General features: G+C 62.6%; 51 protein-coding genes and 1 pseudogene (2 of these 52 running past the window's edge). 20 read left to right on the top strand and 32 right to left on the bottom strand.

Annotation, left to right across the window (positions count from 1 at the left end; all coding sequences use genetic code 11):
- The 9 genes from QCE79_RS15760 to QCE79_RS15720 form a co-directional block, all read right to left on the bottom strand.
- Positions 1 to 980, bottom strand: the 5' portion of a protein-coding gene (locus tag QCE79_RS15760) for a Gfo/Idh/MocA family oxidoreductase (RefSeq protein ID WP_309845785.1). Its footprint begins 28 nt before the window's first position; 980 of the gene's 1,008 nt are visible here — the first part of the coding sequence; its start codon is at positions 978 to 980; its stop codon lies off the left edge, out of view.
- Positions 981 to 1,005: 25 nt separating this feature from the next.
- Complete coding sequence (locus tag QCE79_RS15755) at positions 1,006 to 1,938, bottom strand: FAD-binding protein (protein ID WP_309845782.1); 933 nt, start codon at positions 1,936 to 1,938, stop codon at positions 1,006 to 1,008.
- On the bottom strand, positions 1,938 to 2,687 hold the full coding sequence (locus tag QCE79_RS15750; protein WP_309845779.1) for an electron transfer flavoprotein subunit beta/FixA family protein: 750 nt from the start codon (positions 2,685 to 2,687) through the stop codon (positions 1,938 to 1,940). Before QCE79_RS15750 ends, QCE79_RS15755 begins: the two co-directional genes overlap by 1 nt.
- Before the next feature lie 30 nt (positions 2,688 to 2,717).
- Entirely contained in the window at positions 2,718 to 3,677 is a 960-nt protein-coding gene (locus tag QCE79_RS15745; protein WP_309845777.1) for an ABC transporter permease, read from the bottom strand.
- A 7-nt stretch (positions 3,678 to 3,684) separates the two neighbouring features.
- A complete protein-coding gene (locus tag QCE79_RS15740) occupies positions 3,685 to 5,184 on the bottom strand; it encodes a sugar ABC transporter ATP-binding protein (protein ID WP_309845775.1) in 1,500 nt (499 codons plus the stop codon).
- Between the two features lie 16 nt (positions 5,185 to 5,200).
- Positions 5,201 to 6,220, bottom strand: a complete 1,020-nt coding sequence (locus QCE79_RS15735; RefSeq protein WP_309845771.1) for an ABC transporter permease — start codon at positions 6,218 to 6,220, stop codon at positions 5,201 to 5,203.
- Positions 6,217 to 7,296 carry a sugar ABC transporter substrate-binding protein gene (locus QCE79_RS15730; RefSeq protein WP_244830542.1) on the bottom strand — a complete coding sequence of 360 codons (1,080 nt, stop codon included), beginning with the start codon at positions 7,294 to 7,296 and terminating at the stop codon, positions 6,217 to 6,219. Before QCE79_RS15730 ends, QCE79_RS15735 begins: the two co-directional genes overlap by 4 nt.
- An 81-nt stretch (positions 7,297 to 7,377) precedes the next feature.
- Positions 7,378 to 9,051, bottom strand: a complete 1,674-nt coding sequence (locus QCE79_RS15725; RefSeq protein WP_244830543.1) for a GMC family oxidoreductase — start codon at positions 9,049 to 9,051, stop codon at positions 7,378 to 7,380.
- An 84-nt stretch (positions 9,052 to 9,135) separates the two neighbouring features.
- The gene (locus QCE79_RS15720; protein WP_309845767.1) at positions 9,136 to 10,644 is read right to left on the bottom strand and encodes an aldehyde dehydrogenase family protein; all 1,509 of its coding nucleotides are present in this window, start codon (positions 10,642 to 10,644) and stop codon (positions 9,136 to 9,138) included.
- 193 nt (positions 10,645 to 10,837) lie between these two features.
- On the opposite strand from QCE79_RS15720, the gene QCE79_RS15715 reads away from it, so the two are divergent.
- Positions 10,838 to 11,521 (top strand): TetR/AcrR family transcriptional regulator, encoded by a 684-nt coding sequence (locus QCE79_RS15715; RefSeq protein ID WP_250494666.1) that lies wholly within the window; start codon positions 10,838 to 10,840, stop codon positions 11,519 to 11,521.
- A 40-nt stretch (positions 11,522 to 11,561) separates the two neighbouring features.
- On the opposite strand, the gene QCE79_RS15710 is transcribed toward QCE79_RS15715, so the two are convergent.
- On the bottom strand, positions 11,562 to 13,094 hold the full coding sequence (locus tag QCE79_RS15710; RefSeq protein ID WP_404989367.1) for an acyl CoA:acetate/3-ketoacid CoA transferase: 1,533 nt from the start codon (positions 13,092 to 13,094) through the stop codon (positions 11,562 to 11,564).
- A 202-nt stretch (positions 13,095 to 13,296) separates the two neighbouring features.
- On the opposite strand from QCE79_RS15710, the gene QCE79_RS15705 reads away from it, so the two are divergent.
- The 7 genes from QCE79_RS15705 to QCE79_RS15675 all read left to right on the top strand — a co-directional run bounded on the left by QCE79_RS15705 (position 13,297) and on the right by QCE79_RS15675 (position 19,012).
- The gene (locus QCE79_RS15705; RefSeq protein ID WP_244830549.1) at positions 13,297 to 14,442 is read left to right on the top strand and encodes an acyl-CoA dehydrogenase family protein; all 1,146 of its coding nucleotides are present in this window, start codon (positions 13,297 to 13,299) and stop codon (positions 14,440 to 14,442) included.
- Positions 14,439 to 15,218: a 3-ketoacyl-ACP reductase gene (locus tag QCE79_RS15700; RefSeq protein WP_244830551.1), complete on the top strand. Its 780-nt coding sequence runs from the start codon at positions 14,439 to 14,441 to the stop codon at positions 15,216 to 15,218. The genes QCE79_RS15705 and QCE79_RS15700 overlap by 4 nt, the downstream gene beginning before the upstream one ends.
- Before the next feature lie 7 nt (positions 15,219 to 15,225).
- Positions 15,226 to 16,395, top strand: coding sequence for a dihydrodipicolinate synthase family protein (locus tag QCE79_RS15695; RefSeq protein ID WP_309845761.1), 1,170 nt, complete (start codon positions 15,226 to 15,228; stop codon positions 16,393 to 16,395).
- Positions 16,396 to 16,432: 37 nt separating this feature from the next.
- Positions 16,433 to 17,284 (top strand): sugar phosphate isomerase/epimerase family protein, encoded by an 852-nt coding sequence (locus QCE79_RS15690; protein WP_309845758.1) that lies wholly within the window; start codon positions 16,433 to 16,435, stop codon positions 17,282 to 17,284.
- An 18-nt stretch (positions 17,285 to 17,302) separates the two neighbouring features.
- Positions 17,303 to 18,283, top strand: coding sequence for a Gfo/Idh/MocA family oxidoreductase (locus QCE79_RS15685; RefSeq protein WP_309845754.1), 981 nt, complete (start codon positions 17,303 to 17,305; stop codon positions 18,281 to 18,283).
- A gap of 7 nt (positions 18,284 to 18,290) precedes the next feature.
- Positions 18,291 to 18,452: a hypothetical protein gene (locus QCE79_RS15680; protein WP_309845751.1), complete on the top strand. Its 162-nt coding sequence runs from the start codon at positions 18,291 to 18,293 to the stop codon at positions 18,450 to 18,452.
- A 134-nt stretch (positions 18,453 to 18,586) separates the two neighbouring features.
- The gene (locus QCE79_RS15675; RefSeq protein WP_250494659.1) at positions 18,587 to 19,012 is read left to right on the top strand and encodes a thioesterase family protein; all 426 of its coding nucleotides are present in this window, start codon (positions 18,587 to 18,589) and stop codon (positions 19,010 to 19,012) included.
- Positions 19,013 to 19,086: 74 nt separating this feature from the next.
- On the opposite strand, the gene QCE79_RS15670 is transcribed toward QCE79_RS15675, so the two are convergent.
- The 9 genes from QCE79_RS15670 to QCE79_RS15630 form a co-directional block, all read right to left on the bottom strand.
- Positions 19,087 to 19,860 carry an SDR family oxidoreductase gene (locus QCE79_RS15670; protein WP_309845748.1) on the bottom strand — a complete coding sequence of 258 codons (774 nt, stop codon included), beginning with the start codon at positions 19,858 to 19,860 and terminating at the stop codon, positions 19,087 to 19,089.
- 22 nt (positions 19,861 to 19,882) lie between these two features.
- Positions 19,883 to 20,644, bottom strand: coding sequence for an SDR family NAD(P)-dependent oxidoreductase (locus tag QCE79_RS15665; RefSeq protein WP_244830562.1), 762 nt, complete (start codon positions 20,642 to 20,644; stop codon positions 19,883 to 19,885).
- Between the two features lie 49 nt (positions 20,645 to 20,693).
- Positions 20,694 to 21,692, bottom strand: coding sequence for an ABC transporter permease (locus QCE79_RS15660; RefSeq protein WP_244830564.1), 999 nt, complete (start codon positions 21,690 to 21,692; stop codon positions 20,694 to 20,696).
- 16 nt (positions 21,693 to 21,708) lie between these two features.
- Positions 21,709 to 23,226, bottom strand: coding sequence for a sugar ABC transporter ATP-binding protein (locus tag QCE79_RS15655; RefSeq protein ID WP_309845743.1), 1,518 nt, complete (start codon positions 23,224 to 23,226; stop codon positions 21,709 to 21,711).
- 58 nt (positions 23,227 to 23,284) lie between these two features.
- Entirely contained in the window at positions 23,285 to 24,394 is a 1,110-nt protein-coding gene (locus QCE79_RS15650) for a sugar ABC transporter substrate-binding protein (RefSeq protein ID WP_250469709.1), read from the bottom strand.
- A gap of 29 nt (positions 24,395 to 24,423) precedes the next feature.
- Positions 24,424 to 25,716, bottom strand: coding sequence for an acetoin dehydrogenase dihydrolipoyllysine-residue acetyltransferase subunit (locus QCE79_RS15645; protein WP_309845738.1), 1,293 nt, complete (start codon positions 25,714 to 25,716; stop codon positions 24,424 to 24,426).
- Complete coding sequence (locus QCE79_RS15640) at positions 25,713 to 26,699, bottom strand: alpha-ketoacid dehydrogenase subunit beta (RefSeq protein WP_250494654.1); 987 nt, start codon at positions 26,697 to 26,699, stop codon at positions 25,713 to 25,715. The genes QCE79_RS15645 and QCE79_RS15640 overlap by 4 nt, the downstream gene beginning before the upstream one ends.
- Position 26,700: 1 nt before the next feature.
- Positions 26,701 to 27,723 carry a thiamine pyrophosphate-dependent enzyme gene (locus QCE79_RS15635; protein WP_309845732.1) on the bottom strand — a complete coding sequence of 341 codons (1,023 nt, stop codon included), beginning with the start codon at positions 27,721 to 27,723 and terminating at the stop codon, positions 26,701 to 26,703.
- Positions 27,724 to 27,800: 77 nt separating this feature from the next.
- The gene (locus QCE79_RS15630; RefSeq protein WP_250494653.1) at positions 27,801 to 29,303 is read right to left on the bottom strand and encodes a ribulokinase; all 1,503 of its coding nucleotides are present in this window, start codon (positions 29,301 to 29,303) and stop codon (positions 27,801 to 27,803) included.
- A 124-nt stretch (positions 29,304 to 29,427) separates the two neighbouring features.
- Between QCE79_RS15630 and QCE79_RS15625 the strand changes: the two genes are divergently transcribed.
- The 3 genes from QCE79_RS15625 to QCE79_RS15615 all read left to right on the top strand — a co-directional run bounded on the left by QCE79_RS15625 (position 29,428) and on the right by QCE79_RS15615 (position 33,534).
- Complete coding sequence (locus tag QCE79_RS15625; RefSeq protein ID WP_244830574.1) at positions 29,428 to 30,444, top strand: sugar-binding transcriptional regulator; 1,017 nt, start codon at positions 29,428 to 29,430, stop codon at positions 30,442 to 30,444.
- 112 nt (positions 30,445 to 30,556) lie between these two features.
- On the top strand, positions 30,557 to 32,062 hold the full coding sequence (locus QCE79_RS15620) for an argininosuccinate lyase (RefSeq protein WP_309845728.1): 1,506 nt from the start codon (positions 30,557 to 30,559) through the stop codon (positions 32,060 to 32,062).
- Positions 32,063 to 32,385: 323 nt separating this feature from the next.
- Positions 32,386 to 33,534, top strand: coding sequence for a porin (locus tag QCE79_RS15615; RefSeq protein ID WP_250527733.1), 1,149 nt, complete (start codon positions 32,386 to 32,388; stop codon positions 33,532 to 33,534).
- A 48-nt stretch (positions 33,535 to 33,582) separates the two neighbouring features.
- On the opposite strand, the gene QCE79_RS15610 is transcribed toward QCE79_RS15615, so the two are convergent.
- From QCE79_RS15610 to QCE79_RS15590, 5 genes are all read right to left on the bottom strand, one after another.
- Positions 33,583 to 34,749 carry an MFS transporter gene (locus QCE79_RS15610; protein ID WP_309845725.1) on the bottom strand — a complete coding sequence of 389 codons (1,167 nt, stop codon included), beginning with the start codon at positions 34,747 to 34,749 and terminating at the stop codon, positions 33,583 to 33,585.
- A complete protein-coding gene (locus QCE79_RS15605) occupies positions 34,746 to 35,564 on the bottom strand; it encodes a DeoR/GlpR family DNA-binding transcription regulator (protein ID WP_309845723.1) in 819 nt (272 codons plus the stop codon). Before QCE79_RS15605 ends, QCE79_RS15610 begins: the two co-directional genes overlap by 4 nt.
- Positions 35,565 to 35,585: 21 nt before the next feature.
- Positions 35,586 to 36,941 (bottom strand): MFS transporter, encoded by a 1,356-nt coding sequence (locus tag QCE79_RS15600; protein ID WP_255784903.1) that lies wholly within the window; start codon positions 36,939 to 36,941, stop codon positions 35,586 to 35,588.
- 77 nt (positions 36,942 to 37,018) lie between these two features.
- Complete coding sequence (locus tag QCE79_RS15595; protein ID WP_309845722.1) at positions 37,019 to 37,870, bottom strand: sugar phosphate isomerase/epimerase; 852 nt, start codon at positions 37,868 to 37,870, stop codon at positions 37,019 to 37,021.
- A gap of 23 nt (positions 37,871 to 37,893) precedes the next feature.
- Positions 37,894 to 38,781 carry a phytanoyl-CoA dioxygenase family protein gene (locus QCE79_RS15590; RefSeq protein ID WP_309845718.1) on the bottom strand — a complete coding sequence of 296 codons (888 nt, stop codon included), beginning with the start codon at positions 38,779 to 38,781 and terminating at the stop codon, positions 37,894 to 37,896.
- Between the two features lie 228 nt (positions 38,782 to 39,009).
- Here QCE79_RS15590 and QCE79_RS15585 point away from each other — a divergent pair, with 228 nt between their 5' ends.
- Positions 39,010 to 40,032, top strand: coding sequence for a LacI family DNA-binding transcriptional regulator (locus tag QCE79_RS15585; protein ID WP_309845715.1), 1,023 nt, complete (start codon positions 39,010 to 39,012; stop codon positions 40,030 to 40,032).
- A 25-nt stretch (positions 40,033 to 40,057) separates the two neighbouring features.
- Here QCE79_RS15585 and QCE79_RS15580 read toward each other — a convergent pair whose 3' ends face one another.
- From QCE79_RS15580 to QCE79_RS15570, 3 genes are all read right to left on the bottom strand, one after another.
- Positions 40,058 to 41,593, bottom strand: coding sequence for an amino acid permease (locus tag QCE79_RS15580; RefSeq protein WP_309845712.1), 1,536 nt, complete (start codon positions 41,591 to 41,593; stop codon positions 40,058 to 40,060).
- Between the two features lie 126 nt (positions 41,594 to 41,719).
- Entirely contained in the window at positions 41,720 to 42,499 is a 780-nt protein-coding gene (locus QCE79_RS15575) for an SDR family NAD(P)-dependent oxidoreductase (RefSeq protein WP_309845709.1), read from the bottom strand.
- Positions 42,500 to 42,677: 178 nt separating this feature from the next.
- Positions 42,678 to 43,319 (bottom strand): glutathione S-transferase, encoded by a 642-nt coding sequence (locus QCE79_RS15570; protein ID WP_309845707.1) that lies wholly within the window; start codon positions 43,317 to 43,319, stop codon positions 42,678 to 42,680.
- A gap of 257 nt (positions 43,320 to 43,576) precedes the next feature.
- Between QCE79_RS15570 and QCE79_RS15565 the strand changes: the two genes are divergently transcribed.
- Positions 43,577 to 43,735: a hypothetical protein gene (locus QCE79_RS15565; protein ID WP_244830596.1), complete on the top strand. Its 159-nt coding sequence runs from the start codon at positions 43,577 to 43,579 to the stop codon at positions 43,733 to 43,735.
- A gap of 33 nt (positions 43,736 to 43,768) precedes the next feature.
- A pseudogene (locus QCE79_RS15560) lies at positions 43,769 to 46,042 on the top strand (phosphocholine-specific phospholipase C).
- Positions 46,043 to 46,096: 54 nt separating this feature from the next.
- Here the strand turns inward: QCE79_RS15560 and QCE79_RS15555 are convergent.
- The 4 genes from QCE79_RS15555 to QCE79_RS15540 all read right to left on the bottom strand — a co-directional run bounded on the left by QCE79_RS15555 (position 46,097) and on the right by QCE79_RS15540 (position 49,033).
- Positions 46,097 to 46,375 carry a DUF3253 domain-containing protein gene (locus QCE79_RS15555; RefSeq protein ID WP_309845705.1) on the bottom strand — a complete coding sequence of 93 codons (279 nt, stop codon included), beginning with the start codon at positions 46,373 to 46,375 and terminating at the stop codon, positions 46,097 to 46,099.
- A complete protein-coding gene (locus QCE79_RS15550; protein WP_309845701.1) occupies positions 46,375 to 47,346 on the bottom strand; it encodes a shikimate dehydrogenase in 972 nt (323 codons plus the stop codon). The genes QCE79_RS15555 and QCE79_RS15550 overlap by 1 nt, the downstream gene beginning before the upstream one ends.
- Positions 47,343 to 47,990, bottom strand: coding sequence for a glucose-6-phosphate isomerase (locus QCE79_RS15545; protein ID WP_309845698.1), 648 nt, complete (start codon positions 47,988 to 47,990; stop codon positions 47,343 to 47,345). Before QCE79_RS15545 ends, QCE79_RS15550 begins: the two co-directional genes overlap by 4 nt.
- An 86-nt stretch (positions 47,991 to 48,076) precedes the next feature.
- A complete protein-coding gene (locus QCE79_RS15540) occupies positions 48,077 to 49,033 on the bottom strand; it encodes an AraC family transcriptional regulator (RefSeq protein ID WP_309845696.1) in 957 nt (318 codons plus the stop codon).
- 95 nt (positions 49,034 to 49,128) lie between these two features.
- Here QCE79_RS15540 and QCE79_RS15535 point away from each other — a divergent pair, with 95 nt between their 5' ends.
- Positions 49,129 to 50,373, top strand: coding sequence for a DUF1479 domain-containing protein (locus QCE79_RS15535; RefSeq protein ID WP_309845693.1), 1,245 nt, complete (start codon positions 49,129 to 49,131; stop codon positions 50,371 to 50,373).
- Between the two features lie 61 nt (positions 50,374 to 50,434).
- Here QCE79_RS15535 and QCE79_RS15530 read toward each other — a convergent pair whose 3' ends face one another.
- Positions 50,435 to 51,556, bottom strand: coding sequence for a mandelate racemase/muconate lactonizing enzyme family protein (locus QCE79_RS15530; RefSeq protein ID WP_244830614.1), 1,122 nt, complete (start codon positions 51,554 to 51,556; stop codon positions 50,435 to 50,437).
- Between the two features lie 106 nt (positions 51,557 to 51,662).
- Between QCE79_RS15530 and QCE79_RS15525 the strand changes: the two genes are divergently transcribed.
- The 5 genes from QCE79_RS15525 to QCE79_RS15505 form a co-directional block, all read left to right on the top strand.
- On the top strand, positions 51,663 to 52,565 hold the full coding sequence (locus QCE79_RS15525; RefSeq protein ID WP_244830616.1) for a LysR substrate-binding domain-containing protein: 903 nt from the start codon (positions 51,663 to 51,665) through the stop codon (positions 52,563 to 52,565).
- A 108-nt stretch (positions 52,566 to 52,673) separates the two neighbouring features.
- A complete protein-coding gene (locus tag QCE79_RS15520; protein ID WP_309845687.1) occupies positions 52,674 to 54,434 on the top strand; it encodes an IlvD/Edd family dehydratase in 1,761 nt (586 codons plus the stop codon).
- Between the two features lie 177 nt (positions 54,435 to 54,611).
- Positions 54,612 to 55,559 (top strand): dihydrodipicolinate synthase family protein, encoded by a 948-nt coding sequence (locus QCE79_RS15515; protein WP_309845684.1) that lies wholly within the window; start codon positions 54,612 to 54,614, stop codon positions 55,557 to 55,559.
- A 39-nt stretch (positions 55,560 to 55,598) separates the two neighbouring features.
- Entirely contained in the window at positions 55,599 to 56,906 is a 1,308-nt protein-coding gene (locus tag QCE79_RS15510; RefSeq protein WP_309845682.1) for an MFS transporter, read from the top strand.
- A 10-nt stretch (positions 56,907 to 56,916) separates the two neighbouring features.
- On the top strand, positions 56,917 to 57,671 hold the 5' portion of the coding sequence (locus tag QCE79_RS15505; RefSeq protein ID WP_309845679.1) for a 2-hydroxyacid dehydrogenase. It continues 193 nt past the right edge of the window; the window shows 755 of its 948 coding nt (coding positions 1-755); the start codon lies at positions 56,917 to 56,919; the stop codon falls past the right edge of the window.

The raw sequence follows: 57,671 nt of genomic DNA, 5'->3' as shown, positions 1-57,671 counted from the left end.
ACGCGCTCGATCAACCGCTGCACACGAAGCGCATCATCGCCGCTGACGCTCGGCGCGCGATCATCCCGCACGGCATCGAAAAAGTCCTTCAACAACGCACGATGCGCGGCGTGCGAGAAGTCCATCGGCTTCGCACCGAAGCCCGACGACGAAGGATCGCGGAACTCGTCGATGCTTCCATCACGGAAAAACACGCGCAAGTGCCCGCCTTCGAGCGTTGCCGTGCCTTTATCGCCGATTAACTCGATGCGCTCCGGAAAGCCCGGAAACGCCGCCGTGGTTGCAAGAAGATGACCCACGGCGCCGCTCGCGAACGTAAGCGAAGCGCTTGCAAAGTCCTCGGACTCCATCGTGTGCAACGCGGTGGTCGCGGTAGCCGCCGCGACCGAGGACACATCGCCCGCCAGCCACAGAAGAATGTCGAGCGAATGAATTGCCTGCGTCAACAACACGCCACCGCCATCGCGCGCATAAGTGCCACGGCCCGGTTCGTCGTAATAGGATTGCGGCCGCCACCAGCGCAGATCGAGTCCCGCGCATGCAATCGAACCAAGCGCGCCACTCGCCTTCACTTCCGCCAGCCGCTGCGCGGCGGGACGAAAGCGATTTTGAAACACCACGCCGAGTTTGCATTCCGCAGTACGGCAGATATCGACGATGCGCGTGGCGCGCGACATCGACACATCGAGCGGTTTCTCCAGCATCACGTGCTTGCGCATTGCGGCGGCCTGTTCGACCAGTTCGAGATGCGTATTCGGCGGCGTGAGGACGAGCATGGCGTCGATGGTCGCGTCGTTCAATATCGCATCGACAGACGCGCCGACAGGAAACCCATGCGCGCTGGCAAACCGTTCTACTCGTTTAGGCGAACGGCCGACGACCGCCACGACCTCCACTTCCTCACGCAATTCATTCAATGCGAGCGCGTGAGGCGTTGCAGCCAATCCAGCGCCGACCATCGCGATTCGAATTTTGCGCATCGAGCCTTCCTTGGGCGTTGATGTGTCACACGATCGTCGTCAGCTCCGGAACGGCTTCGAAAAGATCCTGAGCCAGACCATAATCCGCGACGCTGAAAATAGGCGCTTCCGGGTCCTTGTTGATGGCGACGATGACCTTGCTGTCCTTCATCCCGGCCAGATGCTGAATCGCGCCCGAGATGCCGACCGCCACGTACAACCGCGGCGCGACGATCTTGCCCGTCTGACCCACTTGATAGCTGTTCGGCACGTAACCCGCATCCACCGCCGCGCGCGACGCGCCCAGCGCAGCACCGAGTTTATCAGCGAGCGGTTCGAGCACCGTCGTGTAGTTCTCGCCATTGCCGAGGCCGCGTCCACCCGAAACGATGATCGAAGCCGAAGTCAGTTCCGGCCAATCCAGCTTCGTGACTTCGCGGCTGACGAATGACGAGATGCCAGCGTCGGCTGCCGCTTCGATCTTCTCGACCGATGCACTGCCGCCTTCTGCCGCCACCGGATCGAAGCCCGTTGCACGCACCGTGATGACCTTGATCGGATCGCTCGATTGCACCGTCGCGATGGCGTTGCCCGCGTAGATCGGACGCTCGAAGGTATCGGCACCAACGACGGCGGTGATGTCGCTGATCTGCGCGACATCCAGATGCGCTGCGATACGCGGCGCGATGTTCTTGCCATAGGCCGTCGCGGGCGCGAGGATGTGCGAATAGTGCTTCGCGATATTCAGCACCGTGCCCTCGACGTTCTCGGCCAGACCTTCGGCGAGTTGAGGCGCGTCCGCAAGCAGCACTTTAGATACGCCTGCGATCTTGGCTGCCGCATCGGCCGCGCCCTGCGCGTTCGCACCGGCAACCAGCACATGGATTTCGCCGCCGATTTTTGCCGCCGCCGTCACCGTGTTCAACGTCGCCGCCTTGATAGACGCGTTATCGTGTTCCGCAATCACTAGAATCGTCATCAGATCACCTTCGCTTCGTTCTTCAACTTCTCGACCAGCGTCTTCACGTCCGGCACCACCACGCCCGCCGAACGCTTCGGCGGTTCCGCGACTTTCAGCGTCTTCAGTCGCGGCGTCACGTCAACGTCAAGATCAACGGGCTTCAAAGTCTCCAAAGGCATTTTCTTTGCCTTCATGATATTGGGCAGCGTGACATAGCGCGGCTCGTTCAGGCGCAAGTCGGCCGTCATCACCGCAGGCAGCTTCAACGTCAACGTTTCGGCGCCGCCGTCGATCTCGCGCGATACCGTCGCCTTGCCGTCCGTCACCACCACCTTCGATGCAAACGTCGCTTGCGGCAACCCAGCCAGCGCGGCGAGCATCTGGCCGGTCTGATTGCAATCGTCGTCGATAGCCTGCTTGCCCAGAATCACGAGCTGCGGCTGTTCCTTGTCGATGAGCGCCTTCAGTATCTTCGCCACGGCGAGCGGTTGCAGTTCATCGCCGGACTCGACGAGAATGCCGCGATCCGCGCCAATCGCCAGCGCGGTACGCAAAGTCTCCTGGCACTGCGCGACGCCGCACGATACCGCGACGACTTCCGTCGCCACACCTGCTTCGCGCAGGCGCACGGCTTCTTCCATCGCGATCTCGTCGAAGGGATTCATCGACATCTTCACGTTGGCGAGTTCGACGCCGCTGCCGTCGGACTTGACGCGCACCTTCACGTTGTAATCCACCACTCTCTTCACTGCCACGAGGATTTTCATGAGCTAACCGTCCTTCAACGAATGCAAGTATCACTTGATGATCAACACCTTCGACCGATCGAAAGCCACCGTGACGGCGACGATCAGGATCAGACCGAACACGATCTGCTGCGCGAATACGCTGATGCCGACGAAGGTCATGCCCACGCGCGCCACCGACACCAGCAGTGCACCGACGAGCGTCCGTCCAATGCCGCCCGCGCCGCCCGTCAGCGCCGTGCCGCCGACGATCACGGCCGCGATGGCCGGCAAAAGGAATTGATCGGCAAGCGTGGGCGAACCGCTTCCAAGACGCCCTGCCATCACGACGCCCGCCAGTCCCGCGAAGAACGACGAGGTGCCGAACACGAGGCACTTCGTGGTCGACACGCGCACGCCCGAGGCAATGGCGGCGGGTTCGCCCGCGCCAATGGCATCGGTGCGACGGCCGAACACCGTCGAGCGATGCAGGAACAGGCAGAACAAAAACACGGCCACGCCAAGCAGGATTTCATGCGGCACGCCGAACGACGTACCCGTGGTCCATCCAAGCGATGCATTGCGCATCTCGTCGCTGATGCCGATGGAACGCGTACCCGACAACGTCAACGCCGCCGCCGATGCAATGCCGCCGACCGCGAGCGTCGCGATGAACGAGGGAATGCGCAGCACGGTCTGAATGACGCCGCTCAAAAGCCCGATGCCGAACGAAGCCGCAAGCGCGATCACCGCCGCCATCGCGCCGTAACGCGGCAGCAGCATCGCGACGATCACGCTCGACAACGACGCCACCGCCTGCAACGAAAGGTCGATGCTGCCGAGCAAAACCACGAATGTCGTGCCGACCGCCATGATGAAAAGCGTCGAGCTATCGGCAAGCAAACCGAGTTGTGTCGATGGCGCGAGAAAGCTCGGCTGTGCAATCTCGATCAACACGTAGAGCACGACGAGTGCGAGAAACGGCGCATTGTCGCGCAGCTTCGCCGCGAGGGAAGCGTTTAGTTGTGGCATATCGACCTCAGACCATGTGTTCGACGATTTCGACCTGCGAAGGCTTGCGCCCGACTTCGCACGGCATGATTTTTTCGGCGCGGCCGTCGCGCATCACCATCACGCGGTGACTGAGGCCGAGGATCTCTTCGAGCGTGTCGCCGGTCAGCACCACCGCCACGCCGTCCGCCGTCAGTTCGCGGATCAGCTGATAAACCTCTTCCTTCGCGCCGACATCGAGACCGCGTGTCGGATGATCGAGCACGAGGATTCGGCTGCCCGCGAAGCGCCATTTCGCGAGCACCACTTTCTGCTGATTGCCGCCAGAGAGATTGCGGCACGACGCATCGGCGCCGGGCGTCTTGATGTGCAGACGTTCGATCCATTCGTTGGCAAACGCACGCTCGCGCGCCTTCTTCACGATGCCGCCACGGCTCACCGCATTGAGACGCGGCAAGGTCAGGTTTTGCGCGACGCTCATTTGCGTGACGAGACCTTCGACCTTGCGCTCGCGCGGCACGTAGCCAATGCCCAATGCAACGGCATGATTCGCATGCGGCTTCAGATGCGTGCTGCCCACCAGCACTTCGCCGCGATCGAGCTTTTCGAGTCCCGCGATGACGCGGCACAGTTCCTCGCGCCCCGAGCCGACCACGCCTGCGACTCCGAAGACTTCGCCGCAGCGGACATCGAAGGACACGTCATCGAGCACATGTCCGAGCGACGCGTGACGCACCGAAAGCGCTACATCGTCGCGGCAAGGCTTCTGCAGATTCTCGCGGTAATACTCGCCATGCAGCGTACGGCCCACCATCAGTTCATGCAGCTTCGTCACCGACGCCGTTCCCGACGCCATCTCGGACACGACCTTGCCGTCTTTCATGACATACACGCGATCGGAAAGTGACAACAGCTCGTCGAGCCTATGCGAGACGAACACGAACGAGGCGCGCGACTTCAGTTCGCGCACGAGGCCGAAGAGAATCTCGATCTCGCCTGCTTCGAGCACGGAGGTCGGCTCATCGAGCAAGATGATCGGCGTGCCGCCCGTGCGACTCGCCAGCGACAAGGCGCGCGCGAGTTCCACCATCTGCCGCTGACCGAAGGATATGTCTTCGCAGAGCGTCAATGGATCGATATTCAGACGCACGGTCGCCAGTTCCTTCTGCGCCGCGCGCTTGAGCTTCGACCAGTTGATGCGGCCGAAGGTCACGAACTGTTCTTCGCGCCCGAGAAACAGGTTCTCCGCGACCGTCAGGTTCGGCAGGATCGACTGCTCCTGATACACCATGGCGATGCCCTTGGAGGTCGCATCGCGCGGATTGCGAATCACGAGCGGCTTGCCGTTCAGCGTGATCTCGCCCGCATCCTGACGATACGCGCCGGTCAGGAGCTTCATCAACGTGGACTTGCCCGCGCCGTTCTCGCCGATAAGACCGACGATCTCGTTGGGCCGCACGTCGATGGACACATCGTCGAGCGCAAGTACGCCCGGAAAGCGCTTGGTGACATTCTTGAGTGACAGCATGTTCATCTCCTCACGCTCATTTGACGATGCGCCGGCGCGAACGATTCAGCGCGAGCGTTACCGCCGCGATGATCAGCACGCCCTGAATGCCCTGCTGCACGTAAGGCGGAACGCCGAGCAGCACCATGCCATTGCCGAGCACGATGACGATGAGCGTGCCGACGAGCGTGTTCATCGGGCTGCCGTTGCCGCCCGCGAGCGACGTGCCGCCGACCACGATTGCGGTGATCGCCACGAACAACTGACCATCGGCGATACGCGCGTGACCCTGACCGTATTGCGCGACGGCCAGAATGCCCGCGACGCCATAGAACGCACCGGCCAGCGCGAAGACCGCAATGCGCACGCGCGATACTCGCACGCCGCTCAGACGAGCGAGGTCCTCGCCTCCGCCGATGGCAAGCGTATGCCGGCCGAGCAGCGTGTGCTTGTAGACGAACCACGCGATTCCCAGCACCAGCACCGCGATCCACACCGACAAAGGCAAGCCGAAATAACGCGTGATGGAGATGGCGCGCAGCATCGGGTCGCTCACGCGGATGGTGTTTCCCGACAGCCACGCAGTGCCGATTCCCGTCGCCACGAAGCCGACGGCAAGCGTCGTGATGAACGAAGGGATGCGCAGGAGCACGTGCAGCACGCCATTGGCGAGGCCGAGCAACGCGCCCGCCGCGATCGCCACGGCGAGCACCCACAGCCCGTAGTGGTTATCGTTGTACGAGTTCTCGACCAGCATCGACACGGCAATCGCCGCGACCGCGACGATGCCTTCCGCCGACAGGTCGATGCTGCCGAGCTGAATCACGAACGCGGCGCCCAAGGCGATGGTCAACGGAATCGCCGCGCCCACCGCGATTCGCGACAGGTTCATCGGATCGAAGAAATCGTGGTTCAGCGCGCCGATGCAAAGACCGAGCGCCACCAGCACCAGAACGGGTGCGAATCGTCGCAGCAAAGCCTGCTTCGATACCAATGGAGTCCCGGTTGTTGTTATGCGGACGGCCTGCCGGGTGGGCGCCACGGTCAACTTGTTCATCGATAAATCACCGGACCCGACACGCGGGCATAGAGGTTGTTCCAGTCACCGCCAGGCGCGGCCGCCCGCTTGATGACGTCCTGGACGTTCGCCTTCGTCACGAACGTGGCCTTGCAATACGATTCGCGCCGGTCCTTCGGCAGGGCGGCCACGTCGATCTTCTTGTCCTTCGCCTGCAAGCCCATCGACAAGCCGATGCCGCCGAGCCAATACGGGTCCCAGTCCACCGACGCGATCAGTTCGCCCGCCTTGATCGCGGCGAGTCCGGGCGGCGTGCCGTCCATGCCCGTCACCGGCATCTGGCCCGCGAGCCCTTCGGCGCGCAACGCTTCGATGGCGCCGAGCGCCATGTCGTCGTTCGCGGCCCATACGCCCTTGATCTTCGAGTTGAAGCGCGTCATCCACGCCTGCATGATCGGAAACGCCTTTTGCGAGTTCCAGTCGGCCACCTGGAAGTCGAGCAACTGGATGTCGGGGAACTTCTTTAGCGCGGCTTCGAGACCGGCCTTGCGCTCGATCGCCGGGACATTGCTGAAGATGCCGCCGAGCGCAACGACGCCGCCCTTGCCGCCCATCGCCTTGAAAAGTTGCGTCGCCGCTTCCTCGCCGTACGCGACGCCATCGTAAGAAAGATGCGCCACGTAGTTCGGGTTGTTGTCCCACGGATGCAAGTCCTTCGGCTTGTTCCAGATCGTCGTCACGAACGCGCCCGCTTTCGAGCAGGCTTCGACGATCACGCGGGCATCGGCGGAGTCGTTGGGATCGACGTTGAGGACGAGATTGCCGTTGGTACGTTGCAGGAGCGCGCGAATGTCGGCAATGCCTTTCTCGGAGCTGCCTTCGGTCGTCAGCGGTACATAAGGCAGGCCAGCGCTCGCGGCAAAGCCCTGCGCGCCCTTGTTGAATGCCGCGTGATAGGGATTGGTGAGCGAGCGGAACGAACAGGCGAGCGTCGTCTTGTCCGCGCCGAGCGACAGGCTCGACAAGCCGCCACCCGCCACCGCGAATGCGGCTCCGGCGCCCAGCCTCATGAAGTCCCGGCGCGAGAAAGCCGTGCGTTGATGTTGTTCAGACATGATGTCTCCCACGAATGGAATAAATAGACGGATAGTTATTTATGGCTCGAAGAATCCGATGCTGCCGAACCCTTCAGGCGCCTACGCCACACTCACGGTGACGTCGTGCAGCGAGCGGCCCGCGTGCGCCGCCAGCTGGCCCGTCGCGGGCGCCTTCGCCGCAACGAGTCCGCGAATCAGGTCCGAGGCTTTCTCCGCGATCATCAGCGTCGGCGCGTTCGTGTTCGAACTGACGATACGCGGCATCACCGATGAATCCGCCACGCGCAGCCCTTCGATGCCATGCACGCGCAACTGCGGATCGACCACGGACATTTCGTCGATACCCATCTTGCAGGTGCCGACCGGGTGATAGCCCGTGCGTCCGTATTGCTTCGCGTATGCCTCGTATTGGGCCTGCGTGCGTACCGAGCCGCCCGGAAAGTGCTCGCTCTTGATGTACTTGGCGAGCGCGTTCTGACTCATGATTTCGCGGCTTTGGCGAATGCCCTCCACGGCCACCTTGAGATCGTGGGGGTCGCGAATGTAGGCAGGATCGATGACCGGTGCATCGGCGGGATCGGCGCTGTGAAGCGTGACGTTCCCACGGCTCCTCGGACGCAGGAAATACGAGTTCAGCGTGCAGCCCGAACCGGACGGCACCGGCGGCACGCCCGCTTCCACGCCCGCGCCCGGCAGAAAATGGAACTGCAGGTCGGGCGTCGGCACGTCGCTGGCCGAATACCAGAAGGCGCCGCCTTCCGCGATATTCGATGTCACCGGTCCCTTGTTGAAGATTTTGTATTCGAGACCGGCGAGCAGCATCATGTGCTTCTTCGCATACTTGTCGAGACTGTACGGACCGTTCAGCTCATAGACGATGTCGATGTCGAAGTGATCCTGCAGATTGGCGCCGACGCCGTCGAGTGCATGCAGCGGCTCGATGCCGACGCGTTCGAGATCCGCCGCGCGGCCGATGCCCGAGAGCATCAGTATCTTGGGCGAACCGATTGCACCCGCCGTCACGATCACCTCGCGCTCGGCGCGCGCCACGATCACATTCGAGCGCGCGTTTTGATCGGCATATTCGACGCCCACCGCGCGACCGTTTTCGATCACGATGCGCGACACGAGACAGTTCGTCTTCACGGTGAGGTTGCCGCGCGAGCGCGCCTGTTGCAGATAGCCGACCGCCGCGCTGCAACGCCTGCCGCCGCGCTGCGTGACCTGATACACGCCGACGCCTTCCTGCTGCGCGCCGTTGAAGTCGCTGTTATACGGCAGGCCCGCTTCCTGACCCGCCAGCACGAAGGCCTTGGTCAGTTCGTTGACGCTGATGAGATCGGACACGCCGAGCGGCCCGCCCACGCCGTGATACTCGTTGCACAAGCGCTCGTTGTCTTCCATGCGCCGAAGGTAAGGCAGGACGCCATCGCGAAAACCCCAGCCCGTGCAGCCTTCGCGTTCCCATGCGTCGTAGTCGGCGGGTTGGCCGCGCGTGTAGACCATCGCGTTGATGGAACCGCCGCCGCCGAGCACGCGGCCTTGCGCGAACGGAATTTGCCGCCGTTGCGTTTCCGCCGCCGCGACCGTGCGATAGCCCCAGGTCAGCGGGCCGCTCGTCATCTTGAAGAAGCCGACCGGCATATGGATGTACGGGTCGGTATCGGCGGGACCGGCTTCGAGCAGCAGCACACGGCTGCTTGCGTCTTCGCTCAGACGCGCCGCGAGCGCACAACCCGCCGCGCCTCCGCCAACGATCACAAAGTCATACATTGCTGTCTCCGATTCTTTGTTCGCCACGAGTCGCGCGTGGCCGTCCGCGCGGCTCTCGAAGGCCGCTCTCGTGAACCACTCGCGCTATGCGATCCAGCGCGGCCGATTGCCAAGCTGCACATGCACGGACTTGATCTCCGTGTATTCCTCGACGCCGTAGCGTCCCGTCTCGCGGCCGATACCCGACTGCTTGAATCCGCCGATGGGCATTTCCGGTCCGCCGGTAATCGTGCAATTGACCCAGATGCGTCCGGCTTGCACATCGCGCAGACTCTTGAACGCGCCTTGCAGGTCGCGCGTCCAGATGCTCGCCGCGAGACCGTACGGCACGCCGTTCGCGAGTTGGATAGCCTCCTCGAAACCGTCGAACGGCGTCACTGAAAGAACCGGCCCGAAGATTTCGTCCTGCGCGAGCGAACTGCCCGGCTGTACGTTGCGAAACACCGTCGGCTGGATGAAGAAGCGCTCGCCATCGCTGCTGGCGTTACCGCCGCAAACGAGTTGCGCGCCGTCGTGCGTGCCTGCATCGATAAAGCCGCGAATCTTGTCGAACTGCCGCGCCTCGACGATTGCACCGACATGATTCGACGCGTCGAGCGGATCGCCCATGCGCACCTTGGCAAGCACCGCGCCGATACGTTCGACGAGCTCCGCTTCGACCGAGCGATGCACCACGAGCCGGCTGCCCGACACGCAGCACTGTCCTGCATTGAACGCGATGCCGAAGGCGATGGCGTCGGCGGCGTCGTCGAGATCGGCATCGGCGAACACGATCTGCGGATTCTTGCCGCCGAGCTCAAGCCCGACCTTTTTCATGTTGCCGCCCGCCGCCGCGAGGACCGAACGGCCCACTTGCGTCGAACCGGTGAACGAGATCATGTCGACGTCCATGTGTTCGGCAAGCGCCTGCCCGACCACCGGACCGAGACCGGTCACGACGTTGACCACGCCGTCGGGCAGACCCGCTTCGGTGAGCAACGCGGCGAGCTTGAGCGTCGTGGTCGATGTCAGTTCGGACGGCTTGACGATCACCGTGCATCCCGCAGCCAGCGCGAAGGGCAGACGCTCCGAAAGAATGAAGAACGGAAAATTCCACGGCGTGATGATGCCGACGACTCCCACCGGCTGACGCATGACCAGCCCGAACATGTCGGCCCCGAGCGTGTCGTGCGAGTCGCCATGGACCACGCGTGCAAGGCCCGCCGCATACTCCCAGATGCCCGCGGCCGCCGTGATTTCGCCGCGCGACTGGCCGACAGGCTTGCCGCTTTCGAGCGTTTCGAGATACGCCAGCGCCTCGACGTTGTCGCGAATCAGGCGCGCGGCTTTCAAAAGGACCGTTGCGCGTTGCTCGCCGGATAAGCGCGACCAGCGGCCATCGTCGAAAGCGCGTCGAGCAGCGGCGACGGCTGTATCGAGATCGCTGGATGACGCACGCAGCGTCGCGGTGACGCCCACGCCGTGCCCCGGACTCTTGCGCGTCACCCATTCGGCGGATGAGCCCGCATGACTTTTTCCGTCGATGTACATCGGCGTGCGCAGCGGCTCGTCGGGAAGATGCAGCGAGGCTGCGAGTTCGCTCAAATCACTCATATCCGTCTCCATTCAACATTTCCGCGGTGCGCCCGGCATTCGCTGCAAGCGTGAGAACAAGGTCACTGCCTCACGTCAACGGAACCCATTCTGCACCATCCGGTTACTTCCGTACAAGCCGATTTTTGGTTTATAGTCGCTGACATACCGAGTGCCTTCCGGCATCCCGACCGCTCATTCTTCGACCACGCACATGACCCTCACCCCCGCTACGCCGAGAAGCGCATCCAAGTCCGCCGAAGCCGTCGCCACCCGTCAACCCAGACAGCGGGACCCCGAAGTAACGAAGGCCCGGATTCTCGATGCCGCGAAAAAAGAGTTCGCCAAGCTCGGCATGGCGGGCGCACGAGTGGAAGCCATCGCCACGCGCGCCAAGGCCAACAAGCGGATGATCTATCACTACTTCGGCAGCAAGGAGGAGTTGTTCGTCGCGGTGCTCGAAGACGTGTATGCCGACATCCGCTCCGCCGAACTCAAGCTCGACCTCGACCATCTCTCGCCCGAGGAAGCCATCGTCGCGCTCACCACGCATACCTGGAACTACTACCTGAAGAACCCCGAGTTCATGACGCTCGTGAACAGCGAGAACCTGCATCGCGCGCGGCACGTCAAGAAGTCGCAGCGCTTCAAGGAATTGCATCAGGGCTTCATTTCGATGCTGCAACGTATCCTCGATCGCGGCGTCGAAGCGGGCGTGTTTCGTAGTGGCGTCGATGCGCGGCAACTGCATATCACCATGGCTGCCATCGGCTATTACTACCTCACGAATCGCTTCACGAGCGGCGTGATCTTCGACATCGACTTCATGGACAAGGCTGCACTCAAGAGCCGTCTCGACTTCAATATCGACACTATCCTGAGGCTCGTGCGGCCTTGAAAACGGCACGGCGAGCATCTTGGGCAGCGGCATTGCCATGTCACGCCACCTTCTCTTGCGCGGCCGACATACGCGCGAGCAACGCTGCATCGACGAGCGGACGAAACGCCATGCGCGCCAGCACGTCGCGCTCTATATCCACGCCGTCCGCAACCTCGATCAGCCGCACGCCTTCGGCTTCCAGCCGGAACACCGCCCGCTCGGTCACGTAAAGCACTTCCTGCGCGCTGCGCAATGCCTGCTCGCCGCTGAACGTGATGTGCTGCACGCGTTCGACGAGCTTCGGCACGCTGCCCGGCGACACGATCTTCAAGCGCGTTCCCGCCTGTTCGACATCCAGCCCTTTCGCCTCGAAACTCCCGCAAAACACGATCTTGCGTGCGCCTTGCGTGATGTCGATGAAGCCGCCCGGCCCGACGACCGTCGACCCGAGCTTCGACACGTTGATGTTGCCTGCGCCATCCATTTCGCCCATGCCGAGAAAGGAGACATCGACGCCGCCGCCGCTGTAGAAATCGAATTGATCGACACTCGACAGAATGGCGTGCGCATTGCGCGCGGTGCCGAACATGGGGCCGTCGAGCATCGCGCCGTTGTGAATGCCCTGCTCGACCGATCCCCAGAACGTGCCGAGACGCCCTTGCTCCGCGAGCAGCGCGGGAATGCCGCCCGGAATGCCGAAGCCGAAGTTGGCCGATTGTCCTTCGTGCAGTTCGAGCGCCGCGCGTGCCGCGATGATGCGGCGAATGCCCGTCGGCACTTCGTAGAAGCCTTCGCCGATGGTACACAGCGCTTCACCGCTCAAGGCCGCGTCGTAGTCCGACACCACGCATTGCACTTGCTCCGGTGTCTCCACGAGCGTGTCGACGAGAATGCCCGGAATGCGCACGAGCCGCGCCGGCACGTAGCCTTCCGGGGCGCGCTCCTTCACCTGCACGATCACGCGGCCGTCGCTGTTATGCGCGGCGAGCGCGGCGGCGTAGACATCGAGGTCGGCCGGTTCGCGGCGCAGCGTGACATTGCCGCTCTCATCCGCCGATGAACCGCGCACGATGGCGAAGTCCACCTTGAACGGCTTGTAGCGCAGGTATTCGCGGCCATCGAGTTCGATCAGCTCGACGAGGTCTTCGCTTGCGAGCTTGTTGATCTTCCCGCCATCGATACGCGGATCGACGAAGGTGCGCAGTCCCACATGCGTGACGAGTCCGGGCCGCCCCGCGCCAATCTCGCGCAGCAACGTGCTGATGGCGCCGGCGGGAAAGCTGTAGGCCTCGAAGGCGTTGTCGCGAGCGAGCTTCTGCATGGCGGGCGCCCAGCTCCAGTGTCCGCCGATCACGCGTTTGACCATGCCCTCATGCGCAAATCGGCCGAGGCCGCTGCCCTTTGCGTCACCGATGCCGAGCGCGTGGACGATGGTCAGATCGCGCGGATGTCCCGTCTCGAGAAAGCGCTTTTCGAGTTGGGCAAGCACGGCGTCGGCTTCGAGCAGCCCGCCGCCGGAACCCGCGAGTGCGATGGTCGCGCCATCGAAAATCTGCCCGACCGCAGCGGCAGCATCCGTCCACTTGTTCACTGAAAGCTCCTTTGGGAAGCAGCCGCAAAAGCCATTGACAGCGGCCATTCGTTGGTCTTAAATAACCCACCAGATGGTTACTTGCTGCGAATGTTGGCACACGAAACCTCTGAATTCAAGCGGTATTTCGACTGGCTGCGGGTAAACCTTCGACGCAAGTCCTGCCGCAAATATCTGATCTGACGATAGGCATGGAGACAACATGAGACTCTCGGAAACGCACGAGCAAATTCGCGACACGACGCGGCGGTTTGCGCAGGAAGTCATCCGGCCGCTGGCCGAGGAACTGGATCGCGAAGAGCGTTTTCCAGCGGAGATCTACAAGCAGATGGGCGAACTGGGACTCTTCGGCATCACCGTGCCGGAGCAGTTCGGCGGCGCGGGAATGGATGTCACGGCTTACGCGCTCGTGATGGAAGAGTTGTCGCGCGGCTATGCGTCGGTGGCGGATCAATGCGGCCTGCTCGAACTCGTCGGCACGTTGTTGAGCGCGCATGGCAGCGACGCGCAACGTGCGAAGTACCTGGAGTCTTTGCTGCGCGCCGAGTTGCGTCCGGCCTACTGCATTACCGAATCCGACGCGGGAACGGACGTTTCCGGCATCCGCACCACGGCCACGCGCACCGCCGACGGCTGGGAACTCAGCGGCGCGAAACTGTGGATTCATAACGCGCCCGTCGCCGACCTCGCCTTCGTGCTCGCGCGTACCGACCCGGCTGCGGGCAAGCGCGGCATGAGCATCTTTATCGTCGATTGCCACTTGGCGGGCGTATCGAAGGGGCCGAAGGAACACAAGATGGGACAGCGCGCATCGCAGGTGGGCGAGCTTCATTTCGACCGCGTGAAGCTTGCCGAAGACGCGCTCCTCGGACAAGAAGGACGCGGCTTTCACATGATGATGAGCGCGCTCGACAAGGGTCGCGTGGGCATCGCCGCGCTCGCGGTCGGCATTGCGCAGGCGGGTCTCGAAGCGGCGCTCGAATACGCGCAGACACGCAAGCAGTTCGGCACGCATATCGCCGAATTCCAGGGCATTCAGTGGATGCTCGCCGACATGGCGAAGGACATTCAGGCCGCGCGCCTGCTCGTGCACGATGCCGCCGCGCGCCTCGAATCCGGCGAGCGCGCGAGCATCGCCTGCTCGATGGCCAAGTGCTTCGCGGGCGACACGGCCGTCAAGCACAGCGCCAACGCCGTGCAGATATTCGGCGGCAGCGGCTACATTCGCGGCTACGAAGTGGAGCGGCTTTATCGCGACGCGAAGATCACGCAGATCTACGAAGGCACGAACCAGATTCAGCGCACGATCATTGCGCGCGATCTGATTGCGAACGGAGCATCGTTATGAGCGCGCGTCCTGTTGCGCTCGTCACGGGCAGCCGGCGCGGCATCGGCCATGCGATTGCCGTCGAACTGGGCCGCGCGGGCTTCGATATCGCGCTGACCGACGCCGTGGCTTCCGACGAACTCGATCGAGCCGTCGCCGATGTCGAAGAAACCGGCGCGCGTGCCATTGCCGTCGTATCCGATCTGGCGGATATCGCCTCGCATCACGCCACGCTGAACGATATCGAAACGCGGCTCGACGCTCCTATAGATTGCCTCGTGAACAACGCGGGCGTGTCGGTCATGTCGCGCGGCGATCTGCTCGATGTAACGCCCGAGAGCTTCGACCGGTGCATGGCCATCAACACACGCGGCACGTTCTTTCTCACGCAGGCTTTTGCGCGGCACTTTCTGTCTCGCATACGCAAGAGCATGGCGGCGCATCCGAGCGTCATCACGATCACCTCGTCGAATGCCGTCGCGGCGTCTCCCTTGCGCGGCGAATATTGCGTGTCGAAGGCGGGATCGTCGATGGCCACGACGTTGTTTTCCCTGCGCCTGGCCGAACACGGAATCGCCGTCTACGAAGTGCAGCCCGGCCTGATCGAGACCGAGATGACAGCGCCTTCCCGCGCGCGCTACGACGCGCAAATGGAGCAAGGGCTCACCGCCATCAAACGCTGGGGCACGCCGCGGGAAGTGGCGACGGCCGTGCGCTCGCTCGCGACCGGCGGCTTGCCGTACAGCGTCGGACAGGCCATCCGTGTCGATGGCGGCTTACTCGTCAACAAATACTGAACCGCATATGAACTCAACGCTCAAGCTGCCGACCTCGCTCGGCACGATAGAAAGCTACCGTCTGCAAGGCACACCGCTCGATGTGCGTACGCTCACGCGGCCGTTCAATCGCATCGCGTATTCGGCGGCGCATGTCGTGGCCGATCCGCTGCGCGCGGGTGAACTGAACGCGCCACCCGCCATCGACTGGGAACGCACGCTCGACTATCGGCGCTATCTCATCAAGCAAGGTCTCGGCATTGCCGAAGCAATGGACACCGCGCAACGCGGCATGGGTCTGACGTGGAACAGCGCCCTCGAACTCATCACGCGTACCATGGAAGGCACGCGCGATATTCCCGGCGCGTCGATCGCATCGGGCTGCGGCACCGATCACGTCTCGCCCGGTTCGATCACCAACTGCGATCAGGTCATTCGCGCCTACGCCGAGCAACTCGAAGCCGTGCAGCGCGTCGGCGGACGCGTCATCCTCATGGCAAGCCGCGCGCTCGCGCGAGTCGCGCGCTCGACCGACGACTATCGGCGCGTCTATCGCGAAGTGCTCGCCATGTGTAACGAGCCCGTGATTCTGCACTGGCTCGGCGAGATGTTCGATCCGGAACTCGCCGGCTACTGGGGCGAATCGTCGTATGAGCGCGCGGCGCAAGTGTGCCTCGATGTGATCGGCGACAGCGTCGATCATGTCGATGGCATCAAGATTTCCCTGCTCGACGACGCCAAGGAAATTTCCTTCCGGCGTCAGTTGCCGCCCAAGGTGAAGATGTACACCGGCGACGACTTCAATTATCCAAGTCTGATTGCGGGCGATGAACGAGGCTTCTCGCATGCGCTGCTCGGCATCTTCGATGCGATTGCCCCAGCCGCTTCGCAGGCGCTCGCCGCGCTCGCCAACGACGACCTTTATACATTCCACACGCTGCTCGCGCCGACCGTGCCGCTGTCGCGCCATATCTTTCGTGCGCCGACGCAGTATTACAAGACCGGCGTCGTATTCCTCGCGTATCTGAACGGCTTTCAGGACCACTTCTTCATGCTTGGCGGCCATCACGGCATGCGTCCGCCCGCCTATCTCGCCGAGGTCTTTCGTCTTGCCGATCAGGCCGGCCTGCTGCGCAATCCCGACGACGCCATCGGCCGAGTGCGGAAGGTCATGGCAGCGCTCGGTTGCGCAGAGTAATCGCGGCGGATCGCCTTCGACATCACACGGGATCAACATGAGAAACCTGCAGGGAAGACTCGATCTGTGCTCGATCAACACCGCGACGCTTGGCCATCGCGAGGCGTTGAGCGTCACGATCGACCGCATCGCCGCAGCGGGATTTGGCGGCATCGCGCCGTGGCGTCACGAGGTGGAGAACGCGAACGTCGCCGACATCGCGCGGCAGATCAGGGCGCTCGGGTTGAGCGTCACGGGCTATTGCCGTTCGACATATGTGCCGGCGGCGAATCGCGCGCAATTCAAGGCGAACATCGAATCGAACAAGGCAGCCCTGCGCGATGCCGCGACACTCGGCGCACGCTGCTTCGTGATGGTCGTCGGTGGTTTGCCCGAGGGCAGTCGCGATCTGAATGGCGCACGCGCGCAGGTGATCGAAGGCATCGCCGAATTGCTGGATACGGCGCGCGAGTGCGGCGTGCCGCTCGCGCTCGAACCGCTTCATCCGATGTACGCGGCGGATCGCGCCGTGCTCAACACGCTCGCGCAGGCGCTCGACATCTGCGCGCAGGTCGATCCCGGACATGGCGGCTTTCTCGGCGTTGCCGTCGATGTCTATCATTGTTGGTGGGACCCGGCGCTTCAGGCATCGATCGGGCGGGCGGGACAAGACGATCGCCTGCTCGCGTTTCATGTATGCGACTGGTTGCGCGAGACACGCGATCTGTTGCTCGATCGCGGCATGATGGGCGATGGCGGCATCGACCTGGCGGCTGTGCGCAGTGACGTCGAGCAAGCCGGATATGACGGACTCGTCGAAGTCGAGATCTTCTCGAAAGAAAACTGGTGGCGGCGCGATCCGGACGAAGTGCTGCGCATCTGCGCGGATCGCCTGCAAACAGTGTGCTGACTGCGAAGGACAATCATCATGCAAGAGACAGTTCGTTGGGGCGTGCTCGGCGCCGCGAAAATCGCCGACAAGTTCATGGTGCCCGCCATTCAGCGGTCGTCCAATGGCCGCGTGGTGTGCGTGGCGGCACGCGATCGCGAGCGCGCGGCCGCTTTCGCTGCACGACACGACATCGCACACGCATATGCAAGTTACGACGAAGTTCTCGCCAGCGATCAGGTCGATGCCATCTACATTCCGCTGCCAACGGCGAGTCACTTCGAATGGTGCAAAAAAGCGCTTCTCGCCGGCAAGCATGTGCTGTGCGAAAAGCCCATCGCCATGACGGCTTCGCAAGTTCGGGAGTTGATCGCGCTGCGCGATTCGACGGGTCTCGTCTGTGGCGAGGCGTTCATGGTGGCGCACCATCCGCAATGGGCGTTCGTGCAGGAGTGCATCGCGCGCGGGACACTTGGTGAACTGCGGCTCGTGGAAGGCTCCTTCACGTATTTCAACGACGATCCCCATGCACTCAAAAACGATCTCGCATTGGGCGGCGGCGGTGTGCGTGATATCGGCGTCTATCCGGTCGTCACCACGCGCATGGTGACTGGTCTCGAGCCGCTTGCGATCGGCGCGGACATCACCATCGATCCGCGTTATGGCACCGACAAGCTCGCGGTCTGCGACCTCACGTTTGCTGGCTTCGATCTACACTTTTACTGCGGCACTCAACTCGCGCGCCGCCAGCATATGATCTTTCATGGATCGAAAGGCTGGCTCTCGCTCGATGCGCCGTTCAACCCCGGCGTATACGGCGACGCGAAGGTTCATATCCGTCTGGATGGAACGGGCAAAGCGGAGACTATCGAGTTCGGCGATGTCGATCAGTATCAGTCGATGGTCGAAAACTTCGGCGCGGCGGTGCTTCGGCCGGGCGAACCGCTTTCATTTACGCTCGAGAATTCGCTCGGCAACCAGCTTGTGATCGACGAGGTGCTCTCTCATGCCAACCGCTAGCACGACCATGACCAAGAAAGCGACGTCGATGTTCGACGTTCAGCAACTTCGCGAGACGCGCGCGCTGGCCGCCGCCTGCGCCAATGCGGACGACGCTTCCCTGTGGCGCTGGTTTTCGGCGCTGATGGACAGCGGAAAGATTCGCTGGTGCCTTGCCTCGGAGGGCTAGCTCGTGAGTGTGAACCATCGGCACGTGGCGACGGCTGCATCGTTCGATGAAGCCATCCGCATTGCCAAGGATAGCTCCAGTTTTTCTCTCATGTGATGATGTCGCCGACATCTACTTTCGACCGGAGCCGCGACATGACGACAGACAGGACCTTTCATTGCGACAAGCTCGTGCGGTTTCAGCACTGCGATCCTGCCGGCATCGTGTTCTATCCGCAATACTTCGTCCTGTTCCATGAGGTGCTCGAAGACTGGTTCAATGACGGACTGGGCGTGGATTACGCACATTTCATCGGCACGCAAAGACTCGGCATTCCCACGGTGCATATTCAGGCGGATTTCGTCGCGCCGAGCAGGCATGGACAGACGCTTCGTTGCTCCCTGAAGGTCCGCGATCTAGGCAGAAGTTCGATCAAACTCAGTCTTGAAGCTGCTGTCGAAGATGAGTTGCGCGCGAAAATCGAGCAGACCGTCGTGCTGTTTTCGTTCGACGATCAGGCTTCGGTCGCGCTGCCGGAAGACTTGAGGCAGCGCATGATGCAGTTCGCGGCGCAGGATTGACCTTGAAAATCCACGCCGCGCGCATTGCCAAGGCTTGATGCGCCAGAGCGTTACCTGAAGACAGCGACCGCATCTCACCAGCAAAGATAACCGCCGTCCGCCACGACGATGGACCCAGTCATCAAACTTGCGGCGTCGCTGGCAAGGAACAAAATGACGGACGCGATTTCGTCCACGCGTCCGAGGCGGCCCATCGGTGTGCCGCCTACCCAATACTGTCGCAAGTTCGGGTCCATCGATACCTTCCTGACGAGATCGGTATCGATATACGTCGGCGCAACCGCGTTGACCCGCACACCGCGCGATGCCCATTCCACCGCGAGCGAGCGCGTCAGATGATGCACCGCCGCCTTCGACGCGTTGTAGTTCGCCTGCTCCTGCGGTCGCGTCGCGATGAACCCCGCCATCGAACCGACGTTCACGATTGCCCCGCTGCCGCGTTCGAGCATCGATCTACCGAACGCGCGGCAACAGCGAAACAAGCCATTCAGATTCACGTCGAGGACCTTGTTCCACACCTCATCCGACATCGTCTCCGCCGGCTCGTTTGAGATGGCGATGCCCGCGTTGTTGACGAGAATGTCGATCGCGCCGATACGCGCGGCAATGTCATCTTGAATGCGCTGCGGCGCGGCCGGATCGGTCACGTCGAAGGGCACGCCGTGAGCCGCGAAGCCCTTCGTGTTCAAAGCATCGACGGCGGCAGCGAGCGCGGCGGGATCGAGATCGGTGAGCACGACTTCGGCGCCTGCTTCGGCCAGCGCTTCGGCTGTCGCCTGGCCGATGCCGCGCGCCGCGCCCGTTACGACCGCGCGCTTGCCATCGAGTGTGAGTTTGTCGAGATACATGGAATCTGCCTTGAGAAACGAGTCAACTCAGCACGATCCCGCCGCACACGTTGAGCGATTGTCCGGTCACGAAAGCGGAGGCATCGGAGGCAAAGAAGCACACCGGCCCGGCCACGTCTTCGGGTTGTCCGAGCCGCGCGAGCGCGGTCTTGTCGACCCACTGCTTCGCGATTGCAGGGTCCTCGAGATTCGTGCGCCCCATGTCCGTCACGATAATGCCCGGACACACCGCGTTGGCCGTGATGCCGAACGGGCCGATCTCCTGCGCGAGCACGCGCGTGAAGCCCATGACCGCCGCCTTCGATGCCGAGTAGTGCGCTTGCAGCGGCGCGCCATGCTTGCCGCCAATCGACGCGATATTCACGATGCGTCCGTACCCGCGCGCCTTCATGTGCGGCAACAAGGCTTGCGTCACGAGGAACGTGCCTTTCGCGTTGACATCGAGCACCGCGTCCCATTCGTGCTCGGCGAGTTCATCCACCGACCGTGCGATCAGAATGCCCGCGTTATTGACGACGGCGTCGACCTGACCCGCCTGAGCGATGGCCGCCGCGATCATGTCCGTTACCTGCTGCTTGTCGCTGACATCGGCATAGAGCGCGAACGCGCGCCGCGATTTGCCGCGAATCTCTTTTGCCACGCCTTCGAGCGCATCGCGCTGCCGTTCGATATCGTTGACGACGACATCGAAGCCATCGTCGGCTAGTCCCAACGCCAGCGCCCGGCCAATGCCCCTGCTCGCGCCCGTCACCAGCGCCACCCGTCCATTCGATGCTTTGCTCATGATGGTGTCCGACTCCTTGTTTCGTGAGGTATTCGTGCACGTGAGGCGATTAGCGGAAGAAGCGAATCTCGCCGCGTAAGACCGCCAGCCCGACAGCCGCGATCATCACGATGCCGCGCACGATGTTCTGCAAATAGAACGGCGCGCCGATCAGATTCAGGCCGTTATCCAGCATGCCGATGATGACGACGCCGACCAGCGTGCCCTGAATGGTCGCGCGCCCCGGCTTGAATGCGGTCATGCCGAGGAACACGGCGGTGAGGCTGTCCATGAGGTAAGCATCGCCCGCACCGGATTGACCCGTGCCGAGTCGCGCGGTCAGCATCACGCCGCCGAGCGCCGCGCCCGCCGCCGACAGCACGAGCGCCGTGACACGCGCGCGGTTCACCTTGATGCCCGACAGACGCGCCGCCTGAATGTTCGCGCCCGTCGCGATGACGCTGCGCCCGAGCCGCGTTCGATTGAGCAGCACGTAAAAGACGAACACGGTAACGAGCGCAATGACGATAGGCATCGGGATCACGCCGAACACCGTGCCCTTGGCAATGGCGTAGAAGCTGTCGGGCATCTGCGCATAGATCGAATCGCCGCCGGTGTACGCGTAATTGACACCGAGTGCGATGGGTCCCATCGCGAGCGTCGCGATCAGCGAGGGAATGCGCAACATGGTCACGAGCAGGCCGTTGACGAGCCCGATCACGACGCCCGAAACGATTGCCACTGCGATGGCAAGCGGCACTGGCAAGTGCGCCAGCACGAGCATGCCGGCGACGAGTACGCCCGCGAGACTCGCCGCCTGACCGATAGACAAGTCGAATTCGCCGCTCGCCACTGCCACGGTCAGCCCCGACGAGATGACCATCAGCACGGAGATCTGCACGAGCACATTGCTGATGTTGTCGATCGACACGAAGCGGTCGGTGCCGAGCGCGAACGCGATGAAAATGATCACCGCCGCCGCGACCGTGCCCCAGCGGCTCGCGAGATGACTGAAGTCGAAGCTGCGTGGCGCGTGAGCGGCGGGGTCTTCGGATCTTTTGGCGGCCAAGGTCTGTCCTTTCATTTCAGTTCACCTCGAGCAAGAGTCTTGCTTCGGAAAATTCGGTGCGGTCGAGACATTCGCCCACCACGCCATCGGCGATGCAGTAAATGCGGTCGCATAGCTTGAGCATTTCCTCGAACTCGGCGCTCGCAATCAGCACGCTCGCGCCCGCCTTGACCAGTTCGTGAATCAGCGCATAGATTTCCGCCTTGCTGCCGACATCCACGCCTTCGGTCGGATTGTCGAGCAGCAGCAGCGGATGCTTCGCCGCGTGACTTCGGCCCATGCGAATCAGCCAGCGGCCGAACGCGACCTTCTGCTGATTGCCGCCGGATAGCTGAAGCACGTCCTGCCCGATGCCGCTGCACTTGATGCCCAGTTGCTTCACGGTGTCGTGTGCGAGCCCGCGCATGAGCGTGTGCTGCATGAAGCCGCCGCGGCTCGTTTGTTCGAGCGTGCCGCTCATCAGATTCTCTTCGACGGTCAATCCCGGAAAGAGCGCCTTGCGCAAGCGCTCATCGGCGACCAGGTACACGCCACGGCCGATTGCATCGGCGACATCGCGCGGCAATCCGCGTTTGCCATTGACGATGCATTCGCCCGTGACCTTCGCGCTCATCGATCCCGCGAGCGCTTCCAGCACGCCGGTCTGCCCGCCGCCCATCACGCCTGCAATGCCGACGATCTCGCCCGCATGCACGACGAGATCGGGCACATCGAGATTGCCGATGCGCGCGTCTTGAATGCGCGTCGTGACGGTGTCGCGAGACGCGGAAGACGACCAGTTCTGATCCTCGATCCTGCGTCCGACCATCAGATGCACCACTTCCTGCAGCGTCGTTTCGGCGACGAGGCCATCGTGCACCTTTGCGCCGTCCTTGAGCACGGCCACGCGATCGCACTGCTCGAAAATCTCGTTCAGGTGATGCGAGATGAAAAGAATCGACAAGCCGTGCGACTTGAGATCGCGCAGAAAGCTGAAGAGCTTGCGGCTTTCGTTGAGTGTGAGCGAGGCGGTCGGTTCATCGAGAATCAGAATGGCGGGCTCGCTCACCAGCGCCTTCAAGATGTCGAGAATCTTGTTCTCGCCGAGCGTGAGATCGCCGCATTCCCGGTCGAGATCGATATCGATGCCAAAGCGCTGCGCAAAGCGGCTCGCTTCGACTCGCAAGGCGCGCGAGCGGATCAGGCCGCCGCTCAACGGTTCGCGTCCGAGCATGATGTTCTCGGCGGCGGTCAGCGTCGAGATGACCGCGATCTGCTGATGCGCCACCGCGATGCCCGAGGCGAGCGCGTCGCCGACGCTCTTCATCGAGACCGGCTTGCCGTCGATAGAGAGCGTGCCTGCATCGGCTTGCTGCGCGCCGCAAATGATCTTGACCAGCGTGGATTTGCCCGCGCCGTTCGCGCCGACGAGCGCGAGCATTTCGCCGCCCCACAAGTCGAGATCGACGCCGCGCAGCGCCGGGTTGCCGTGGAAGCTCTTTTCCACGCCACGGGCGCTCAGGCGAGGGGTTCCCTTCGCCAGATTGTCATTCATGTGTCTGTCTCCTGACACGGCGGGCCGGCGTGGATACGCGCGGCCGGCCCGCCGCCCATCACATGCCGGCCACGGCGCGGTCGCGATAGATGTAGTAGAGATCTTTCGCGTTATAGGTCGGCTCGTTCGGCCCGGGAATATTCACACCGCGCACCAAGAGAGGCGCGGGGAATTCAACGGTTGGAACCGGCACGAGCTTCTTCGCGTCGCCACCCTTCGCCACGATCTCGTTGATGAGCCAGCCGGTGTAGGCGCCCCAGACTTCGAAGGCCTGCGCCGTCGTGCAGATCAACGGATAGTTCGGCTTGCGCATGCGGTCGAGTGCCGTCGGATGCCCGTCGTGGCCGATCACCATGATCTTGTCCTGCATGCCGCGCGACATGACGACTTCTGCCGCCGCCATGGCCGGTTCGTCCCACGGGCACCAGATCACGTCGAGATCCTTGCCGTAGGTCGTGAGCCAGTCGTTGACGGTGTTCTGCGTCGCCTCGTAGAAACCGGAATACTGGATCACGCGTTCGTTCTTGAGCGAAATCCATTCGTTTTCCGTGAGGGCCGTCTTCATCACCTTGCCGCGCTTGCGCGTACCGTGGTGAAAGTTCGCGATGATCGCGCACATGTTGGCCTTGGTCTTGCCCTGGGCCAATAACGTATCGATCATGAACTGCGAGGTCTGCGCGCTCATTGCGTAGTTGTTGCTGGTGATGTCCGCAATGGCGGGCGCCTGCCATCCCGAGTCCAGACTGAAGAACGGAATCTTCGATGCCGTGAGGTGATCGAGCGCGCTCTTCGCCGCGGTCAACGTGCCGTACAGCACGAGAATGGCATCGGACTTCGCGGTGATCGCATCCTCGATCTGGCTCACGAGCTGACCCGGATCGCCCTTTGCATCGGTCTGCTTGATCTGCCAGGTCTTGTCGAGACCCGACTTCTTGAGCCACTGCTGCAGGCCGTTCCACGAGCGCTGGTCGGATTGCGCGGACATCTGCTGCGCCACCACCGCGATCTTCAGCGGCTTGCCGCCTTGCGGCGACGATGCCGGCGTTTGCGCCTGGGCGCTCGTCGCCCCGAACAGCATCTGGGCGAACTGCGTACCGCCGACGGCGGCCGCCATGCCGAGCAGACGGCGGCGCGAGAACTCCGGTTCCTGGCTGTTGCTGTCTTCCATGTTTGTCTCCTGTTCTATTCGACTGCGTGTTATATGAAGAGCGCCGCCACCTTCTGCGGTTGATCCCAATGCGGCATGTGACCCGCCTGGGGGATGAAGTGCACGGGAATGTCCGGCCCTGCGCGGCTCGCGTGCTGCCATGGGATGATCTGATCGTCGAGCCCCCAGATCACGCGGGAAGGCGCGTCGAGCGCGGACAGTTCGGAGCGGATATCGATCTGCTGACGCCCGCTGCTGACGAGATTGCCCGCGAGCGCCGCCAGCGCGCCGCGCTTGCTGATGGCGCCCGCCATCTGATCGAGTTGTTGCGCGGACAGAAGCGGCGGATTGAGCGCCGAGCGGCGCAGCAGATGCATTAGCCCGCCACCTTTTTGCACGTGCGCCATGCCGTCGATGAAGTCGTCGTCGATCTCCGTGCCGAATCCGGCGGGCGCGATCAAGGTCAGGCGCCGCACTTTCGACTTGAGCGCCGTTGCGACTTTCGTGGCGACCGCCGCACCCAGCGAATGCCCGGCGAGTTCGATGCCGCCGAGCCCTAGATCCTCGATCAGCGCGACGATCGCGGCAGCCATGCCATCCACGTCGGCGCTGTCGAAATCGGTGGCGCCGTGCGAAGGCAAGTCCGGTGCGATGACGTGCTTGCCACGCCGCTGCAACTGGCTTGCGAGCGCGGACCATACTTGCGCGTCGCCGGAGAAACCGTGCAGCAGCACGAGCGGGGCGCCGCTCGCGTTCGGCGCGCGCCATTCGCGATACGCCACGCGACCGCGCGGCAGATTGCGATAGAGCACGCCTTCTGCCGAGACTTCGCGCGCCTGATTTGCATCGCCGACGTAACCCGTGCCGTTCACGCGCGTTTCGACATCGTGGCGTTCTATGCGCCCGCGTCGTCCCGTTCCGGCGATGTCGTCGAGCGCGATACCGCCTTGCCGCGCCACGCGTCGTGCGGCAGGCGTGGCGCGCAAGCCGGTCGTGACGTCCTGGCGGGTGCTCGCTGCCTGCGAACGCATTTCAGGCGCAGGAGCAGCGGCAACGGCAGGCGCGGCGGCGGCGGCCTCCTCGGGCACGGCGCTGCTCTCTTCGCCGATCACGTCGTATTCGCCGAGCATGCCGCCGACATCGACGTCCTCGCCCACTTCGGCGACGATCTTGCGCAACATGCCATCGGCGAGCGCGGGCATCTCCACGACCGTCTTGTCCGTTTCGATTTCGACGAGCGTCTCGCCGCGCGTGAAAGACTCGCCCGGCTTCTTGAACCACTCGACCACGCGCCCCTGCTCCATCGTTTCGCCCAGGCGCGGCAGCAACAGGGACTTGCTCATGCCGGCACCATGTTCGAGATCATGTCGACGATGAGTTGCGCCGTCGGAATACTCGCGCTTTCGAGCGCGGGCGACACCGAGATCGGCACGTCTTCGCCCGCGAGCCTGAGCACCGGATCCTCGAGGAAGTCGAAGCACTCCTCCGAGATGCGCGCCGCGATCTCGGAGGCGACGCCGCACGTCGAAGCCGACTCGGTGACGACGACCGCGCGCCCCGTGCGATTCACCGACGCCACCACGGTTTCCATATCGAGCGGATTGAGCGTGCGCAAGTCGATCACTTCGACATCGACGCCATTGCGCGCCAGCGCCTCGGCGGCTTCGAGCGCGACATACACCATGCGCGAATAGGTGACGAGCGTGACGTCCTTGCCGTTGCGCCTCACCGCTGCCTTGCCCCAGGGCGCGATGGGCGTGGTCAGGTCCGCGTCTTCCTTGCGTGCATAGAGCGCCTTGTGCTCGATGAACACGACGGGGTCCGGCAAGGTCAGGCTATGACGCAACAGATGGTAGGCATCGGAAGCCGTGGCGGGCATGGCAAGGCGCAAGCCGGGCGTGTGCATGGCGAGCGCTTCGAGACTCTGCGAATGCTGCGCGCCCGCCGACCGGCCCGTGCCGCCTTGCGTGCGCAAGACCATCGGCACGCCGATCTGTCCGCCAAACATATAGCGGATTTTCGCGGCCTGATTGCCGACCTGATCCATCGTCATGCCGAGAAAGTCCACGTACATCAGTTCCGCGACCGGTCGCAGGCCGGTCATCGCCGCGCCGACCGCCGCGCCGACGATGGCGGGCTCGCTGATCGGCGTATCGATCAGACGCGCGGCGCCGAATTCCTTGATGAGGTCTTTCGTGACGCCATACGCGCCGCCGTACACGCCGACTTCCTCGCCAATCACGACGACGGTGTCATCGGCCTGCATGGCGTCGCGCAACGCCTGGCGCAGCGCGTCGCGGTAAGTGATTCTGGTCAGACTGGACATATCAGCTCCTTGCCAGCACGCGTTCCAGACGCGAGCGAACGGATTCCGGTTGCGGCTCGCCGACGCCGTAGACATCCTCGAACATGGTGTCGAGCGCGGGCGCGGCGGAGTTCGCGGTGAAGTCGATCGCGTCGCTCATCTCGCGGCTGATCTCGGCATCGAGTGCGTCGATCTCGGCGGCGGTCACCGCGTGGCGCTCGATCAGCGTGCCGCGCGCACGGACGATCGGGTCGCGCTTGCGTCCCACTTCTTCTTCATCGGGCGTGCGGTACGGACTCTTGTCCATGCGGCCATGACCGAAGAAGCGGAAGCACGAGATCGCCATGAAGCCGGGCTTGCCAGCGCGCGCGCCCGAGACCAGGTCTTCCGCCACGTCGAGCACGGCTTCGACATCCTCGCCATCCACCATGCCGGTGCGCAGGCCGAACGCCTCGGCGCGCTTGTCGAAGGCGGTGGAGCGTGTCGCCTTGTCGATACGCGTGCCCATGCCATATTGATTGTTGATGCACACGAAAAGCACCGGCAGGTCCCACAGCGCCGCCATGTTCATGCTCTCGTAGAGAATGCCTTGCTGCATGGCGCCATCGCCGAAGAACGCCACCGATATCGCGTCTTTCTTCAGGAGCTTGTAGCTCAGGCCCGCACCGACCACAAGCGAGATGCCGCCGCCGACTATCGCATTCGCGCCGAGGTGACCCAACGCCATGTCGGCGATATGCATCGAGCCGCCCTTTCCACGGCAGTACCCGGAAGCCTTGCCGCCGATTTCCGCCATCATCCGGTTGGGCTCGGCGCCGCGCGCGAGAAAGATGCCGTGGCCGCGATGGTGCGTCGTGAAGCTGTCCTGCGGCTGCAACGCGCCGACGACACCCGCCGCCGCGCCCTCTTCGCCGATGGACAGATGCAGCATCGACCCCGCCGACAGCTCGCGCGCATACAGCTCGGCGACATGTTCCTCGAAGGTTCTGATGCGGCGCATCGTGCGATAAAGGTCTAGCAATGGAGGCTTGGATTGCGAAAGCATGGTTTCGACTCTGATTGGAGGGTTCTCGATGAATGCGCGGACCGGTATCTCGGCGTGCGGGCTTCGGCCGGCCTCGCTTACGCGGAAGGTCGCTCGCTAAAGCCGCGCAGGGCCGGATAAAGCTTCTGATACCGTTCGTAAATCTCGTCGTAGCGGGCGGCTTCCGCTGCTCTCGGTTCAATGCGGCGGCCCGGTTTCACCATGGCCGAAATACCTTCGTCGATAGAGCCGAAATGGCCGACGCCCGTCGCGGCAAGAATGGCCGCGCCGAGCGACGGCGCTTCGCTCGCCTTGGGCACGCTCACCGGCAAGCCCGCGATATCGGCATGGAGTTGCAGCCACAGGTCGGACGCGACCACGCCACCGCCGATGGTGATTTCACTCGCGGGAAAGCCCGCCTGCGCCATGCGCTCGAAGATCAGGCGCGAGCCGAAGCAGATGCCTTCGATGGTCGCGCGAAACAGATGCGGCATGCCGTGCGCGAGCGTCAGTCCGACGAAGGCGCCGCGCGAGAGCGCATCGACATGAGGTGTGCGGTTGCCCTGAAAATGATCTAGCGCGAGCAGACCGTCGCAGCCCGGCGCGATCTCGCGGGCTTCGTCGTTGAGCGCCTTGAGATCGAGATTGCCGCCCGCGAGCCGCCGCAACCAGTTGACGATGGAGCCCGTCGATGTCTGTCCGCCTTCGATGATGTGCCGGCCGGGATAGACGGCATCGGCATACGTGCCCCATAGGCCCTTGGCGGCGGCCGAGCGGTCGGAGACGCCGAACATCAGATGCGACGACCCGGTGATGAGCGCCACTTGTCCCGGCTTCGCAACACCGATTCCGATCATGCCGATGAGCGCATCCGCGCCGCCTTGCACGACCTTGACGCCCTGCGGCAACTGCAAATGTTCGGCGGCACGCGCGCTCAACGTGCCGACCACTTCGCCTGGCGCAATAACGGCGTCGGGCCACTTGTCGAGCAGCGAATCGAGCTTCAGCGCCGCGAGCAGACTCTTCGCGTAACCTCCGCGCTCGGTCGAGTAATGCCAGCGGATCGACGCGTTATCGAGGCTCGCGCAACGCCGGCCCGTGAGCCGCAAGTTCATGAAGTCCTGATACTCGCAGATGGTCGCCGCACGCTCGTATATCTCGGGCTCGTGACGCGCGATCCACAATGCTTTCGGGATCATCCATTCCGCCGATACCGGACCTTCGCCCGCGCCGTTGACGACGAGCGCCGGATCGCCGGTGGCGAGCACGTCGGCGGCTTCGGCTTCGGCGCGTACATCCATCCAGATGATGGCCGGACGCAGCGCCGCGCCTTGCGCGTCGAGCGCGACGACGCTGCAACTCGTGGTGGCAAGCGCCATGGCATCGATGTCGGCGGGCGCGATACCCGCTTCCTTCACGGCCTGCCGAACCGCCGTGCCCATGGCATTCCACCAGTCTTCCGGATTCTGCTCGGCGCGCGCGCCCGCCGAAAACTGCGTGGCGTACGGCTGCGCGGCCGATCCAAGACAGGAGCCGGTCAAATCGAACACGCGTGCACGAATGCTTTCCGTTCCACCATCGACGCCGATTACGTGGCTCATGCTGTCTCCGTGTCTCCAGCCATCGTTTTGCACATTTGTCGTCATGCGCGACATTTGTGATGAGTTTGATTTTCGGGGTGGGCTTTGTCAAGATGGTGTGCATAAACAGAGGGGAAACACCTAAATGCTGGAGCTGAACCTTGCCCACGAGTCCGACGACGCGCTGATCGTCCGCGCTGCGTGGCTGTATTACGTCGGTGGTTTGAATCAGGAGCAGACGGCCTCGCGGCTCGGTCTGCATCGCAGCCGCGTGAATCGCCTGCTGTCCGAGGCGCGCGATCGCGGGCTCATCAACGTGACGATCAACCACGAATCCGCGCGCGATATCGAAGTCGAACAGGCCATTGCGCGTTGCTTCGGCCTCGACTTCTGCATTGCCACGCCGACCTTGGGATTCGCCGACGGGCCCGCCGATCCCAAAGCGGATCGCATTCGCGCGGCCATCAGCCGGCGCGCGGTCGGCGCGGCGGGCGCGAGCTTTCTGAAGGGCAAGCTGCTGGACGGGCCCATTACCGTGGGCGTGAGCTGGGGACGCACGATAGAACAAGTGGCGACGCAGCTTGCGGGCGTGCGCAATCCGCAGGCGCGATTCGTCTCGCTGCTCGGGTCGCTCAAGCGGAACTCGACATCGAACCCGTTCGAAGTCGTGCAGTTCTTCGCGGCGCGCACCGGCGGCGAGGTGCATTTTTTGCCCGTTCCGTTCATCGCCAATTCGGTGGCGGACCGGAAGGTCTTTTTCGAGCAGCGCATCGTGCAGGACGCAATGCATCTCGCGCAGAACGCCGATCTCTATCTCATCAGCGTGGGCGAACTCGAGGAAACGTCGGTGCTGCGGACACAGGACATCATGACGGCGGACGAGCTGCGCAATATCCAGGAGAGCGGCGCCGTCTGCGATTCGCTCGGCAAGCTGTTCGATATCGACGGCCGCGAGATCAAGCATCCGCTCAGCGAACGGACGGTCGCCATCGCCACGGACGAATTACGCGGTCGCAATGTCGTGCTTTTGACGGGCGGTCTGGAAAAAGTACGCGCGACGATTGCGTTGTTGCGCAGTGGCATCGTCAAGGGGCTCGTTATCGACGGCGACACGGCGCTCGCGCTGGCGAAGTCGATGCAGTTGACTGACGGATTGGCGTGACGCGTGAATTGGGCGCTCGGGGAAGGCAGAACAATCCGTCCAAGCCGGGCGCCCAGCAAACAAAGCGGTTGCGCTCCTATAATCGCGACTTCCCAATCCGCGAATTCCTACCATGAGATTGCTTGGACGCGCATCGCTTGCTGCTGTCGTGTTTGCCATGTTTGCCGTGTTGCCGGCGTTTGCGCAGCAGGTTCCACCTCACGATGAATTCTTCTGGCTCGGCGAGATCAACAAGGCGACCGTCGTCATCAACACGAGCGAAGGCTTGCTCGACAAATCGATGGCGCCGCGCCTGGCCGCTGGCGTCGCCAAGGTCATCGCCGATGGCGACCAGCCTGGCGCGAAGCGACCGCGAACCGTCATTACCTTCGAGCCGCTTCTGATCAAGGCAGCGGGCGAAGACATCACGCTACTGCACGCCGGACGCTCCAGTCAGGACATGCACGCGACTTACCGTTCCGCGATCCTGCGCGACGACCTGCTCAATCTCGCCGATCAGCTCAACACCACGACCGCCACCATCGTGCGCCTCTCCGACAAATACAAGAGCGTGGTCGTGCCGAACTACACGAACGGCGTGGCCGCGCAGCCCAACAGCTATGGCCATTACTTGCTAGGCTTCGCCGCCGGCCTCGACCGCGATGCGCAGCGAATTCGCGAGACATACAAGCGCGTGGACCGTTCGTCGATGGGAACGACAGTGCTGAACGGTACGAGTTGGCCGCTGGATCGCGAGCGCATGGCGCAGTATCTCGGCTTCAATGCGCTCGTCGACAACGCGTACGACGCGTCGCAGATTTCTTCCGTCGATGAACCCGTGGAGGCTGGTGCGGTCGTCACGAGCGTGGCGCTGCATACCGGCGCCTTCATTCAGGACGTGATGACGCAATACGCCGAGTCGCGCCCTTGGATTCTCTTGCAGGAAGGCGGCGCCAATACGTACGTATCGAGCGCCATGCCGCAAAAGCGTAACCCGGGGCTTTTGATTCGCACGCGCTCGGACGCATCGACGGCAATCTCGCAGGCGGAAGGCGTCGTGATGCAAGCGCATAACCTGCCGCCGGGCATGAGCGATCCGAAGGACGTGAAGGCCAACAACGAGATGGTCGAAAGCGGCATTGCAGCGCTCAAGGGCTTCGACGAGGTGCTGAACTCGCTCGTCATCGACCCGAACCGCGCACTCGAAGAGCTTAATAGCGACTGGACGGCATCGCAGGAAGTGGCCGATGTCCTCATGCGCAAGTACAAACTGCCGTTCCGGGTCGGCCATCATTTTGCGTCGAACGTGGTGGAATATGCGCGGCAGAAGGACATCAAGCCGCTCGACTTTCCGTACGCCGACGCGCAGCGCATCTACAGGCAAACGGTCGAAGGCACGCCCTACGCCGGCGATTTTCCGATGAGCGAAGCCGAGTTCCGCTCGACGCTGGACCCGGTGGCGATCGTGAACGATCGCGCGACCGTGGGCGGCCCGCAGCCTTCGGAAATGACGCGCATGCTGAAAGATGCGAATGCGCGTATCGCCGAGCAGGACAAGTGGATCAAGAGCAATCGCGCGCATATCGCGAGTTCGCTGGCGCGGCTCGACAATGACTTCGGCAAGATGATTGGGCATTGAAGCTGCGCACATGCTCGAGCGTATCGCGCTGATGAGGCTTGTCGATTTGCCGGTGACAATCCTTCTTTTCGGAGCGCTCTGCTACGGCTTCGCCAATCCGAACATCTGATGAATGCGGTAAATGCGCTTGAACCCGCGTTTGCCCAATACGCGCGAAAACGATAGTCCGCCAATATTTCGTCATTACGACAGCGCGCTCGACAGCGAGCCGAATCGGCGATATCGCAACATCTTCATCATGTGTTCAAGCGGCTATTTTGCATTTGACGATTCGGTCGCTAACCTCTCGACAGAGTCCCCGTCAACTCGTCCGGAGTGCAGGCATGAAAAAAACGCGAATCGCATGGATGCTGCCATTGCTGTTGATCGGCGCTAACGCACGGGCGCAGAGCTCGGTCACGCTGTACGGCTTGATCGATGCCGGCCTGATGTACACGAATAACGTCGCCAAAGGGGGCTCGCAAGGCTCGCTTTGGCAGGCCACGAGCGGCAATATCAACGGCAGCCGCTGGGGACTGCGTGGCTCGGAAGATCTCGGCGGCGGATTGAAGGCCATCTTCGTGCTCGAGAACGGCTTCAACCTGCAGACCGGCCGCCTGGGCCAGAACGGACGCGAGTTCGGCCGTCAGGCATATGTGGGCCTTGCATCGAGCGACTATGGCGCGCTGACGCTGGGACGCCAGTACGATTCGCTCGTCGATTTCGTCGCGCCGCTGTCCGCAACCGCAGGCTCGTTCGGCGACACGGGCTTCGCCCATCCGTTCGATAACGACAACCTCAATCACTCGGTCCGCATGAGCAACGCGGTCAAGTACATGAGCAGTTCGTACGCCGGACTCAAGTTCGGAGCACTGTACGCGTTCTCCAACAGCACGGACTTTTCGATGAACCGCGCCTACAGCGCGGGCGGCAGTTACAGCTACGGACCGTTCAACGTCGCGGTCGGCTATCTGCAGATCAATGGCTCGAACGGCGCGAACACGGCCGGTGCCATCGATGTCGCCGAATCGACCGCCAATGGCACCGGCGGCTTCGTGGTCGGCGCATCGCGCGAATGGGTGCTCGGCGCCGGCGCGAACTATGCGTACGGTCCGGCGCTCATCGGCTTCGTGTTCACGCGCAGCGTCTATCAAGGCACGACATCGTTCAACTCGGTGAACGGCGCGATGAGCTTCTATAACTACGAAGTGAACGCGAAGTATGCGCTGACGCCCGCGATCAGTCTCGGTATAGCCGATACTTATACCGACGGCCACGCCGCCAACAGCCGCACTTTCGGCGACGATCCGAAATACAACCAGGTCAATCTGCAAGCCATCTACTCGTTCTCCAAGCGCACGGACGTGTACGCCGAAGCGATGTATCAGCACGCAATCGGCGCGCAATACGTGGCCTTCATCAATACCTCGGGCGGCGCTTCGTCCACGGCCAATCAGGTGGTCGGAACGGTTGGGCTGCGGCATCGGTTCTGATTGGTTCGAGCGCTCGTCGGGATGCAGCCACGATAGCTGGCTGCATCTTCATCGAGCGTCGCTTTGCTTGGCCGTCACGGTCCGCGCGCATAACGGCACGAGACACAGCAAAACGACGACGACCCAGAAGGCGCCGGGAAGGCCCACTTGTCCCGCTATGAAACCGATTCCCGCAGGCCCTGACAGAATCCCGGCGTAACCCACTATCGTCACCGCGGCTACCGCAAGCGCGGGTGGCATGAGCCGCTGCGTTCCGCTTCGACGATAAAGAATCGGGACCGTGTTCGATGCTCCAAGCCCCACCAGCACGAAGCCGCCCAGCGCAACGAAGGCGATGGGAACCGTGAGCAGAAGCACGAACCCGACGATGGTCAGCACGCCGCCCCAGAACATGACCGCGCGCTCGCCGAGCCGCTTGATGACGGCATCGCCGCATAAACGCCCGCCTGTCATTGCAATCGAAAAGAGGACGTATCCGAGCCCCGCTTCGTTCTTGCCGACGAGACCCGTGTCCGAGACGAGCAGCGCGCTCCAGTCGAGCACCGCGCCCTCGGCGAGGAACGTGATGGCAGCGAGAATGGCGAGCAACAGCACGATGCCGCGCGGCACGGCAAAGATAGGCCCGCCTTCGCTCTTTGCATAAGGCAGAAGTCTGGGCGTTGCGAGGACCAACGTTCCGAGCACGAGTGCCGAGCAAAGGAGGGTGCCCGCCAGCGTGCCGACATGCATCGACAGCAGGAACGTCATAAGACTCGATCCGGCGAACCCACCTACGCTGAACAGGGCATGGAACCCCGACATGAGCGGCCGTCCCGCGTCACGTTCGACTTCGACGGCATGAACGTTCATTGCCACTTCGAGCGAGCCTAGCGATGCACCGAACAAAAAAAGCGCTATGCCTAATTCAGCCGGCGTATTGACGACCGTGAGAAACGGCAAGGTCAGGACGAGACCCACGCCTCCCGCCACGATCACCGGCTTGCTGCCGTAGCGCGCGGTGAGCATGCCCGCGAGAAGCATCGCCAGGACCGAGCCTAAGCCGATGCACAAAAGCAGCAGGCCGAGCGTGGTGTCGTCGACACCGAGCCTGCCCTTCGTGAACGGCACGAGAGGCGCCCACGACGCAATGCTGAAGCCGGCCACGAGAAACGCAAGACGTGTGGCAAGACGCGTCCCGGAGCGATTGGACGATACTCCCAGATTGGCCTCGCTCATAATTTTTCCATTGCCGTCATCACCGTCGGGCCGGACTTCGACAGCGCCGCGAGCACATCACCCGGTGCATCTTCCTCAATGATAAGGAAGTCGATTTCCTTCATGTTCGCCACGCTATAAGGCGCGCGCGCATGAAGTTTCGCGGTCGTGGCGAGCACGACCTTCTGCGCGCTTGCAGCGACGACCGCGCGTTTGAACGCAGCGTCGCTTAAGCCGAATGCGCCGATGCCGCGTGACGTCGATACCGCGCACGCGCCGATGAAGCACATATCGAAGCTCATGCGCCTGACGAACTCCACCGAAGTGGGATCGACGCTGCCGCCTACGTGTTGATCGACCAAGCCGCCGGTCATGACGAGTTGCAGGTCCGTTCGTCGCAACACCGCAGCAGCGATATCGACGGAGTTCGTGACCACCGTGAGCTCGAATTCCGCAGGCAGGATGTTCGCAAGCGCGAGGTTGGTGCTGCCGCTGTCGAGGAACAGGAACTGGCCCGGCTGAATGAGGGACGCGGCCGTTTGCGCGAGGATGCGCTTGCGGTCGGCGTCCATGTCGATGCGCGCCGCCATGGGAAGCGCGGCCGGCAAAACCGGCAGCGCGCCGCCGTATACGCGACGGCATTTGCCTTCGGACGCCAGCGCCCGAAGATCGCGGCGGATGGCGTCTTCCGATACGGCGAATTCGACGGCGAGATTAGCGGCGACGAGCGACTGGCCGGAAGACAGACGGCTGGCCAGTTCGTCGCGACGGGCGAGTGGGAGATCGGGGTTCATGCGCGCAGCATAACGTGCACGAACAAGAATGTAAACGTGCATGAACGTGCATCACCCAACTCTTTATCTTGTAGCAAGCACCTCCGCGGCGACCTCTCGATGCGGCCGCGCGCATAGTATCAGCACGCCGCCGAGCGCCCCGAAACACGCCAGGACCGAGAACGGATACTGAAAGTCACTGCCCTTCCCCGCGAGCATTCCGACGAGCGTGGGCCCGACGAAACCCCCGACGAGATTGCCGAACGCACCGATGACGGCAGTCGCGACGATCGCATCGGCGGCCGACAAAAGCTCGGTCACGTACGTGAAGATGAGCGGAAGGAACATTTCGAGGAAGAAGCCCATGGCGGTGAACAACGACATTCGCAACACGAGCGATGTCGCCGGCACGTTGGCAGCCGCGAGCAACAACACACTCGCAAGGATGATCGGCACGCCCGCATGCAGCCGCCGCTCCTGACGCGCATCCGAACTGCGCGTCGCCACCAGAATGCCGACGATGCACGCCGCCCACGGGCACGCCGAAAGCAAGCCGACTTCCACCGACCCCAGGTTCGGCGCCGCCGCGGCAATCGAACTCGGCAGCCACAGCATGAAGCCATAGACCACGAGGTTGATCATCGCGAAGCCGAATCCGAGGAACCACGTCGCCTTCAGCCCCAGGACACGACGGATGCCCGATTGCGATGAGACATCCACGAATTCGGCTTGCTCGTCGGCGAGCACGCGCGAGAGTCCGGCCTTCTGCTCGTTCGTGAGCCACTTGGCGGCCGTGATGTTCTTCGGAATGCTCGACCACCAGACGACTGCCCAAATCCACGCGGGCAAGCCTTCGATGATCATCATCGCGCGCCAGTCGTGATGCGCGAGCAGAAAGCCCGAGATCGGTCCGGCAAGCAGCGCGCCGAGCGGCGAACTGACAGTCCAGAAGCCGAAAGCCTTGCCCCGTTCGCGGCGCGTGAACCACGACGCCGTGAGACTCGAAGCGGACGCCCACACCGGCCCTTCCGCCACACCGAGCACGAGCCGCACCGCCATCAACTCGTTCATCGTGCGCACGAGCCCGGTGGCCATCGCCGCCGCGCCCCAGCAGATGAGACACACGAGCACGACCTTGCGTGCGCCGAAGCGCGACACGAGCCATCCGCCCGCCAGAAAAGTGATGACGTAGCCCCAGAAAAAGATGCCGCCGACAAGTCCGGCGTGGGTCGCATCCATGCCGAGATCGCGCCGGATCAACGGCAGCGCGAGGCCGATGTTGGTCCGGTCGAAATACGAAATGGTGTACATGAGAAAGATCACGAGCGTGATCCTGATCCAGCGAGCTGAACCCGATGACTCGGCTCTCTCGAGGGCTGCATCCTTCATCGCTTGTCTCCTTCGTCTCGTGTCTTCGAGACTTCTTCGGCTGCTTGTGATTGGGGCGGGCTTCTCTGCTGTCCTCGATGCGTTCGGGCATGACGCACTTCATCGCTTTCTTTCGTTCAAACTTTTGCTTATACCGGCGTTGCTTCCTCTCTTTCGAGCCGTGTCCACATGTCGGCGACCAGGCCCTTGAGCAACTGCGCTTCTTCCCAACGATCCGATAACTCGTAGCCATTTCTATCGGTCATCGCATACTCCTTCGGGCCGAGTTCGCAGAGAAACGTGAGCACGGCATCGCTTTCCGCACGCTTTCGCCAGCTGCGAAAACCGTATTCCCACCAGCCGAGGAATAGATCGAGCCATTCCTTGTGATGCGCAAAGCTGATCTGCACCTGTATCTGCTCGCGGCTTGCCACGCGTCCATGAAAGCCCCAGCAGTTGTCCAGAATGCGATGCATGAGCCGATGGTTGTCATCCGATACCGGCCACGCGAATTCCCGGCCCACGAGGTAATGCGAGATGTCGCCGGTCAGACGCAGGTCAGGAAAGCAATCGAGCAGACGCAGCGTGAATAGCAAATCCGTCGTCATGCGGTCGCGATGCGTTTCGATATGAACCGCGATGCCCGCATCGTGCGTAAGCCGGCGCCATCCTTCGATGAGCGGAATGCACTCCTCGATCGAGTACGGCCGCACGTCCGGCTGAAGATTGATGTGATCGGCACCGAGCGCCTGCACGTGCTCGATGATCGGCTTCAGGTCATCCACGGTTTGCGGATAACACTGCGCCTGCCACGTCATGCCGTATTCCTTCAGCGTGTGCGTGACGCGGCTCGCATACGCGTAGTCGAAGAAGCGCACGCCCACGCCGTCGAAGCCGGCATCGCGGATCATGCGCAACTGCTCGTCGAGCGGCCACTCATGTCCGTCCGGGCGGCGTCGTTCCATGGCCCATAGCGACTGATACACCTTGAGTTGCTGCATGCGGTTTCCTTTCCGACGCCGCGCTACATCGCCTCTGCTGTCGTGGCGAAGAAGCGATTCTTGAGCGATGTCTGGTTCTCGTAGATCGAGCCTTGCTTCGGCGCGGGCGGCAGCGGCAGGATGACCGGAACGTTCTCCATGCGCGGCACGATAGTCGGCTCGCCCGCGATGATCCGCTCGTTGAACTCCGCGAGACTCTTGTCCTGCGTGGGACCGCCGATAAGCGGCCAGGCATCGACGGCGGCAATCTCATACAGCAACAAGCGGCGCGGCCGGTTCGACGTGTTCTCCGCGGAACCGTGGATTGCGCGCGCATGATGAATCGAGAACGATCCCGCCTTGCCCGTGCACGGCACCGCCTTGCCGAAGTCGACGTTGGATGTCGTCGGGTCCATCGCGCCGCAAAAATAGCCGTCCGTGTGATGACTATGAATCTCGCTCTGGTGGCTATCCGGAATGATCAGCAGCGGGCCGTTTTCCAGTTCGCAATCGTCGAGCATCACGCCGACAGCGAGCACGTCCTGATTCGTGTGCGGGTAAAACGCCCAGTCCTGATGCCATTCAACCGGGTCGCCGACATGCGCTTCCTTCAGGTTCAGCTTGGTGTTGCGCACGCGCAGATTCGGCCCTAGAAGACTCGTCAGCGCGGCGATCAGCTTGGGATGCTTGAGCGCTTCCATGAACACCGGATCGACCTTGATCGGGTCCTTGATGCGCCGCACGCGCGGCTTTTGCGCGGTATGCGAGGGCGCGAGATCGAATACATCGTTCGATGCCGTGAGCGCGCGGGACTGCTCGACGAGTTCATCCGTGACGCGCCGCATGCGCTCCACGAGGTCATCGCTGAAAACGTCGGTGACGACTACGTATCCTTCCTTGGCGTATTGCTCTACTTGCTCGTTCGTAAGCACTTTCATCTCCTGAAGAACGGACCTGCCTTTTGGGAGCGCTCCCATTCGCAAGCGCCGACGCGGCGCGTTGGCAACGTCATTGCACTGCATCATGCTCGGTTCGCAACCAGCTATGTGCGCGCTCCCATTCAAGGTAAAGTGGAACCGTCGGAGTGTCAAGCAGCGGTCTTCCCTGATCGACCCTTCGCGCACGAAACACAGATCACCAACGAAACGAAACGAAGCACCATGAAAACAAGCGCCACCGCGTCCGAACCCACCTTGCCCCGGCCCACCATGGAAGACGTCGCTCGCGAGGCGAAGGTCGGGCGCATGACCGTTTCGCGCGCGTTGAATCAGCCCGAGCTCGTATCGCCCGAATCGCTGGCGGCGGTGCAGGCCGCCATCGAAAGACTCGGTTACGTGCAGAACCTGAATGCAGGAAGCCTGGCGTCGAACCGGTCGAAGATCATCGGCGCGGTCATTCCGACTATCGAGAACGCGTTCTTTTCGGACACCATCAGCGGGCTGTCGCAAGCGCTGGCCGACAAGGGCTATCAGTTGCTGCTCGGTCAATGCCGTTACGACGCAGCCGAGGAAATGCGGCTCATCGATGCCTTCATCGGGCGCCGCGTCGACGGCATCATGCTCATACGCACATCGACGCCGGCGGAAGTGGACAAGCGCATTCGCCGTTGCGGCGTTCCGGTGATCGAGGCATGGGACACGTCCAACGATCAGATCGACATGCGTATCGGTTTCTCGCATCGCGATGCCGGTGCTGCGGTGGCGCGCTATCTCGCAAGCAAGGGACGACGCAATCTCGGTTTTCTCGGCAGCATGGATGTCCGTTCGACCGGCCGCTTGCAAGGCTTTCGGGCGGGCGCGAAACAGTCGGGGCTTCACAAGATCGAGGCCATCACGCTCGACCGGCCAATGGGCATCAACGACGCGCCCGAGATCTTCGACAGGCTGCTCGAACGCCGCCCGGACCTAGACGCCGTGTTCTGTTCCAGCGACATGCTCGCCGCTGGCGTGCTGTTCGAGTGTCAGCGGCGCGGCATACGCGTGCCGGAAGACGTCGCCATCATGGGCTTCGTGGACTTGCCCATCGCGGCGGCGACGCATCCGGGCATCACGACGATCCGCGTTCCATCGCTTGAAATCGGCAAGCTGGCGGGCGACATGCTGCTCGATTATCTCGAAGGCAAGCGCCCCGTGAATCCGCGTATCGACCTGGGCTTTACCATTGTCGAGCGAGGCAGCGCATGAAGCGGGACATGACGGGCATGCAGCACTATCGCACTGCCTGATCGACGTCGGCTTCGAGCTTGCCGATGCGCGCCATATCCGCATCCGACTTCATCGACGGCGGACCGGCAAAGGTCTTGCGCACCCCGAAGCCGTACCAGATGACGAGCAACGCGATCACGAATCCAACGAGCATGTACAGCACTTTTTCGTTCGGCGGCTGAATGCCGACATACGCGAGCACGCACGCGCCGACCGTCGCCAGCAACGCGAGCGGCTTGGACCAGAGGCCGAGCTGGAACGGTCCCGTCTCGGTCCAGCCATGGCCTTCGGCGAACATGCCGAGCGCAATCGGCATCGCGTAGGAAATGTACAGGAAGACCGCGCTGCCGGCGCTGAGCACGGAGAAGGCATCGCCATACAGCGTGATGAGAATGGCGAGTATGGCGCAAGTCCAGATCGCCGCGCCCGGCGTGCGATGCTTCGGGCTCACGTGACGCAAAAACTTCGAGCCGGGCAGCCCGCCATCTCGCGCGAACGCGTACATCATGCGCGAGGTGGACATGATGGCCGCAAGCCCGCAGACATAGTTGATGAAGAACATCGCGAGTTCGAGACACACGCGCAACGTCGTCGGAATCGGCGCGAGAATGGCTTCGAAGAAACCGGTGCCCTGTTTCATGCCCGCCGTGAGATCCGGCATGACGAGCACGAAGGTGCAGACCATGACGTAGCCAAAGACCGCCGACCAGAACACCGAGCCGATGATCCCTTTCGGCACGTTGCGCGCGGCATCGTGCGTTTCCTCGGACGTGTGCGCGGAAGCGTCGAAGCCGGTAATGGTGTACGTCACGAGCAGCAAGCCCGCGAGAAACGCGAGCGGCGTCGATTGCTTCGGCCACGCGCCGCCATCGACGCCCGTGAAGTTGGTGAACGTGACGAGCCGATGCAGATCGAGCGGCACGGACGAGTAATAGAGCAGCGCCACGACCAGAACGATGGTGACGACGAAGATGAGATAGCCCGAGAGATCGGTGATCTTGCTGGCGATCTTGATCCCGCGTGCATTGAGCAGCGCCTGCGACAACGTGATGATCGCGAGGAACGCGGTCTGGTGCCACCACGTCAGGCTTTCGGGCGCAACGCCGAACATCGGCGCGATCAGCGTCTTGAAGAACGGATCGTAGGTGCCGAAGTTGATCGCGCTGATGACGAAGATCAGACCAATCAGGTTGAGCCATGCCGTGAGCCATCCCAACTGCTTGCCGCCGAGGATCGAGCCCCAGTGATACAGCCCGCCCGCTGTGGGAAACGCGGACGCGATCTGCGCCATCGACACTGCGACGATCAACGCGAACAACGCGCCAAGCGGCCACCCGAGCCCGACGGACGCGCCGCCCGTCGCCGAAAGCGCCAGCTGGAATGCGGTGATGCCACCCGACAAGATGCAGATGATCGAGAACGAGACCGCGAAGTTCGAGAAGCCGTTCATGCGCCGGGACAACTCTTGCGCATAACCCATCTTGTGCAACAGGCTCACGTCGTTGTCGCTGCTTGCTTCAGACTGGTGCTTTGCGTTCATATTCACTCCGTCACGAATGCCTGCCGGGAAGGAACCAGAATTCGACGTCCGTATTGCCTGTCACGCTGACGCGCGACGCGCAACAGGCACGGTAAGTAGCCAAATTTCGAAGCGCTACCGGATTCTTTACACGGCGGAGAAGCCGTTATCCACGAAGAGATGCGTTCCGTTGACGAAGCTCGCTTCGTCGGATGCCAGAAAGAGCGCCGCAGCAGCGACTTCGGACGGCTCGCACAGCCTGCCCTGCTGGAGCGCGATGGCGGCCTCAGTGGCATCGACACCCATTGCCTGCAGGTCGCGAAGCTCGCGCATGCCGTGCGGCGTGCGAATGAATCCCGGCGCCACGGCGTTGCAGCGAATGCCCCGATCGCGGTATTCGACGGCTATCGCGCGGGCGAACATGTGGCATGCGCCCTTGGTCGCGTCGTAGAGCACTTCGCCGGGCGTGGCGTAGACCGCCGAGATCGACGAGGTGCACACAATGCTGCCCTTGCCCTTTTCGAGCATCTGCGGCAGGACCGCCTGCGTCATGAGGAACATGCTTTTGACGTTCACACCCATCAGCCAGTCCCATTCCGATTCCTCGATTTCGAGGAACGGTTTGACGATCAGCGTGCCGGCGTGATTGAAGAGGATGTCCGCGTTGCCATATTGCTCTTTCGCGGCTGCGACGGCTTTCTGGACATCGGCTTGACGGGAGACGTCCGCACCCAGACCTAGCGCTTCGAATCCCGCTTCGTTGAGCCGGGAGGCGAGCGCAATGGCGGCATCCACGTCCCGGTCGATGATGGCGACCTTCGCGCCCTGTTGCGCGAACAGTTCCGATGCCGCCGCGCCGCATCCACCCGCGCCGCCGCTGATGATCGCCACCTTGCCGGCGAGGCGGCCGTCGTTTCTGGAAACCATATCGTTGTCCTCGGTAACGTTGAGCTGCGTCCGACAGAGGGTCGCTCCGTGCATCGACGTTACTGCGCCAAAATGCGATCTACTACTGGATTTTCGGCGTAGCGGGCTTTGGGCGAGACCGCGCAACGAGGAACGACAACGCCGGAACCGGCCTGCGCCCGGCGTTTCATCGATGTCCCTAGGTAAGCATCGGCGTCAGGTCGGGATCGCCCTTCTTCATCGCTCGCCGATACGCCGGGCGTTCGCCGATTCGCTGCAGATAAGCCCGTATGTTGGGATACGGCGAAAGGTCCAGCGGCTGAAAAATACGCATGGTAGTCAACGAAAATACGCTCATGATGTCGGCGGCCGTAAAGTCGCTGCCCGCAAGATAGTCCGCCTGCCCCAGCCGATCTTCGATGAGCGCCAGCACTTTATCGAGCCGTCCCTGCACGGCGGTTTGCACCGGATGATCCACCGGCAAACCGGCGCGGCCGATCATCATCGAGCGTCCCATGACCGGCTGCAGGTTGCCGTTCGCGAAGTGAAACCAGTAGAGATAGGGCGCGAAGTCGGGATGATCCGGCGCGTGCTGCAATCTGCCGTCGCCATGGCGCGCGAGAATGAGCTCGACGATAGCCGCGGACTCGGCGAGCAACATGCCATCGACTTCGATGAGCGGCGCCGCGCCCAGCGGATGCAACGCGACGAGTTCGGGCGGTGACAGCATGGTGCGTGCATCGCGCGTGTACTTGACGAGCTCGTATGGAACATCGAGCTCCTCGCACAGCCAGACGATACGCTCGGATTGCGAGTGCCCGAGGTGATGAATTTTCAGCATGAGTGAGTTTCCTTGAGTACGAGTGAAGTCGAAGCGCGATGAACCTGGCGTGCAGCGCAAGCAGCGAGCCTGGCGCCCGCCGTCCGAAAGGCATCAAGCCTACCGAATTTCGAACGACTTTCTTGAACCTTCATATTTCTGCCAAAAATTACCTTTACATTTCCGTCAGAAATCAGGCGCCTGCTTACGAACATGGAATATCCGGCCGGAAAATTCCATCCAGTTTCTCACTCGTTCTTTTTCTGATGACGACAACCATGCCCCACCTGACTGCGCTCGGCAGACCGTCGCTGGCAAGCGCGCTGATTTGCATCGCGCTTACGCTCGCCGCTTGCGGAGGAGACGACAAGTCGGCAACGCCCGCCTCGACCAACGCGTCGTCCTGCAAGATCAGCCACTGCGCGCCGGCTCCCTGAGTCGCATTCCCACATCAAAAACTCATCAATGGCATGACATTCAGTCCATCTAAACGAAGTTTCATCAAGACGTCGCTGGGCACCGCCGCTTCCGCCGCCGTGCTTTCCACGTTCCCGCCTGCTATTCGGCGCGCGCTTGCCATCGACGCGAACAACGTCACGGGCACGATCAGGGACGTTCAGCACGTCGTGTTGCTGATGCTGGAAAACCGTTCGTTCGACAGCTATTTCGGCACCTTCAAGGGCGTGCGCGGTTATGGCGACCGCTTTGCCATTCCCTCGCCGAACGGCGCAAACGTCTTCTATCAGAACTACACGAGTTCCGGCTCGACGAGCACGCTGATTCCCTATCATCTCGACGAGTCGAAAGGCAACGCACTGCGCGCGGGCAGCACACCGCATACGTGGTCCGACTCGCAGGCCGCATGGGACAACGGCCGCATGGCCGCATGGCCGACAGCGAAGAAGCCCTTGTCGATGGGCTATTACGAAACGGTCGAAGTGCCCTTTCATCGCGCGCTCGCGGACGCCTTCACGCTGTGCGATTCGTATCACTGCGGCATGCACACCGGCACGATTGCAAACCGTCTCTTCTACTGGACCGGCACGAACGGTCCCAACGGTTTGAGTCCGTCGACCAACGCGCCGGTCAAGGTGGCCGCATTGAACAACGAGTTCAATGGCGGCAATGACATTGGCTCGTCGTCAACCGGCTGGACCTGGACGACCTATGCGGACCGTCTGCAAAACGCGGGCGTGAGCTGGAAGGTGTATCAAAGCCTCATCGACAATTTCGGCTGCAACGAGATGATGAGCTTTCGCCACTGGCGCACCGCAATCGAGCAGATGCCCGCCGCACGGCGACCGGTGTACGTGGCGAATACGGACATCACGCAACCCGTGACGGCGGCGGGCGCGTTCTACGATTCATCGATCGACGACGCCCTGAGTCCGCTCGCGAAAGGCTTCGGCAACACCATGCCACAGGGCTTTCTCGAAACGTTTCGCGACGACATCCAGAAGGGCACGCTGCCTGCCGTATCGTGGATCATCCCGCCGTCCGTATATAGCGAGCATCCCGGTCCGTCGAGTCCCACGCAAGGCGGCTGGTACGTGCAGGAAGTGCTCGATGCGCTGACCGCGAACCCGGATGTGTGGAGCAAGACCGTGCTGCTCGTCAATTACGACGAGAACGATGGCTTCTTCGATCACCTTCCGCCGCCGAGCGCGCCGTCGCACGCAAGCGATGGCACGCTCGCGGGTGCGAGCACCTTGTCCGACACCGATATGGCGGTGGAATATCACAACTTCGCGCCGGCAACGAGCAATCAGCCGAAGACCAACGGATGACCATACGGCCCCGGCCCGCGCGTGCCGATGTGGGTGATCTCGCCGTGGAGCCGTGGCGGCTTTGTGAATTCGCAGGTCTTCGATCACACCTCGACGCTCATGTTCCTCGAAAAGCGCTTCGGCGTGACCGAACCGCAGATCAGCAGCTATCGGCGTGCGATTTGCGGCGACCTGACCTCGTGCTTCAACTTCGTCAATCCGAACGATGCCACGCTGCCGACGCTCTCCGGGCGCACGACGAAGGACTCGGCCGATGCGCTCGCCAAGTCGCAGGCGGCGGCATCCGCGATCCAGGCGCAGTCCGTGACGGCGAGTTCGCCGTTGCCCGCGCGGGCTACCGGTACACGTCCGTCGCGCGCCTTGCCTTACGAGCTGCACACGACCGCGCATGTGAACGCCAACGCAAGCACGGTCGCGCTCGAATTCGCGAATGGCAGCACGAACAACGCGGGCGCGGTGTTTCATGTGTACGACAGAAACCATCTCGAACTCGTGCCGCGCCGCTTCGTCGTCGAGGCGGGCAAGTCGCTGACGGGAACGTGGACCGTGCCTGCCAGCGATGCAGGACGATACGATCTGTGGGTGCTTGGACCCAATGGTTACCACCGCGAGTTTGCGGGCAATCTGAAGGAAGTGAGCGCATCCGCGAATGCCGAGATTCAGGTTTGCTATCAGCCGTGCGATACGTCGCTCGTCAGCGTGAAGCTCTACAACCGCGGCAATCAGTCGTGCACGTTCACGACGGCAGCGCTGGCCTATCTCACGAATGGTCCGTGGGTCACGACGGTGGCTGCGAACTCGGTCGTCGAAGTGACCTGGCCAATTGCCGATAGCGGCAACTGGTACGACTTCATGGTCACGTGCAACGGTCTGAACGCGTTCAAGCGACGCTTCGCGGGACGTGTGGAGAATGGCAAGGACCTCGTTTCCGATCCGGCCATGGGAATGGCTTCTTAACGTGCATGAGCGGGTCCGTGTCGTCTCGACGATGACGCGGACCGCTTACGCTCTTTATGCCGATGCCGGAAAAGCCGGCCCGCGCCGCAAGCGAATGGGCCCATGACTCATTGCATCGGGGTCCAGCGTCGCGTCCCCTTGTTTGATCAGCACTTTGCCTTCACGCGCCATTTGCGCGGCTACGTCCCTGACCAAAGGCATCAGCGCGCGCCATCCATCTTCGTCGCTCACTAGATTGCGTGCCACATCCGACGGACAGATGGAAGAAGTCGCGGCACGTCCGCCAAGCAAATCCAGCGCGCAATTTTCGATGTCCCGCGTAGATACGCTCATCACGCAACCGGGCGCGCAGGCGCCGGCTTGCCCGCTTCCGCCGCGATCCGGCATAGCTCATCGAACGCGGGTCCACGCGACGGAATCTCGACATGGAACACTTCGGCCATCACGCGGGTCCAGCCGTAGATGAAGTAAGTCCACCCGTCTTCTATCTGCAATTGCTTTTGAAGCGCCTGCGCACGCGCCTGTTCGAGAAAGACCAGATCGCCGCGATAATTCAGCTCCCAAACCACGGCGCGTTGCGGGAACACGGCTGCGTCGCTGAGCGGCGAACCTGGCGCGTCCTTGCCAAGTCCCGTCGCATTGATCACCAACGCGCCCGGCGACAATCGCGCGAGCACCGCGTCATTGTCCTTTGCGTCCTGCACGAGCACGTACTCGCATGCAACGCCAGCGCCGACCTCTCGATGAATCCGCTCGATCTCCTCGAGCCGCGCCGCGGAACGGTCCGATACGATCACCTTCGACGGCCGATTCGCGCCACGGCCTGGTTGCATCAGATGCCATGTCATCGCAATGGTCGAGCCGCCCGCGCCCATCGAGAACGCTTCCGCGCCCGTCGTTGCGAAATGCTGTTCGGGCAGGAAGCCATCGAGCGCGAAGCCGGAAGTGATCGGGTCCTTGGCGTGACAGACGAACTTGCCATCGCGCTTGGAGAGGCAACTCGTTTCGCTCATCATGAGCGCGTGAGGATCGATCTCATCGAAGAGATCGCGGCACGCAGCGTACAAATCGATCTTGTGCGTGGTGACGAGCGCGCCAACCGACAAGGGATCGTCGCGCAAAAACTCGACGGCTTCGCGATACGCATTCGCCGGCGAATGCGGCTCGAAATCGATGCCCTTCATCTCGACATTACCGAGCCCGAGATGCCTTGCCCATGCGGGAAACACGCGCATGATCGAACTTTGCGCGGTCGTCACGCCGATGAAGTAAAACGTCGGCCGTTGCGCGGCTTGGTAACTCATCGCGCCGCTCCTTCGGCACGCGCGCCGCGCGCGATCAGCGCTTCCACGTCGGCTTGCGAACGCTCGCGATACGCAGGATTCGCTTCGCTGCGCCAGCCGCCCTGACCGTCATCGACAATACGCAAGCGCATGCCGCCCGCTTGTTCGATGATCGCGTAGTCCTGCCCCGAATCCGCCGGGTAGCAGAACAGCATCACGAAGTCTTCCGCGCCCGTGTTGACGGAACGATGAATCCAGCGCGGCGGCACGTAGCACACAGTATGCGCGTGTATTTCGACGATGCGTGTCTCTCCGTCCGGCGACTCCATCGACATGAGCCCGTCGCCCTTCAGACCGAAATACAACTCCGGCCGGTCGATGTTCGCGTGAATATGGCCGCGCGTCATGAAGTATTCGCGGCCGACCTTCCCTGGCGACATGCGCGTGACGCCGGTGATGAGGTCGCCCGGCTGATCGCTTGGGCGATGATCGGTCACGTCGTACACGACATCCTTGCCGCGAGCGGAAGCCAGCGCGTCGAAGGCGGCTGCATCGGCGTACAAGCCGGCGAGATCGTCGAGGCGCTTCTGGTAGCGCGTGCCCGTGCCTTCCATCAGCCCGGTATTCAGGTTCACATCGAATGAGCGCGGTTCAGGCCATTGCATGAGCCATCTCCAAGGAAAGGTTGGAAAAGCGGAAGGGTCAATGCTAACTTAAGTGGCGTCATGCGTGACCGTGACGCATGAAGCCGTCACGCAATCGACTTCGGCATGCGCGGATTGCGCTGCAACGAAGGCGAGCGCTCGGTGATACGCGGCCCGGCGTGCGCCTCGGCAACATCACCGGCTGCAAATTGTCTTCGATAAGCGACCGGCGTGAGGTCCTTCATCGCCTTGAATTGCCGGTTGAAGTTGGCGACATTCGGAAACCCGGAGCGCGCCGCGACGACGGACACCGGCGCGGACGTATGCGCGAGCATGCGGCAGGCATGTCCGATTCTGACCCGCGCGATGTATCGTCCCACGCTCTCGCCCATGTGCTGCTCGAAGTAGCGCGCAAGCGAACGTTCCGACACGTTGGCCGCCTCGCAAAGCTCGGAAAGACGCAGCGGTTCGGCAAAGCGCGAGTCGATCATCGAGAGTACGCGATTGATGCGTTCCGGTTCGTGACCCGAAGGACCGTCCGTACGCTCGTTGAACGCAGCAGGCGATGCAAGCGGTTGACCAGGCGCTTCCGCCAGCGAGCAAAGCACGTTCAGCGCGGCGCCCAGGCGTTCGCGGGGCGCGTTGCAAAGCAGCTTGTCGAGTTGCGTGCGCATCGCGGCGCCGACTTCCTCACCGAACGCCAGTCCGCAAGCGGCTCGGCGCAAGAGGTCGCGCAAGGGTGTGTATTCGGGGCAGACATCCGCGAGCCGCCGCGCCCATTCGCCACTGAACCAGATCACGATGGCGACCTGAGGCACGCTCGAATCGATCGAACGGTTCGACGCCCACGTATGCGGGAGATTCGGCGGCACGAGCACCAGATCCGCGTCGGCGTAATCCTCGATCGAATCGCCGATATAACGCTTGCCGTGGCTGTGGAGCGTGAGCGTCAACTCGTATTCGGGATGATGGTGCCATTCGAAAGGAATGCGCGGCAGACGCCGGTGGTAAACCCTCACCGAACATTCATCACCGAATTCGACGTGTTCGTATGCGGGTTTCATGGCAGAAGACGCGAAGAAGTTGTCCGGATGGTATCACTTCTGCAGGCGTGATCGGCCTATTCTGCCGGTATGCCGAAACCCATACGGAGACAACCATGGCACTTGAAATCGACGATTTGCCGGCAACCATCCGGCAGGCTAAACGAGCGCTTCGCGAGCGGCTGCCGAACTATCGCGAAGTCTTCGCCGAAGTGGAAGAAGCAATCCACGCCGAGGCCAGCGAGATTGCCGAGCGACGTAATCGCGGCGAGAACGTCATTCCTGAAATCCAGTTCTCCGAGATCGCGCAGCAGCGCGTGAGCGCGGAGCAGATCGCACTCATCAAGTCGCGTGGTGCGTGCGTGATCCGCAATGTGTTCGAAGCATCGCGCGTCGAACAATGGGACCGCGATATCGCCGAGTATGTCGAGCGCAACGACCTCGATACGCGACTGCAGAACCGCGCCGAGGACAAATACTTCGGCCAGCTCGACTCGAGCAAGCCGCAGATTTACGGCGTGTACTGGTCGAAGCCGCAGGTGCTGGCACGGCAGGCGCCTTCCTTGACTGCGGCGCGCGTGTTCCTCAACCGCTTGTGGCGCGTCGAGAGCGAAGGCCGCGTTCATTTCGATCCCGAGCGCGTGCCGGTGTATGCCGACCGCATGCGCCGACGTCCGCCCGGCTCCGAGTCGTTGGGTCTGTCCGCGCATTGCGACGGCGGCTCGGTCGAACGATGGATCGAAGCAAATTTCCGCAAGGTGTACCGGCATGTGTTCGACGGCAACTGGCGTCAATATGACCCATTCGACGCCGCGTTCCGGCCGGATGTCGAGGAGATCGCGTCGCCCGCGGTGTGCTCCATGTTCCGCACGTTTCAAGGATGGACCGCGCTCACGCCGCAAGGTCCGGGCGACGGCACGTTGCAGCTCGTGCCGATTGCGAACTCGATGGCGTATATCCTGTTGCGCGCCCTTCAGGACGATGTCGCCGACGACGACCTGTGCGGCGCCATGCCCGGCCGCGCGCTTTCCATCAAGCCCGAATTTCATGCACCGCTTTTCGAAGCGTTGTCTTCGATCCCGCACATGCAGGCGGGCGACACCGTCTTCTGGCATAGCGACGTGATCCACGCCGTGGAAGATGCGCATCGCGGCGCGGGCTACAGCAACGTGATGTATATCGCTTCGGCGCCTGCGTGCGCCAAGAACGACGAATATCTCAAGCGCCAATTGCCCGCTTTCCTCGGAGGCAGAAGCCCGCCCGACTTTCCCGCCGATCACTTCGAGGTCGACTTCGTCGGACGCGCCACGATGCAAGACCTGACGCCGCCCGGCAAAGCGCAACTCGGGTTCGATCTTTAAAGCTCATGAGTCGTCGATAAAACGGGCGCACGCCATCGCAACCAGGACCGAATAAAAGCCTTCAAATCCGCTTCCACTGCCCGTACTTCGCCACCTGCGATTCATCGAAGGAGAAGCCGAGGCCGGGCGCGTCGTGCAGCTTGACGCGCCCGTTCTCATGCGACAACTGGCGGTCCACCAGACGGCGGAAGTTGAGCACCTGATCGTCCCAGAAATATTCGACGTAGCGCGCGTTCGGCGTGGCAGCAACGAGCGGCGCGTGCAGGTCGTGGAACCAGTGCGGACACATCACGACACCATGACTTGCCGCCGTCGCCGCGATCTTGCGCCATTCGGTAATGCCGCCGCACACCGCCGCATCCGATTGCAGAATCGCGGCCGCGCCCTGGTCGAGCAATTCCTTGTGATACCAGCGGCCATAGCCGATCTCGCCCGTCGCCACCGGAATGCGCGTGGCCTTCGCAAGCCTCGCGTGATTGTCGACATCGTCTGGCGAAAAGGGCTCTTCGATGAAGTACGGATCGTATTGCTCGATGCGGCGCACATGCTGCAAGGCCTGCGTGAGATCGGTCCAGCCGTTGTTCATGTCGATCATCAGTTCGACGTCGGGCCCGACGGCTTCGCGCGCCGCCTTCACGCGCCGCTCCTCTTCCTGCGGCGACAAACGCCCGCCTTTCATCTTCACCGCCCGAAAACCCATCTCCACGTAGCCGGCCATTTCCTCGCCGAGCTTTTCAGGTGTCTTGCCGTCGAGATAGTAGCCACCGCTCGCATAGGCCGGCACGCTTTCGAGCTCGTTCGCGCCGAGATATTTGTGCAAGGCCACGCCATGCGTGCGCGCGTTGAGATCCCACAGCGCGACATCGAGAATGGACAGCGCACGCATCACGGTGCCCGCGCGTCCTTGCAACAGCGCTTCGTTATACATCGTCTGCCAGAGTCCTTCCACAGCGTACGAGTCGCGGCCGATCAGCACCGGCGCGAGCAACTGCTCCACCGCCACGGTCAGCAATTCGCCCGCCGCGCTGCCGATATAGCAAAAGCCGATGCCTTCGACGCCATCGGTCGAGCGCACCTTGACGAGGCCGTAATGACGCGTGGACACCGTGCGCGTCGAAAAGGACGTGACGCGATCGAGCGGCACCGCGGCCGCGCATACGGCGATGGATTCGATGATAGGCATGGCTGTCTCCCTGTATTGTCGTCAAGAACCGCAACATTGAGTCTGATGACATGCGCGCCGCAGAAGAAGTATCCTTTGGCTTCTTCAAACCCAAAATTTTTTATCGATGGACTCGCGCTATCTGCAAAGCTTCGTGTTCGTCGTCGAACTGGGTTCGATCGCGGAAGCCGCGCGCAGGCTCGATCTGACGCCCGCCGCCGTCGCGCAACGCGTCAAGATGCTCGAAGCCGAACTCGGCGCCACGCTCGTGCGTCGCTCGGGCCGCACGGTGGGCGCGACGGAAGCCGGCGAGCGCATTCTCGCGCGGGCGCGAGCGGTGCTGCACGACATTCGCGACTTGCGTTCGGACATCGAGGACACGGATCAATTAGGCGGTCAACTGCGTCTTGGCGGCATGGCGACGATGATGGGCAGCCTCATTCCCGACGCGCTCGCGGTGCTGCTCGGTCATCATCCGCAGATGGACTTCTATCTGGAGCCGGGCACGTCGCTCGATCTTTATCGCAAGGTGACGGCAGGCGATCTCGATGCCGCCGTGATCGCGCAACCGCTTTTCAATCTCCCGAAAAGCTGCGACTGGCATACGTTTCGCACGGAGCCGCTCGTGCTTCTGACGCCCGCCGCGATGAACGTCAACGACGTCCACGCGACCTTGCTTTCAGAACCCTTCATTCGATACGACCGTAACGTGGTCGGCGGCCAACTCGCGGATGCGTATTTACGGCAGCAAGGCATCAAGCCGAATCAGCGCTGCGAACTCGATGGCCTCGCGGCCATCGCCACGCTGGTCGATCGCGGGCTGGGCGTCTCGCTCGTGCCGGACTGGGCGCCGCACGAGTATCCGGGCATTTCCGTGCGCAAGTGGGCGCTGCCCAACGCGGCGCCCAAGCGTCTCGTCGGCTTGTTATGGGGACGTTCATGCGCGCGCATCCGGCTCGTGCAGGCGTTTCTCGGCGCGGCGGACTCTATCGAACGGACGCGGCACGGGTCGGGCAAACCGAAGCAATAGTCACGTCCGGAAGCAAGAAGTTCTATGGTTTGAAGCAAGCGCGAACGTGTCGCGGCAACGCAAGCCAGCCGCGATAATGCGGGCACACCTACAGGAGACGCCAGCAACATGAGCGACACATTCAAGAAAAAGTCCGGCGCTGAACAAGACCCGCAACCCGGCGGCCTGCGCAAATCGCTGACGAGCTATGGCGACAGCGGCTTCTCGCTCTTTCTGCGCAAGGCTTTCATCAAGGGCGCGGGCTATACGGACAGCGCGCTCGACCGGCCGGTGATCGGCATCGTGAACACAGGCAGCGCGTATAACCCGTGTCATGGCAACGCGCCGCAGCTGATCGAGGCCGTCAAGCGCGGCGTGATGCTCGCGGGCGGCCTGCCAATGGACTTCCCGACCATCTCCATTGCCGAATCGTTCTCGCAGCCCACCAGCATGTATCTGCGCAACCTCATGTCGATCGACACCGAGGAGATGATTCGCGCGCAGCCCATGGACGCCGTCGTGCTGATCGGCGGATGCGACAAGACCGTGCCCGCGCAACTGATGGGCGCGGCATCGGCGAATATCCCGGCGATCCAGCTCATCACCGGTTCCATGCTGACGGGCGCGCATCGCGGCGAGCGCGTGGGCGCATGCACCGACTGCCGGCGCTATTGGGGACGTTTTCGCGCGGAGGAGATCGACGAGACGGAAATCGCGGCGGTCAACAACCAGCTCGTCGCGAGCGTGGGCACGTGTTCGGTGATGGGCACGGCAAGCACCATGGCGTGTATTGCCGAAGCGCTCGGCATGACCGTTCCGGGCGGCGCCGCGCCGCCCGCGGTGACATCGGACCGCATGCGCGTCGCCGAAATGACCGGCACGCAAGCCGTGCAGATGGTGAAGGACGACCTCACCATCGACAAGATCCTCACCGCCGATGCCTTCGAGAACGCCATGCGCGTGCTGCTGGCTATCGGCGGTTCGACCAATGGCATCGTGCATCTGACCGCCATTGCCGGACGCATGGGCTACGACGTCGATCTGAAAGCGCTCGACCGCATGGGCCGAGAGACGCCCGTGCTGCTCGATCTGAAGCCGTCCGGCTCGCATTACATGGAGGATTTTCATAAGGCGGGCGGCATGGCCACGCTGCTGCGCGAACTCAAGCCGCTTCTCAATCTGAATGCGCTGACCGTCACGGGCCGCACGCTCGGCGAGGAGATCGAAGCGGCGGGTCCGGCCTTCGTGCAGGATGTCGTGCGCTCGTTCGACAAGCCGATCTATCCGCAAGGCGGTATTGCCGTCCTCGAAGGCAATCTCGCGCCGGGCGGCGCGATCATCAAGCAGTCGGCGGCGAACGCCGAACTCATGGAGCACGAGGGCCGCGCGGTGGTGTTCGAGAACGGCGCGGACTTGGCCACGCGCATCGATTCCGCCGATCTCGACGTCAACGCCGATGACATTCTGGTGCTCAAGAACATCGGTCCGAAGGGCGCGCCCGGCATGCCGGAAGCCGGGTACATTCCGATCCCGCGCAAGCTCGCGACGGCGGGCGTCAAGGACATGGTGCGCATCTCCGATGGCCGCATGAGCGGCACCGCATTCGGCACGATCGTGCTGCACGTGACGCCCGAATCGGCGATCGGCGGGCCGCTTGCGCACGTGCAGACGGGCGACCGCATTCGCCTGTCCGTGTCGAAGCGCGAGATCAGCCTGCTCATCAGCGACGAGGAACTCGCTGCGCGTGCGGCCCGACATCCCGTGACGATACCGACAGCGGAGCGTGGATACCGCAAGCTGTTTCTCGATACGGTGACGCAAGCGGATAAAGGCGTCGACTTCGATTTCTTGCGCGCGACGGAGAAGCGCGGCACGACGCCAAGAAGCTAGACGCGTCATGCTGAAGCACGCCAGGGCCGCTTTCGAGCGGCCTTTTTTGCGTTCACGGGAAACGTCCGCATAAGACACAAGAATTTTTTATCTTTGAAGCAAGCGCACCCTTGTTCTTCCATATCCAACCCACGGCGATACTGGCGCGACCCTCGAACGACACCGGAGACGCTTGCCATGACTACATCAAAGACCTTTCAGGGCGCGCTGTCGCCCGTTCTCACGCCATTCGACGATAACGGCGCGCCATCGGCCGAGCGTCTGATTCGCCACTGCCGCGCGTTGCTCGACGACGATGTCGGGCTGGCCGTGTTCGGCACGAATTCCGAGGCCAACTCCATGTCCGTCGCGGAGAAGCGCGGACTGCTCGATGCACTCATCGGCGCAGGCCTGCCCGCTGCACGCATGATGCCTGGCACCGGCGCGTGTGCGTTGCCGGACACCATCGAACTCACACGCCATGCGGTAGCGAACGGCTGTGGCGGCGTGCTGATGCTGCCGCCGTTCTACTACAAGGGCGTGAGCGACGAAGGTCTGTTCCGCGCATACGCCACCGTGATAGACGCTGTCGCCGATGCGCGTCTGAAGATTTATCTCTATCACATTCCGCCGGTCGCGCAGGTGCCGTTGAGCCTTGCACTCATCGAACGCTTGCTGAAGGCGTATCCGGGCACCATTGCGGGCATCAAGGACAGCTCGGGCGACTGGAACAACACGTCGGCCGTGATCGATGCTTTCGCGTCCACGGGCTTCGAAGTCTTCGCGGGCAGCGAGACGTTCCTGTTGCGCACGTTGCAAGCGGGCGGCGCGGGTTGCATCACCGCGACGGGCAACGTGAATGCGGCGGCCATCGGCAAGCTCGCGCGCGAATGGCGCGCCGTCGATGCGCCCGCACAGCAACGCCGCCTAGACGAAACGCGCGCGGTGTTCCAGCGCTTCCCAATGATCGCCGCGATGAAAGCGGCCATTGCATGGCAATCCGGCGATGAAGGCTGGGCGAATTTGCGCCCGCCGCTCGTCGAACTCGATGGCACGCAACGCGTGCAGCTTGAAAACGCGCTGGACGCCATCGGCTTTTCCATTCCGCATGCCGATCAGCTCGGCGTTCGCGAAGCCGCGCACTGATCCGCCGTACAACCATACGAATAAAAACGGAGACAAACCTTGTACGACAGCCCTTCACTTCCCGCCTCGATAGCAACCGACGACGCCGATTCCATCTTTCGCCGCGTTGCGCTGCGCTTCATGCCGCTCTTGTTCGTCGGCTACGTGGTCGCTTATCTGGATCGCGTCAACGTCGGCTTCGCCAAGCTGCAGATGTTGAACTCGTTGCATCTGAGCGAAGCCGTGTACGGCCTCGGTGCGGGGTTGTTCTTCGTTGGCTACTTTTTCTTCGAGGTACCGAGCAACCTTCTGCTGCATCGCATCGGCGCGCGGCGCTGGATCGCGCGGATCATGATTACCTGGGCCGCGTTATCGATGGCCACTGCCTGGGTCTCCACGCCCATGCAGTTCTACGCCGTGCGGTTTCTGCTCGGTGTCGCGGAAGCGGGCTTCTTTCCGGGCATGGTGCTGTATCTGACGTACTGGTTCCCGTCGCATCGGCGCGGCAAGATGATTGCGCTCCTGATGGCGGGCAATCCGGTGTCGGGGCTTATCGGCGGACCGGCGTCCGGCTGGATCATGCATTCGATGAGCGGCGTGGGTGGCTTCGAAGGTTGGCAGTGGCTCTTCATCATCGAAGCGGTGCCGTCCATCGTGCTCGGCTTCGTGATCCTGAAGCATCTCGATGACCGCGTCGCCGACGCCACCTGGCTCTCCGAACCCGAAAAGCGCGTGATCCTCGATGAAATCGCCGCCGATACCGCCACGCAAACGCACGGCTCGGTGCGCGCGGTGTTCACGTCGGCGCGCGTGTATTTAATGTGTCTGATCCTCTTCGGCATTGTCATGGGTTCGTACGCAATCGGCTTCTGGCAGCCGACCATCCTGCGTTCGACGGGTATAGAAGACGCGTTCATCATCGGCCTTCTGACGATGATTCCCTACTCCGTCGCCCTCATCGCGATGATCCTCACCGGCAAGCACGCCGACCGCACACGCGAGCGGCGCTGGCACGTCGCGCTGCCCGCGCTCATTGCCGGAGCGGGCTTCGTGCTGTGCGCGCTCTTCGGCGCGTCATCGGCGATATCGGTGGCCGGCCTCACGCTCGCGACTGCGGGCGTCATCACCGCGCTGCCGATGTTCTGGGCGCTGCCCACGGCGTTTCTCGGCGGCACGGGCGCGGCGGCGGGCATCGCGCTCATCAACTGCACGGGCAATCTTGCCGGATTCGTAAGCCCGGCCGTGATCGGCTGGCTCAAATCGATCACGCATTCGCTTTCGTCGGGACTGTTCGTGGTTGCGGCTTCGCTTGCGTTGTCGGCGTTGCTGATTTTCGTCTTTGTGCCGGCGAAGCTCGTCAACAAGTAAGGATTCGACGATGACCGCCAACGACACGAATGTGCCACCCGTTTTGCGGATAGGCGAGTTTCCTGCCATTGCCGAGGCCTTGCTGAAAGAGCGCCTCGCTCTACACACGCTCGCCGAGATCGGCGCTGACGACGCGCTCCGCGCGCGCATCGGCGCTATCGTCACACGGTCCAACTACGACATCGACATCGCGCTCATCGAACGATTACCCGCGCTGCGCATCATTGCGACGAGCGGCGTCGGCTTCGACCGCATTCCGGTCGAGTTTGCGCGCGAACGCGGCATCGTCGTGACCAACACGCCCGATCTGCTCAACGCGGCCGTCGCCGAACTGACGATAGGACTCGTGCTCGCGATGCTAAGGCAACTGCCGCGCGCCGACCGCTTCGTACGCGAAGGCGCGTGGTCGAACGGCGTACTGCCGCTCGGCTCGAACCTGGCGGGCAAGCGCGTCGGGATCGTCGGCATGGGGCGCGTCGGCAAGGAGATCGCGCGAAGACTCGCACCGTTCCATGTCGAGATCGCGTACTTCGGGCGCACGCGTCAGGCGCTGCCGTTCGAATGGTTCGAGACGCCCGTTCAGCTTGCGCGCTGGTCGGACATTCTGATCGCAAGTTGTCCGGGCGGCAGCGCGACGCGTCATCTGATCGATGCTACCGTGCTCGACGCGCTTGGGTCCAAGGGCATGCTCGTGAACATTGCGCGCGGTTCCGTCGTGGATGAAGCGGCGCTGGTCGCAGCGCTGGAACGCCAGGCGCTCGCGGG

The organism is Caballeronia sp. LZ003 (assembly GCF_031451465.1).
Classification (GTDB): domain Bacteria; phylum Pseudomonadota; class Gammaproteobacteria; order Burkholderiales; family Burkholderiaceae; genus Caballeronia.
The sequence above is the reverse complement of the archived record's forward strand: the minus strand, read 5'-3'. Positions and strand labels throughout refer to the sequence as shown.

Excerpts from the sequence above, each read along its gene's own strand:
- QCE79_RS15755 (WP_309845782.1), bottom strand. The coding sequence starts at position 1,938 with ATGACGATTCTAGTGATTGCGGAACACGATAACGCGTCTATCAAGGCG.
- QCE79_RS15750 (WP_309845779.1), bottom strand. The coding sequence starts at position 2,687 with ATGAAAATCCTCGTGGCAGTGAAGAGAGTGGTGGATTACAACGTGAAG.
- QCE79_RS15745 (WP_309845777.1), bottom strand. The coding sequence starts at position 3,677 with ATGCCACAACTAAACGCTTCCCTCGCGGCGAAGCTGCGCGACAATGCG.
- QCE79_RS15740 (WP_309845775.1), bottom strand. The coding sequence starts at position 5,184 with ATGCTGTCACTCAAGAATGTCACCAAGCGCTTTCCGGGCGTACTTGCG.
- QCE79_RS15735 (WP_309845771.1), bottom strand. The coding sequence starts at position 6,220 with ATGAACAAGTTGACCGTGGCGCCCACCCGGCAGGCCGTCCGCATAACA.
- QCE79_RS15730 (WP_244830542.1), bottom strand. The coding sequence starts at position 7,296 with ATGTCTGAACAACATCAACGCACGGCTTTCTCGCGCCGGGACTTCATG.
- QCE79_RS15725 (WP_244830543.1), bottom strand. The coding sequence starts at position 9,051 with ATGTATGACTTTGTGATCGTTGGCGGAGGCGCGGCGGGTTGTGCGCTC.
- QCE79_RS15720 (WP_309845767.1), bottom strand. The coding sequence starts at position 10,644 with ATGAGTGATTTGAGCGAACTCGCAGCCTCGCTGCATCTTCCCGACGAG.
- QCE79_RS15715 (WP_250494666.1), top strand. The coding sequence starts at position 10,838 with ATGACCCTCACCCCCGCTACGCCGAGAAGCGCATCCAAGTCCGCCGAA.
- QCE79_RS15705 (WP_244830549.1), top strand. The coding sequence starts at position 13,297 with ATGAGACTCTCGGAAACGCACGAGCAAATTCGCGACACGACGCGGCGG.
- QCE79_RS15700 (WP_244830551.1), top strand. The coding sequence starts at position 14,439 with ATGAGCGCGCGTCCTGTTGCGCTCGTCACGGGCAGCCGGCGCGGCATC.
- QCE79_RS15695 (WP_309845761.1), top strand. The coding sequence starts at position 15,226 with ATGAACTCAACGCTCAAGCTGCCGACCTCGCTCGGCACGATAGAAAGC.
- QCE79_RS15690 (WP_309845758.1), top strand. The coding sequence starts at position 16,433 with ATGAGAAACCTGCAGGGAAGACTCGATCTGTGCTCGATCAACACCGCG.
- QCE79_RS15685 (WP_309845754.1), top strand. The coding sequence starts at position 17,303 with ATGCAAGAGACAGTTCGTTGGGGCGTGCTCGGCGCCGCGAAAATCGCC.
- QCE79_RS15680 (WP_309845751.1), top strand. The coding sequence starts at position 18,291 with ATGACCAAGAAAGCGACGTCGATGTTCGACGTTCAGCAACTTCGCGAG.
- QCE79_RS15675 (WP_250494659.1), top strand. The coding sequence starts at position 18,587 with ATGACGACAGACAGGACCTTTCATTGCGACAAGCTCGTGCGGTTTCAG.
- QCE79_RS15670 (WP_309845748.1), bottom strand. The coding sequence starts at position 19,860 with ATGTATCTCGACAAACTCACACTCGATGGCAAGCGCGCGGTCGTAACG.
- QCE79_RS15665 (WP_244830562.1), bottom strand. The coding sequence starts at position 20,644 with ATGAGCAAAGCATCGAATGGACGGGTGGCGCTGGTGACGGGCGCGAGC.
- QCE79_RS15655 (WP_309845743.1), bottom strand. The coding sequence starts at position 23,226 with ATGAATGACAATCTGGCGAAGGGAACCCCTCGCCTGAGCGCCCGTGGC.
- QCE79_RS15650 (WP_250469709.1), bottom strand. The coding sequence starts at position 24,394 with ATGGAAGACAGCAACAGCCAGGAACCGGAGTTCTCGCGCCGCCGTCTG.
- QCE79_RS15645 (WP_309845738.1), bottom strand. The coding sequence starts at position 25,716 with ATGAGCAAGTCCCTGTTGCTGCCGCGCCTGGGCGAAACGATGGAGCAG.
- QCE79_RS15640 (WP_250494654.1), bottom strand. The coding sequence starts at position 26,699 with ATGTCCAGTCTGACCAGAATCACTTACCGCGACGCGCTGCGCCAGGCG.
- QCE79_RS15635 (WP_309845732.1), bottom strand. The coding sequence starts at position 27,723 with ATGCTTTCGCAATCCAAGCCTCCATTGCTAGACCTTTATCGCACGATG.
- QCE79_RS15630 (WP_250494653.1), bottom strand. The coding sequence starts at position 29,303 with ATGAGCCACGTAATCGGCGTCGATGGTGGAACGGAAAGCATTCGTGCA.
- QCE79_RS15625 (WP_244830574.1), top strand. The coding sequence starts at position 29,428 with ATGCTGGAGCTGAACCTTGCCCACGAGTCCGACGACGCGCTGATCGTC.
- QCE79_RS15620 (WP_309845728.1), top strand. The coding sequence starts at position 30,557 with ATGAGATTGCTTGGACGCGCATCGCTTGCTGCTGTCGTGTTTGCCATG.
- QCE79_RS15615 (WP_250527733.1), top strand. The coding sequence starts at position 32,386 with ATGAAAAAAACGCGAATCGCATGGATGCTGCCATTGCTGTTGATCGGC.
- QCE79_RS15610 (WP_309845725.1), bottom strand. The coding sequence starts at position 34,749 with ATGAGCGAGGCCAATCTGGGAGTATCGTCCAATCGCTCCGGGACGCGT.
- QCE79_RS15605 (WP_309845723.1), bottom strand. The coding sequence starts at position 35,564 with ATGCACGTTTACATTCTTGTTCGTGCACGTTATGCTGCGCGCATGAAC.
- QCE79_RS15595 (WP_309845722.1), bottom strand. The coding sequence starts at position 37,870 with ATGCAGCAACTCAAGGTGTATCAGTCGCTATGGGCCATGGAACGACGC.
- QCE79_RS15585 (WP_309845715.1), top strand. The coding sequence starts at position 39,010 with ATGAAAACAAGCGCCACCGCGTCCGAACCCACCTTGCCCCGGCCCACC.
- QCE79_RS15580 (WP_309845712.1), bottom strand. The coding sequence starts at position 41,593 with ATGAACGCAAAGCACCAGTCTGAAGCAAGCAGCGACAACGACGTGAGC.
- QCE79_RS15575 (WP_309845709.1), bottom strand. The coding sequence starts at position 42,499 with ATGGTTTCCAGAAACGACGGCCGCCTCGCCGGCAAGGTGGCGATCATC.
- QCE79_RS15570 (WP_309845707.1), bottom strand. The coding sequence starts at position 43,319 with ATGCTGAAAATTCATCACCTCGGGCACTCGCAATCCGAGCGTATCGTC.
- QCE79_RS15565 (WP_244830596.1), top strand. The coding sequence starts at position 43,577 with ATGCCCCACCTGACTGCGCTCGGCAGACCGTCGCTGGCAAGCGCGCTG.
- QCE79_RS15555 (WP_309845705.1), bottom strand. The coding sequence starts at position 46,375 with ATGAGCGTATCTACGCGGGACATCGAAAATTGCGCGCTGGATTTGCTT.
- QCE79_RS15550 (WP_309845701.1), bottom strand. The coding sequence starts at position 47,346 with ATGAGTTACCAAGCCGCGCAACGGCCGACGTTTTACTTCATCGGCGTG.
- QCE79_RS15545 (WP_309845698.1), bottom strand. The coding sequence starts at position 47,990 with ATGCAATGGCCTGAACCGCGCTCATTCGATGTGAACCTGAATACCGGG.
- QCE79_RS15540 (WP_309845696.1), bottom strand. The coding sequence starts at position 49,033 with ATGAAACCCGCATACGAACACGTCGAATTCGGTGATGAATGTTCGGTG.
- QCE79_RS15535 (WP_309845693.1), top strand. The coding sequence starts at position 49,129 with ATGGCACTTGAAATCGACGATTTGCCGGCAACCATCCGGCAGGCTAAA.
- QCE79_RS15530 (WP_244830614.1), bottom strand. The coding sequence starts at position 51,556 with ATGCCTATCATCGAATCCATCGCCGTATGCGCGGCCGCGGTGCCGCTC.
- QCE79_RS15525 (WP_244830616.1), top strand. The coding sequence starts at position 51,663 with ATGGACTCGCGCTATCTGCAAAGCTTCGTGTTCGTCGTCGAACTGGGT.
- QCE79_RS15520 (WP_309845687.1), top strand. The coding sequence starts at position 52,674 with ATGAGCGACACATTCAAGAAAAAGTCCGGCGCTGAACAAGACCCGCAA.
- QCE79_RS15515 (WP_309845684.1), top strand. The coding sequence starts at position 54,612 with ATGACTACATCAAAGACCTTTCAGGGCGCGCTGTCGCCCGTTCTCACG.